Origin of the sequence: Bacteroides sp. MSB163 (genome assembly GCF_036416795.1) — a bacterium.
In the GTDB taxonomy this organism is placed as follows: Bacteria; Bacteroidota; Bacteroidia; order Bacteroidales; family Bacteroidaceae; genus Bacteroides; species Bacteroides maternus.
This window is the reverse complement of sequence record NZ_CP143867.1, coordinates 2,467,672-2,525,342: the sequence shown is the minus strand read 5'-3', so window position 1 is coordinate 2,525,342 and position 57,671 is coordinate 2,467,672. Positions and strand designations below refer to the sequence as shown.

General features: G+C 42.7%; 45 protein-coding genes, 1 pseudogene and 1 riboswitch (2 of these 47 only partly in view). Of the genes and pseudogenes, 29 read left to right on the top strand and 17 right to left on the bottom strand.

The window, feature by feature from the left end; genetic code table 11:
- Positions 1-187, bottom strand: partial view of a glycoside hydrolase family 2 protein gene (locus tag VYM24_RS09045; RefSeq protein ID WP_330941984.1) — the start only. 3,041 nt of this gene lie to the left of the window's left edge; 187 of the gene's 3,228 nt are visible here — the first part of the coding sequence; its start codon is at positions 185-187; the stop codon falls past the left edge of the window.
- A gap of 201 nt (positions 188-388) precedes the next feature.
- Between VYM24_RS09045 and VYM24_RS09040 the strand changes: the two genes are divergently transcribed.
- Both VYM24_RS09040 and VYM24_RS09035 read left to right on the top strand, forming a co-directional pair.
- Positions 389-958, top strand: a complete 570-nt coding sequence (locus tag VYM24_RS09040; protein WP_299092469.1) for a Crp/Fnr family transcriptional regulator — start codon at positions 389-391, stop codon at positions 956-958.
- Positions 959-1,033: 75 nt separating this feature from the next.
- Entirely contained in the window at positions 1,034-1,882 is an 849-nt protein-coding gene (locus VYM24_RS09035; RefSeq protein WP_299092467.1) for a 23S rRNA (adenine(2030)-N(6))-methyltransferase RlmJ, read from the top strand.
- Positions 1,883-2,144: 262 nt separating this feature from the next.
- On the opposite strand, the gene VYM24_RS09030 is transcribed toward VYM24_RS09035, so the two are convergent.
- Positions 2,145-2,495 carry a DUF1622 domain-containing protein gene (locus VYM24_RS09030; RefSeq protein WP_291551354.1) on the bottom strand — a complete coding sequence of 117 codons (351 nt, stop codon included), beginning with the start codon at positions 2,493-2,495 and terminating at the stop codon, positions 2,145-2,147.
- Positions 2,496-2,662: 167 nt separating this feature from the next.
- On the opposite strand from VYM24_RS09030, the pseudogene VYM24_RS09025 reads away from it, so the two are divergent.
- Positions 2,663-3,715, top strand: a pseudogene (locus VYM24_RS09025) (rhamnogalacturonan acetylesterase); the annotation flags it as partial.
- Between the two features lie 278 nt (positions 3,716-3,993).
- Positions 3,994-4,242 (top strand): hypothetical protein, encoded by a 249-nt coding sequence (locus VYM24_RS09020; RefSeq protein ID WP_330941983.1) that lies wholly within the window; start codon positions 3,994-3,996, stop codon positions 4,240-4,242.
- Positions 4,243-4,347: 105 nt separating this feature from the next.
- Here VYM24_RS09020 and VYM24_RS09015 read toward each other — a convergent pair whose 3' ends face one another.
- Positions 4,348-5,220: a mechanosensitive ion channel family protein gene (locus tag VYM24_RS09015; RefSeq protein WP_291551352.1), complete on the bottom strand. Its 873-nt coding sequence runs from the start codon at positions 5,218-5,220 to the stop codon at positions 4,348-4,350.
- A gap of 142 nt (positions 5,221-5,362) precedes the next feature.
- A riboswitch (TPP riboswitch) is annotated at positions 5,363-5,459 on the top strand.
- A gap of 34 nt (positions 5,460-5,493) precedes the next feature.
- On the opposite strand from VYM24_RS09015, the gene VYM24_RS09010 reads away from it, so the two are divergent.
- Genes VYM24_RS09010 through VYM24_RS09000 form a run of 3 tightly spaced genes read left to right on the top strand, consistent with a single transcriptional unit; the run spans position 5,494 to position 9,078 of the window.
- Positions 5,494-7,788: a TonB-dependent receptor gene (locus VYM24_RS09010; RefSeq protein WP_330941982.1), complete on the top strand. Its 2,295-nt coding sequence runs from the start codon at positions 5,494-5,496 to the stop codon at positions 7,786-7,788.
- A gap of 3 nt (positions 7,789-7,791) precedes the next feature.
- Positions 7,792-8,394 carry a nicotinamide riboside transporter PnuC gene (pnuC, locus tag VYM24_RS09005; protein WP_299092459.1) on the top strand — a complete coding sequence of 201 codons (603 nt, stop codon included), beginning with the start codon at positions 7,792-7,794 and terminating at the stop codon, positions 8,392-8,394.
- A 30-nt stretch (positions 8,395-8,424) separates the two neighbouring features.
- Positions 8,425-9,078 carry a thiamine diphosphokinase gene (locus tag VYM24_RS09000; RefSeq protein WP_291551412.1) on the top strand — a complete coding sequence of 218 codons (654 nt, stop codon included), beginning with the start codon at positions 8,425-8,427 and terminating at the stop codon, positions 9,076-9,078.
- A gap of 1 nt (position 9,079) precedes the next feature.
- Here the strand turns inward: VYM24_RS09000 and VYM24_RS08995 are convergent, their stop codons facing one another.
- Positions 9,080-9,988 carry a DMT family transporter gene (locus VYM24_RS08995; protein WP_299092457.1) on the bottom strand — a complete coding sequence of 303 codons (909 nt, stop codon included), beginning with the start codon at positions 9,986-9,988 and terminating at the stop codon, positions 9,080-9,082.
- A gap of 127 nt (positions 9,989-10,115) precedes the next feature.
- On the opposite strand from VYM24_RS08995, the gene VYM24_RS08990 reads away from it, so the two are divergent.
- The 3 genes from VYM24_RS08990 (at position 10,116) to VYM24_RS08980 (ending at position 12,340) form a co-directional block, all read left to right on the top strand.
- Positions 10,116-10,304, top strand: coding sequence for a hypothetical protein (locus VYM24_RS08990; protein ID WP_291551344.1), 189 nt, complete (start codon positions 10,116-10,118; stop codon positions 10,302-10,304).
- On the top strand, positions 10,289-10,600 hold the full coding sequence (locus tag VYM24_RS08985; protein WP_291551342.1) for a type II toxin-antitoxin system RelE/ParE family toxin: 312 nt from the start codon (positions 10,289-10,291) through the stop codon (positions 10,598-10,600). Before VYM24_RS08990 ends, VYM24_RS08985 begins: the two co-directional genes overlap by 16 nt.
- Before the next feature lie 381 nt (positions 10,601-10,981).
- Positions 10,982-12,340 carry a transposase gene (locus VYM24_RS08980; RefSeq protein WP_330941191.1) on the top strand — a complete coding sequence of 453 codons (1,359 nt, stop codon included), beginning with the start codon at positions 10,982-10,984 and terminating at the stop codon, positions 12,338-12,340.
- Between the two features lie 431 nt (positions 12,341-12,771).
- On the opposite strand, the gene thrC is transcribed toward VYM24_RS08980, so the two are convergent.
- The 3 genes from thrC to thrA all read right to left on the bottom strand — a co-directional run bounded on the left by thrC (position 12,772) and on the right by thrA (position 17,971).
- Positions 12,772-14,139, bottom strand: a complete 1,368-nt coding sequence (gene thrC / locus VYM24_RS08975; RefSeq protein ID WP_299092453.1) for a threonine synthase — start codon at positions 14,137-14,139, stop codon at positions 12,772-12,774.
- A 2-nt stretch (positions 14,140-14,141) separates the two neighbouring features.
- Positions 14,142-15,452, bottom strand: a complete 1,311-nt coding sequence (locus VYM24_RS08970) for a cofactor-independent phosphoglycerate mutase (RefSeq protein ID WP_299092450.1) — start codon at positions 15,450-15,452, stop codon at positions 14,142-14,144.
- 86 nt (positions 15,453-15,538) lie between these two features.
- Positions 15,539-17,971 carry a bifunctional aspartate kinase/homoserine dehydrogenase I gene (gene thrA, locus VYM24_RS08965; RefSeq protein ID WP_299092449.1) on the bottom strand — a complete coding sequence of 811 codons (2,433 nt, stop codon included), beginning with the start codon at positions 17,969-17,971 and terminating at the stop codon, positions 15,539-15,541.
- A 450-nt stretch (positions 17,972-18,421) separates the two neighbouring features.
- Here thrA and VYM24_RS08960 point away from each other — a divergent pair, with 450 nt between their 5' ends.
- From VYM24_RS08960 to VYM24_RS08910, 11 genes are all read left to right on the top strand, one after another.
- Complete coding sequence (locus tag VYM24_RS08960; protein ID WP_044155428.1) at positions 18,422-19,462, top strand: asparaginase; 1,041 nt, start codon at positions 18,422-18,424, stop codon at positions 19,460-19,462.
- Between the two features lie 164 nt (positions 19,463-19,626).
- Positions 19,627-20,994 (top strand): DNA repair protein RadA, encoded by a 1,368-nt coding sequence (radA, locus tag VYM24_RS08955; RefSeq protein ID WP_291553640.1) that lies wholly within the window; start codon positions 19,627-19,629, stop codon positions 20,992-20,994.
- Positions 20,995-21,041: 47 nt separating this feature from the next.
- Positions 21,042-21,419: a GxxExxY protein gene (locus tag VYM24_RS08950; RefSeq protein ID WP_330941981.1), complete on the top strand. Its 378-nt coding sequence runs from the start codon at positions 21,042-21,044 to the stop codon at positions 21,417-21,419.
- Between the two features lie 48 nt (positions 21,420-21,467).
- On the top strand, positions 21,468-23,078 hold the full coding sequence (locus tag VYM24_RS08945; RefSeq protein ID WP_291553634.1) for an NAD(P)/FAD-dependent oxidoreductase: 1,611 nt from the start codon (positions 21,468-21,470) through the stop codon (positions 23,076-23,078).
- 289 nt (positions 23,079-23,367) lie between these two features.
- On the top strand, positions 23,368-23,949 hold the full coding sequence (locus VYM24_RS08940; RefSeq protein WP_044265775.1) for an RNA polymerase sigma-70 factor: 582 nt from the start codon (positions 23,368-23,370) through the stop codon (positions 23,947-23,949).
- Between the two features lie 116 nt (positions 23,950-24,065).
- Positions 24,066-25,010 carry a FecR family protein gene (locus VYM24_RS08935; protein WP_044265772.1) on the top strand — a complete coding sequence of 315 codons (945 nt, stop codon included), beginning with the start codon at positions 24,066-24,068 and terminating at the stop codon, positions 25,008-25,010.
- 150 nt (positions 25,011-25,160) lie between these two features.
- Positions 25,161-28,703: a SusC/RagA family TonB-linked outer membrane protein gene (locus VYM24_RS08930; protein ID WP_044265770.1), complete on the top strand. Its 3,543-nt coding sequence runs from the start codon at positions 25,161-25,163 to the stop codon at positions 28,701-28,703.
- Positions 28,704-28,717: 14 nt separating this feature from the next.
- A complete protein-coding gene (locus VYM24_RS08925; protein ID WP_330941980.1) occupies positions 28,718-30,658 on the top strand; it encodes a RagB/SusD family nutrient uptake outer membrane protein in 1,941 nt (646 codons plus the stop codon).
- A gap of 137 nt (positions 30,659-30,795) precedes the next feature.
- A complete protein-coding gene (locus VYM24_RS08920) occupies positions 30,796-31,920 on the top strand; it encodes a glycoside hydrolase family 88/105 protein (RefSeq protein ID WP_330941979.1) in 1,125 nt (374 codons plus the stop codon).
- Positions 31,921-31,932: 12 nt separating this feature from the next.
- Complete coding sequence (locus VYM24_RS08915; RefSeq protein ID WP_044265761.1) at positions 31,933-33,201, top strand: DUF2264 domain-containing protein; 1,269 nt, start codon at positions 31,933-31,935, stop codon at positions 33,199-33,201.
- Between the two features lie 56 nt (positions 33,202-33,257).
- Positions 33,258-35,828 (top strand): glycoside hydrolase family 2 TIM barrel-domain containing protein, encoded by a 2,571-nt coding sequence (locus VYM24_RS08910; protein WP_330941978.1) that lies wholly within the window; start codon positions 33,258-33,260, stop codon positions 35,826-35,828.
- Between the two features lie 267 nt (positions 35,829-36,095).
- Here VYM24_RS08910 and VYM24_RS08905 read toward each other — a convergent pair whose 3' ends face one another.
- Positions 36,096-36,398 carry a hypothetical protein gene (locus tag VYM24_RS08905; RefSeq protein WP_330941977.1) on the bottom strand — a complete coding sequence of 101 codons (303 nt, stop codon included), beginning with the start codon at positions 36,396-36,398 and terminating at the stop codon, positions 36,096-36,098.
- A 27-nt stretch (positions 36,399-36,425) separates the two neighbouring features.
- On the opposite strand from VYM24_RS08905, the gene VYM24_RS08900 reads away from it, so the two are divergent.
- Positions 36,426-36,602, top strand: a complete 177-nt coding sequence (locus tag VYM24_RS08900) for a hypothetical protein (RefSeq protein ID WP_330941976.1) — start codon at positions 36,426-36,428, stop codon at positions 36,600-36,602.
- A gap of 55 nt (positions 36,603-36,657) precedes the next feature.
- On the opposite strand, the gene VYM24_RS08895 is transcribed toward VYM24_RS08900, so the two are convergent.
- From VYM24_RS08895 to lpdA, 5 genes are all read right to left on the bottom strand, one after another.
- Complete coding sequence (locus VYM24_RS08895; RefSeq protein ID WP_330941975.1) at positions 36,658-37,161, bottom strand: flavodoxin; 504 nt, start codon at positions 37,159-37,161, stop codon at positions 36,658-36,660.
- A gap of 17 nt (positions 37,162-37,178) precedes the next feature.
- Complete coding sequence (locus tag VYM24_RS08890; RefSeq protein ID WP_330941974.1) at positions 37,179-39,215, bottom strand: alpha-ketoacid dehydrogenase subunit alpha/beta; 2,037 nt, start codon at positions 39,213-39,215, stop codon at positions 37,179-37,181.
- 18 nt (positions 39,216-39,233) lie between these two features.
- A complete protein-coding gene (locus VYM24_RS08885; RefSeq protein WP_330941973.1) occupies positions 39,234-40,607 on the bottom strand; it encodes a dihydrolipoamide acetyltransferase family protein in 1,374 nt (457 codons plus the stop codon).
- A gap of 65 nt (positions 40,608-40,672) precedes the next feature.
- Positions 40,673-41,422, bottom strand: coding sequence for a lipoate--protein ligase family protein (locus tag VYM24_RS08880; RefSeq protein ID WP_291553121.1), 750 nt, complete (start codon positions 41,420-41,422; stop codon positions 40,673-40,675).
- Positions 41,422-42,771 (bottom strand): dihydrolipoyl dehydrogenase, encoded by a 1,350-nt coding sequence (gene lpdA / locus VYM24_RS08875; RefSeq protein WP_291553123.1) that lies wholly within the window; start codon positions 42,769-42,771, stop codon positions 41,422-41,424. The genes VYM24_RS08880 and lpdA overlap by 1 nt, the downstream gene beginning before the upstream one ends.
- A gap of 153 nt (positions 42,772-42,924) precedes the next feature.
- Between lpdA and VYM24_RS08870 the strand changes: the two genes are divergently transcribed.
- Positions 42,925-43,554, top strand: a complete 630-nt coding sequence (locus VYM24_RS08870; protein ID WP_291553125.1) for a helix-turn-helix transcriptional regulator — start codon at positions 42,925-42,927, stop codon at positions 43,552-43,554.
- 71 nt (positions 43,555-43,625) lie between these two features.
- Entirely contained in the window at positions 43,626-46,052 is a 2,427-nt protein-coding gene (locus tag VYM24_RS08865; RefSeq protein WP_291553127.1) for a TonB-dependent receptor, read from the top strand.
- A gap of 208 nt (positions 46,053-46,260) precedes the next feature.
- On the opposite strand, the gene VYM24_RS08860 is transcribed toward VYM24_RS08865, so the two are convergent.
- The 3 genes from VYM24_RS08860 to metA all read right to left on the bottom strand — a co-directional run bounded on the left by VYM24_RS08860 (position 46,261) and on the right by metA (position 50,191).
- Positions 46,261-47,310, bottom strand: a complete 1,050-nt coding sequence (locus tag VYM24_RS08860; protein WP_291553131.1) for an FmdB family zinc ribbon protein — start codon at positions 47,308-47,310, stop codon at positions 46,261-46,263.
- Entirely contained in the window at positions 47,300-49,198 is a 1,899-nt protein-coding gene (locus VYM24_RS08855) for a peptidase U32 family protein (RefSeq protein WP_299092427.1), read from the bottom strand. Before VYM24_RS08855 ends, VYM24_RS08860 begins: the two co-directional genes overlap by 11 nt.
- Before the next feature lie 75 nt (positions 49,199-49,273).
- Entirely contained in the window at positions 49,274-50,191 is a 918-nt protein-coding gene (gene metA / locus VYM24_RS08850) for a homoserine O-acetyltransferase MetA (RefSeq protein ID WP_007209648.1), read from the bottom strand.
- 388 nt (positions 50,192-50,579) lie between these two features.
- Here metA and VYM24_RS08845 point away from each other — a divergent pair, with 388 nt between their 5' ends.
- From VYM24_RS08845 to VYM24_RS08825, 5 genes are all read left to right on the top strand, one after another.
- Positions 50,580-52,475 (top strand): fimbrillin family protein, encoded by a 1,896-nt coding sequence (locus VYM24_RS08845; protein ID WP_330941972.1) that lies wholly within the window; start codon positions 50,580-50,582, stop codon positions 52,473-52,475.
- Positions 52,476-52,570: 95 nt separating this feature from the next.
- A complete protein-coding gene (metF, locus tag VYM24_RS08840; protein WP_278706288.1) occupies positions 52,571-53,524 on the top strand; it encodes a methylenetetrahydrofolate reductase [NAD(P)H] in 954 nt (317 codons plus the stop codon).
- Positions 53,525-53,575: 51 nt separating this feature from the next.
- The gene (locus VYM24_RS08835; protein WP_007219713.1) at positions 53,576-54,694 is read left to right on the top strand and encodes a DNA polymerase III subunit; all 1,119 of its coding nucleotides are present in this window, start codon (positions 53,576-53,578) and stop codon (positions 54,692-54,694) included.
- 41 nt (positions 54,695-54,735) lie between these two features.
- Positions 54,736-56,139, top strand: coding sequence for a PSP1 domain-containing protein (locus tag VYM24_RS08830; protein ID WP_195652421.1), 1,404 nt, complete (start codon positions 54,736-54,738; stop codon positions 56,137-56,139).
- On the top strand, positions 56,117-56,602 hold the full coding sequence (locus VYM24_RS08825) for a gliding motility lipoprotein GldH (RefSeq protein ID WP_278706289.1): 486 nt from the start codon (positions 56,117-56,119) through the stop codon (positions 56,600-56,602). Before VYM24_RS08830 ends, VYM24_RS08825 begins: the two co-directional genes overlap by 23 nt.
- On the opposite strand, the gene rodA is transcribed toward VYM24_RS08825, so the two are convergent.
- A protein-coding gene (rodA, locus tag VYM24_RS08820) for a rod shape-determining protein RodA (protein WP_330941971.1) crosses the window boundary here: on the bottom strand, positions 56,591-57,671 show its 3' portion. It continues 386 nt past the right edge of the window; 1,081 of the gene's 1,467 nt are visible here — the last part of the coding sequence; the start codon falls outside the window, past its right edge; its stop codon occupies positions 56,591-56,593. The two genes, VYM24_RS08825 and rodA, sit on opposite strands and share 12 nt — an antisense overlap.

Sequence of the window (57,671 nt, the reverse complement as noted above, 5' to 3'; positions counted from 1 at the left end):
CCCAGTAACCATTCAGGCAAACTTCTTTCCTATACTCCTTTTCTGTCTTATTTACAAGACCCTCACTTGGTGCAAACGGGAAATTATACACCAATTTACCATCGCTTGATGTAGTTTGCCCCCCTACCTTTCCCGGTAGTAAGAACAAAGCTGTCAGCAAGCTTAATAAAATTGCATTTCGTTTCATTTAAGCATACTATTAATTAGGTATTAGAAATATTTATTTTTTTATTTGCAAAGTAAACAGGACAGCATTAAAAAGTTAGCCGAAACAATATTAATATTGAATTAAAAATACATTAATTTTCCATATTTCAGCACTTTTCGATTAATAGATGATTATTTCTGTAATCTTTGTACCTTTGCCATATGTACTAATACAATAGCTATGGACAAATTTAACATAAAAGACAGTCACCCTAATATTTCCAGACTCGAAAAATTATTTCTGGAAGAAGGGGTACTTACTAAATTCAAGAAGAATGAATATCTGGTACGGCAAAATGAAAAAACAAATCAGATAGGTTTTATCAAGTCCGGGATGTTCCGCTTATCACATATAGATGCAGACGCCAATGAATGGATTGTCGGTTATAGCTTCGTAAACGATTTCGTCTGTGACTATCCTTCTTTTATAAAACAGACAACTTCTACGGCCAATATACAGGCTACTACCGAATGTGAAGTTTATCTTCTTAGCTTAAACCGACTTAATCAATTCTGGGAAACAGACATGGATACCCAACGATTAGGCAGGCAGATAGCCGAAACCATGTTTGCCGAGATATACCAACGCTTATTAGGCTTCTATTGCAATAGTCCCGAACAACGTTACCAGTCATTAATGAAACGATGTCCTGATTTACAAGAAAAACTTTCTTTAAAAGAAATAGCCCAGTTTCTCGGTATTACCCCCGAAACCCTCAGCAGAATACGAAAAAAACAACTGTATACTTAAAAGTCTTGACTTTGGTCAAGGCTTTTATCTTTTATATAGCCTAATATTGCTGCCATAAACATTAATCATAAAAATATGGCCACTTATACTCATTTCGGGAAACAAGCTGATGTATTTAAGCATCTGGTACTCTGTGAAATTCTTCAAATAGAAAAGCCACTAATGTACGTAGAAACAAATTCGGCATCTGCCATTTATCAAATGTCACATACTGTGGAACAGCAATATGGTATTTATCATTTTCTGGAAAAAGCCAATAAGGAAAAGTTTCTTAGAAATTCTATTTATTATAGGCTGGAAAGTATAGAAACGGGAAAAGGAAATTATTTAGGATCTCCGGCTTTAGCTATGAATATATTAGAAAAACAAGCGTCCCAATATATCTTCTTTGATATTGAAAAGGATGCTTTAGAAAACATAGAACTTTACGCCAGGCAAATAGAGTTAGAAACACACATTCAAACATATCATACAGATTCTCTCGAAGGAGTTATAAAACTGCTACCCACGCTTCCCAAATCTTCTTTTCTTCATATTGATCCTTATGAAATCGACAAAAAAGGAATATCTGGAATAAGTTATTTAGATATATTAATAAAAGCCACTCAGGCAGGCATAAAGTGCTTGTTATGGTATGGTTTTATGACTGAAGATGACAAAATGTACATCAACCAATATATCATAAACAGACTCAAAGAAGAAGATATTAAAGAATATACTTGCGTTGAGCTAATAATGAATTCAATAAGGAAAGATACGATTATCTGTAATCCGGGAATACTAGGTAGTGGCATCTTAACTACAAATTTATCTCAAGAATCCAATGCCACGATTTTGGAATATAGCAATATGTTAGTCTGCACCTACAGCAACATTAAATATAAGAATTACGATGGAGAATTGTATAGAGACAGGATAAAGTAAACATATCAACATAAAAAAAGGCTATCTATCCCAAACAGCCAATCTTTTGTTAACCTTAAATCTAATACTATGAAAAACACATTGCAAAGATACGGACTTTGAGGATATCTCCAAATTTTCAGGTCCATACAGGGGCATTTATAACATGGTTTAATAGAATAAAGGAAGTTGTTAACTATTTAGATTCGTTATGTTAACAATTAACACAATTCAGATAATATGTTAAAGAAGGGATCTAATAATGCTTTTTACTTCCCAAGAATCATTGCTCTTTTTCACCTTCAGCCTCCAAATCTTTGATTTCTCTATTTAGAAAGACGGATAAGATAGTTCTCAGAACTACTATACCACCCAAAATTGCCAGTTCATTCAAAGTTGGTTCCAGTACGGTTTTTAAGATATCTGATGCGATAAGAAATTCAAGTCCAAGTAGCAAATAAGTTCCGAAAGTAGCCCGTAACTTCCGGATATTGGTAGTTGAGTACTTGCCCGTGAATCTTTTGAATTCATTGACCAGAAAAGAAATTATCCCAATTAATGCCCCATAAGTGACGATGAGAAGACTTGTCACACTGATTATAGTGGCTAATGCATTTAAGAAAGCAGTAAGCATGTCGATTGAAGTTTATTAATATAACATCGTAAAAAGCTTTAATGTTTGAATTTTAAGGAAATCCCACTCAATTGCACAAAAAGACAGCAATTCTGAATGATATTCCATTCGCAGAGACTCAGATTTCACCTATTTTTGCACAAACAAAGAATTAAGGTTATAGAAAGATGAATAAACACACATTTTACAGCTATCTGATTTTAGGAATGGCATTCGCTTTTGTTTTCTCGGCACAGGCTCAGAATAAGGTATCTGCACCGATGAAGGATGCCAACCACGTGATTGACAATACACTGGACAGTTTGAATAAGGCCCGTACAGCAAGACCTGTGGCCGGTTCAAGCCGAAAAGGAAATAATCCCGTTTTGTTTTTGGTGGGTAATTCTACCATGCGTACCGGAACCTTGGGAAATGGGAATAACGGTCAATGGGGCTGGGGATATTATGCCGGTGATTATTTCGAATCAGACCGGATTACCGTAGAAAACCATGCATTGGGAGGAACAAGTAGCCGTACGTTCTACAACCGCTTCTGGCCGGATGTGATAAAAGGGGTCCAAGCAGGCGATTGGGTGATCATCGAGCTGGGACATAATGACAACGGCCCTTATGACAGCGGACGCGCACGCGCTTCCATACCGGGAATCGGTAAAGATAGCCTGAATGTAACCATTCAGGAAACCGGAGTGAAGGAAACTGTATATTCCTATGGAGAATATATGCGTCGCTTCGTGCAGGATGTAAAGGCGAAAGGCGCCCACCCTATCCTGTTCTCACTGACTCCCCGCAATGCTTGGGAAGATAAAGACAGTACAATTATCACACGCGTCAACCAAACTTTCGGCCTGTGGGCCAAACAAATAGCCGAAGAACAAGAAGTACCTTTTATAGACCTGAATGATATCACCGCCTCCAAATTTGAGAAATTCGGCAAGGAAAAAGTGAAATATATGTTCTACTTAGACCGTATCCACACCAGTGCCTTCGGGGCAAAAGTGAATGCAGAATCTGCAGCTGAAGGTATCCGGAACTATAAAGGATTAGAGCTGGCCAACTATTTGAAACCGGTTGAGCAGGATACAATTACCGGTTCCAGCCGGATAGAAGGATGCCCGGTGGTATTCACTATCGGTGACAGTACGGTAAAGAATAAAGATGATGATAAAGACGGTATGTGGGGATGGGGAAGTGTAATAACTGAGATATTTAATTCAAAGAAGGAATGCCCTGTTTTTGTCTATATACTATGGGAATTCATTGCTCTGGGATGAATATGCTGCTGCCGGTTCTACAGAGATGAAGTTTGTCCCTATGGTGGTACGTCAGTTTCCCCTTGATGGGAACGAGCGTTTCCCTTAATGGGAACGACAGTTGATTGACTTTTAGTATATTAAAGCTATTAATTCCTCTCTGAGTTAAAAAAGGAATTAATAGCTTTTGTATGAACTAACCGTTCACAGCAGACGTTATATCAATAGAACTTTAAATACCAATGATCATGGAAAAGTATCTGATTCATAGTAATGAGTTGCATTTCATCAACAAGGAACGCATTCATAAGGAAGTAGAGAAAATGGTAGAGTCATTAGACATGGCAGCAGGTTCCACCAAAGGATTCGACCTGTATACCGTAGTAGAAAGTTATTTCACTGATCTAGAAAAGCGAAAGGAAATCAATCGCTTACTGCATATAGAGAAAGATGAATGTGAAGCCATAGAAGAAGAACTCGGAGTATATGAAATGTGATTTACAATAAAAACTATCACGAGTATTAACCGTAAATGAATAAAGGGCATAACAACAATTTGTCATGCCCTTTATTCATTTACGGTTATCAATTCCAGACTACTATCAATCCTTTGCCTGATGTACCGTCAGTTGTGGGAAAGGGAAACCGATACCCTCCTTATTGAATACAGAGTAGACGGTCTTGTTCATATCGAAATAAACTCCCCAATAATCCTCACTCTTCACCCAGGCACGGATAATCACATTCACGCTACTGGCATCCAGTGCATGAAGGGCGACAAAAGGAGCCGGATCACTAAGAATCCGCTTGTCTTCGGCAATGATACGACGGGTCGTTTCTTCCACCTTATCAAAATTTTCGCCATACTCCACACCGATTATCCATTCTACACGACGGGTAGCTTCACGACTGTAGTTAGTCACAGTACCACTACTCAACGCACCATTCGGGATATAAATAATCTTATTATCACCGGTAGTCAGAATCGTATGGAAAATCTGAATCTCACGAACCGTACCCGTGATGCCTTGGCTTTCAATCAAGTCACCTACTTTATAAGGACGGAGCAGCAATACAATCAAACCACCTGCAAAGTTCTGCAAGTTACCGGATAATGCCATACCGATAGCCACACCGGCGGATGCCAGCAAGGCAGCAAATGAAGTCGTTTCTACTCCTAATTTACCGATAACGGCAACAATCAATAAGATAGTCAGCAAAATGTTCACCAGACTCTTTACGAAACTTTGGATACTAGCATCCACATGCCGTTTAGACAACAATCGGGCCACCATTTTATTAAGGAAAGATATCAGGAAACGTCCTACAATGAAAATCAGCACAGCGCCAATGATATGACCACCCGCATTTACTCCCCAGTCTATCAGTTGTTGGAGAAAGACTTGCAATTTACTAAAACTATCTTCTACAACAGTTTCGGCAGCAGGAGCCGCCGCTTGTAATAATAATAACATAATATTTGTTCGTTTGAAGTTAATAATTATACTTTCCCGGCAGGACTAAGAAATACCCACCGGCCCACAAAATTAACAAATATTTCCGGTTATCGTTCACTCAATTTGCGTGTTTCACCGAAAACACTTAATTTTGCCCCCGATTTCAACTAAGGGGTGCCCTAATATGACGGGCTGAGATCATACCCATTGACCTGATCCGGGTAGTGCCGGCGGAGGGAAAAGAAGAAAAGCTCCCTTTTTCTGTATTCATCTTTAATAGTTAAAATTGTAATGAGAAAACATGCAATGGCGGCCTGCCTGTTGATGGCAACGCTGAGTGTCTGTGCGCAGACGCATGAGAAAGACAGCTTGCGGGTGATAAGCCTGCAGGAAGTAGAAATTATCTCTACCCGTGCCACGGGAACCACACCTGTGGCGTTTACCAATGTTAGTAAAGAACAACTTAAGAAGCAGAATTTCGGGCAAGATATTCCCTATCTGTTGTCATTTACTCCGTCAGTACTGACAACGAGCGATGCAGGTGCAGGTATCGGTTACACGAGCATCCGGGTACGCGGAACAGATGCTACACGCATCAACGTAACCACTAATGGCATACCCATGAACGATGCGGAAAGTCATTCTATCTTTTGGGTTAATACTCCCGATCTTGCCTCTTCGCTCCAGGACTTGCAGATTCAACGGGGAGCGGGAACTTCCACTAATGGCGCCGGAGCGTTCGGTGCCAGTATCAATATGAAAACACAAGGTATTCTGCCCACACCGTATGCGGAGTTTTCCGGCTCTTACGGCTCATTCAATACACATAAAGAAACCGTAAAAGTAGGTACGGGGCTCATTAATGGACGCTGGGGATTCGATGCACGTTTATCTAATATCCACAGTGACGGCTACCGTGACCGCGCCAGTGCTGACTTGAAGTCTTACTTTGTACAAGGCGGATACTATGGAGACAAGACCACTATTAAATTCATCACCTTCGGAGGAAAAGAAGAGACCTATCATGCTTGGGATGGTCTGGATAAAGAAACACTGGAAAACGACCGCAAATATAATCCCAATGGCGCCATAGAAGATGATAATGGAAATGTAATCGGATTTTATGATAACCAGATAGATTATTATCGCCAGACGCATTATCAATTATTATTAAATCAGATATTGTCTCCTTCGTGGAAATTGAACATAGCGCTACACTATACAGACGGCTACGGTTATTATGAGGAATATAAGAATAAGCGTACGCTGGTAGAATATGGCTTGGTACCCTTTGAAACAAACGGTACTACGATAGAGAAATCAGACCTTGTACGCCGTAAACTGGTAGACAGCCGTTTCGGTGGTGGAGTATTCTCTTTCGATTATAAAGGGGACAAATTGGATGCATCCATCGGCGGTGGTCTGAATTATTACAAAAACACCCATAACGGTAAGGTGGTATGGGTAAAGAATTATCTGGGTGAACTGAATCCTGACCATGAATATTATCGTAACATCGGACGGAAAACGGATGGCAACATCTACGCTAAGATAAATTATGAAATACTGGATGGAGTTAACTTCTATGCCGATATGCAATATCGTTATCTGCGCTATAAGATAAACGGCAATAATGACAAATGGGACTGGACAGCTGATCCGGCACATCTGCAACCACTGAAGATTGACGAAGATTTCAGCTTCTTCAATCCTAAAGCCGGCATATTCTGGAAGATAAACAATAATAATAATCTTTATGCCTCTTTCAGTGTGGCAAATAAGGAACCGACACGCAATAACTATACTGATAACTTATTTGCCGCACAGCCCAAATCAGAGCGGATGTTCGATTACGAAGTGGGATACACTTTCCGTAAAGGTTGGTTCAATGCAGGCGTCAACCTGTACTACATGGATTATAAAAATCAATTGGTACTGAACGGGCAATTGAATGAAATTGGCGAAGCCGTAGCAGAGAACGTGAAGGACAGTTATCGTATGGGTATTGAGCTGATGGCAGGTGCACGCATCACAAACTGGCTGCGCTGGGATGTAAACGCAACATGGAGCCGTAACCGCATCAAGAATTACACGGAATATCTAAGTGATGTGAATGAGGACCGGAAAGATATGTATAGTGAAAGCTGGGGTATCTCTCAGACAACCCGATATATTGGCACTACTCCCATCTCATTTTCACCGGACTTTATGGCAAATAATCTCATTTCTTTGGATTATAAAGGTTTTAATGCATCTTTGCAAACGCAATATGTCAGCAAGCAATATTTAAACAATGCTCATCAAGAGGACTGTACGCTGGATGCTTATTGTGTGAGCAACCTGAATCTCGGATATACTTTCAAACTGAAAGGATTGAAATCTGTTAATGTAGGCGTGACGATTTATAACCTGTTTGACGAAACATACGAAAGTAATGGTTATGCATCGGGAAGTGCTGTATACGAAGGTCATGGAAAGAATCAGATAAAGGACAAAGACAGTAAACTGCTCTATACTTCCAATTACGCAGCCTACTATCCTAATGCAGGTATCAATGCGCTGGCACATATCACATTGAGTTTTTAAAGCATGGAACAAATTCTCGAAATTATCGGAACCATCGTCGGGCTTGTCTACCTCTGGTTAGAATACCGGGCAAGTATCTATCTTTGGATAGCGGGCATCATCATGCCTGCTATCTACATTTTCGTCTATTACGATGCCGGACTGTATGCTGACTTCGGAATAAATATCTATTATCTGGGGGCAGCCGTCTACGGTTGGATGATGTGGAAATACGGCAGTTTTGTAAGACGGAAACTGCATCTGCATATCAAAGAAGGGCAGCAGGAACTTCCCATTACCCGTATACCGATGAAATATTACCTGCCCCTCGGCATTGCATTTTCCGTTACATTTGTCTGTATTGCCTGGATACTCATTCGTTTCACCAACAGTAATGTACCCTGGCTTGATTCTTTCACCACTGCTCTCAGTATCGTAGGTATGTGGATGCTGGCACGTAAATATGTAGAGCAATGGTGGGCATGGATTGTGGTAGACATTGTCAGTGCAGGACTCTATGTTTACAAAGACCTCGATTTCACGGCAGGACTGTATGCTCTTTATACAATAATCGCTATCTTTGGCTACTTCAAATGGAAGAGGATGATGGAAAGAGCGGTAGAGTGATAAGGTGGTAAGGTGATAAAAGAAATAATGATGAAAGAAAATAATAATAATTCAGTGGAACTCTGTGTTCTCTGTGGTGAACCCGAAGCAGTAATTTTAGCCAATGGTGATTATCCAACCCATCCCAGACCTTTGCAGATACTGGCAAACGCTCCTTATATTGTTTGTTGTGATGGCGGTGCAGATGCTTATATAGATCGCGGCAACGTACCTGATGTTATTATCGGTGACGGAGATTCCCTGAGTGAAGAAAACCACCGGAAATATAGCCATATTCTTCATTGCGTCTCCGACCAGGAAACCAACGACCAGACCAAAGCCGTAAACTTCCTTTTATCACAAGGCAAAAAGAACATCGCTATCGTAGGAGCCACAGGCAAACGGGAAGACCATACTTTAGGAAATATCAGCCTGCTCATTGATTATATGCGTACCGGAGCTCATGTCCGTATGCTGACCGATTATGGTATTTTCATTCCTTGCCATGATACCTGTTCTTTCCCCAGCCAACCGGGCCAACAGATTTCGATCATAAACTTCGGTGCCCACAACCTGCGAGGCGAAGGTTTGGTATACCCTCTCAGCGACTTCACTAACTGGTGGCAAGGTACACTGAACGAAAGCACGGAAACAGAATTCACCATTCACGCAGAAGGGGAATACTTGGTAGTGATAAACTATTAGTTCATTTTTTCCTCTCAGCTACCTCCACAAAATACACACTCAGACATATCATCCCGATAGCCACCCCCTGTTCCCAGGTAAAGCGGTCTTGTCCCACGATATAAGAAACGACAGTCGTCACAATCAATATCAGATAGCCATACATGGCCACTACGGTTGTCTTCAGATATTTCAATCCGATGGGCATCAACCAATAACTAAGGTAAGTAGGGAAAATAAGAATGAATGCCAGAATCACCCACGGCATCCAGTGCCAGGTTCCATGTGCTGCGTCGGTGAACAACGGCGCGTCCCAGCCCAGGATAGTAGATATCACCAGACCGGACAGCGCCGCGCCCCCAAACACATATTTCATTACGGTCACCAAGCCGATCTCTTCCAGTAATTTCTTACTCAGAATCAGATAAATGGCAAAGAACACCGAACTGAGCAGACACAACATATTACCTGTAAAGGCATCATGTGCCAAGTCATCGCTGCCTTGAGTCAATATACACAGCAATGCACCACCGAAACCGAGAGAGATACCGATGATTTTCATCAGTGTAGCCCGCTCGTGCAGAAAGAGAACGGAGATAAGAAATACCCAGATAGGTTGCAGGGAATTGAATATGGCACTACTGACAGGCGTCGTCTTACTGATACCTAACAGATAGCAAAACATAAAACCATACATGCCGAATGCCCCCAGGCAAAGTAACCCGATACGCTGCCGCCGTGTGATAGGCGCTTCTTTCACAAAACAGCCTGTGACCCAGAACGCCACAGCAGCAAAAGTACAACGCACCGTGACACCCGTCAATGCACCCATCCACACAGGCAGCAGGTATTTCAGGGCATTCATATTCAATCCCGCAAATATTCGCGAGACTACCAAACTTAAATTGGCCTCCAGCTTCTTATCTTTCATTCGGATATCGCAATTTTGGTTTCAAGGCAGAGAACGCAGGGAGAAGAAAATTGTTCAACGTGCATGGATATTCCAAAACTATTCGTATCTTTAGGATGTTCTATGAAAAACAAAAAAGGATAGCCCTATGAAAAGTAAAAAAAAAGACACACTGCGTACCGAAACCCAAGATGAACCTAAGAGCAAAGAACAAGTGCTCACATTCTCTCATCAACTGCGCCGGGAGATTGAAACTGCCTGTTGCCAATTGGATAATCGCGAAGGACAAAATAACTTAACAATAAACAAGGAGGTAGCAGAATGGCTAAGCAAGTAATATGGTCGCTCGTCGCCAAGAAACAGTTGAAGGAGGCATTCCAGATACTAAAACTAAAGAATGGGAATAATGAGGTCGGTGAAGTGCTCTATGTACAATTGCAGAACATGCTGCACCGTATCAGCATGAATCCATTCATCGGACAAACAACGGAAATAGAGAACATACGCTACATCATTCCTCACCCGGGATATACACTATTCTATCGACATAGTCTTAAGAAGATAGAAGTTGTTGTACTATGGGACAACCGACTAAAGATGGGAGAGCTGAAGGTGGTTCCCAAAAAGGAATAAGTTACTGTTTTTTTGTCAAGAGCAGATTTATATATTCTTAACTCCGGCAAGTGGTTTATCACTGTTGTCCTTAGTAGCATATCTCTGAAACAGATGGTCTGAATCTCCCAAAGGCATCATGTGTTTCATGCAAACAGATGATGCTTTTGCCACAAGTAGATGGTGTGTTTCCCACAGTTGAATAAGGCAAATACCACACTATAACCGGGTAAATGCCACACTAATTGCCCGTTAGAGTGTGGAATTTCGGGATATTCCCAAAATAATAAAATTTAAGGCAACTAATTCATTGCGAGTTAGTTGCCTTTTTTGTATCTTTAAGCATTCCCCCCAAAAAAACGGTTTGACGGCCAAAACGGGGGTAATCTAAACTAAAAACACATGGTAAAGATACAAAAAATCTCCGAAATCGAACCTTGTTTAGGTTTTACCGAGTTCGATATGCTAAAAAAATATCGTCAAAGTTTTGCAACGAGCGAATTAGGTCGCCTCCATGCTCTGTTTCCTTTCTCGGAACTGGCCCGACAAATGCATTTGAAGTCCTCTGCTTTGGGTCGTAAAAGTTATTTTTCTCCCGAAGGTAAAATAGCCTTGATGGTCCTGAAGTCCTATACCAACTTTTCCGATGCACAACTGATTGAGCATTTAAACGGTAATATTCATTACCAGTTATTTTGTGGTGTTCAGATTGATCCTCTTCATCCACTGACCAATCCTAAAATCGTCAGTGCGATTCGCCAGGAACTAGCGGACCGCCTTGTTATTGAGTCCCTCCAGCTTATTCTGGCTGAGCATTGGAAACCTTATCTTGAGAACCTTCATGTCTGTATGACCGATGCCACCTGTTATGAAAGTCATTTGCGCTTTCCTACTGATGTCAAACTCTTATGGGAAGGTATTGTATGGCTTCATCGCCATCTGTGCAAACATTGCCGTACATTGCACATACAACGTCCCCGTAACAAGTATCTTGATGTAAGCCGTGCCTACCTTGCTTACAGTAAACTGCGTAAACGCAGGAAATCACAGACCCGTATGATTAAACGCAGGCTACTTCAGTTATTGGAAAAGTTACTGGACCAGCTGGAGCATCTTCATTCATCCTACAGGCACAGGCTTACACTATCCTCTGATTACCAAAGACGTTTCTCGGTCATACAGACAGTCCTTGAGCAAGGGAAGAATTTATTTGCAGGCAAAAAAGTGTCCAACCGTATCGCGAGTATCGACCGGCATTACCTTCGCCCCATTATCAGAGGCAAGGAAACCAAATCCGTTGAGTTCGGAGCCAAGGTCAACAATATACAAATAGATGGAATCTCCTTCATAGAACATATCTCCTTTAAGGCTTTTAACAAAGGAGTACGTTTGAAAGACTGTATTCATTTGCAACGACAACTGACCAAGGTCAGGGTTAAGGCGCTTGCAGCGGATTCAATCTATGCTAATAATGCCAACCGGAAATTTTGTACTAAATATCATATAAGTACTTCCTTTAAGCGTAAGGGAAGAGCTGCCAAAGATGAGCCACTGCGGAAAATCTTACGGTCGGAACTCAGCCGTGAAAGGGCTACCCGCCTGGAAGGAAGTTTTGGAACGCAGAAACAACATTACTCACTGGCCAGAATAAAAGCCAGAAACAGGAAAACGGAAATACTTTGGATTTTCTTTGGAATACATACGGCCAATGCGGTATCTATGATAGAAAAGGTCGAAAAGAAAAAAAGAACGGCTGCATAATCAAACTAAAAGAAGAAGAAGAAAAGAGGAGAGGGTTTTAACTTCCCCTAAAAAGACATATACATAATGTACCGTTGGGAAGAAAAAATAAGAATATGTAAATAATATTCTATTAAAAAGATAGAAGACTTGAGACTTTACACAAAAAAATTAAGAGAAAAGCTCACGTAAAGTAAAACTGTTCTCTTAATTTATAAGAAAGAGGGACATTTACTGAATATCCCGAATTTCAGTCATTAAGATGTGGCATTCGGGAAGATCAAATGTGGCATTTCAGATGGGATAAAAAAGAGAGGAGAAGCAATGCCCCTCCTCTTACACTAATTTAAACTTGAATCTGAGTTAAATTACGGTTACAAATATACTATATTGAAACACCAAAGTCAAGCTTTCGGATCTTTATTTCTTCCTGCTTAAAGAAATTCTGCTTCTTATAGCGACAATAGATAGCTTTTGAAATCAGCAAATTCCTTTGTCATCGACAGACTTTGCTTTTCACCTTGCATAAAAGCTTTCAGTTTCGCAGGAATCTCTACGGTTTCGCCGATTATACCTTCTACGGTTTCGAGGAATTTTGCCGGATGTGCCGTCTCTAAGAAGATACCTGTTTCACCTGGTTTCAATCCTTCTTTCAGAGCACGGCAACCACAGGCACCATGCGGATCAAGCAGGTAATGACATTCTTTCCACGTCTCACGCATCGTTTCGGCAATCTGTTCATTGGTATAAGTGGTACCACTAATTTCGGCAGAAATGGCTGCATGACTACCTCCATAAAGATCGAGCACACGGGCAAAGTTACTCGGATCGCCCACATCCATAGCATTGGCAATGGTGGCGATAGAAGGACGTGGAGTATAAACTCCAGTTTGCAAATATTGATAGAAGATATCGTTACGGTTATTGGCAGCAATGAAACGCTTCACAGGCAATCCCATACGTTTACCAAACAATCCGGCAGTGATATTTCCAAAGTTACCGCTCGGAACACAGATAACCGGTGACAAGCTACCAGCTACCAGTGACGAGTGAGCTGCGCTGTCATTCTGCACAGCACTTGTAGCCCGTAGCTTGTCACTCGTAGCTTTCTTCAGTTGAGCATAAGCATAGAAGTAATAGAAAGCCTGCGGTAAGAATCGTGCTACATTAATGGAATTGGCACTGGTCAGTTGCAAATGCTCATTCAGTTCCTTATCCATAAAGGCAGATTTCACCAACGCCTGGCAATCATCGAATGTACCGTCTATTTCAAGGGCCGTGATATTCTGTCCGAGAGTCGTAAATTGTTTCTCCTGTATTTCACTGACTTTCCCTTTAGGATAAAGCACATATACATGAATACCCTCCACACCGAGGAAACCATTAGCTACCGCACTTCCCGTATCACCGGAAGTAGCAACCAAGACATTGACTTGTTTCTTACCTTCTTTTCTGATGAAGTATCCTAAAAGACGGGCCATGAAACGTCCGCCCACATCTTTGAAAGCAAGCGTCGGGCCATGGAAAAGTTCGAGTGAATAAATATTTTCCGTCACCTTCACCAAAGGAACATCAAAACTCAGCGTATCATATACGATTTGCTTCAACGTATCGGCTGGAATATCTTCTCCGAAGAAAGCGTCGGCTACACGATAGGCAATCTCCTGAAAAGAAAAAGTATCGATACTATCATAAAAATCTTGTGGCAAAGGTTTAATGCTATATGGCATGAAAAGTCCTTTGTCGGCAGCAAGTCCCTTCACTACGGCTTCTTCCAGGCTGGCGTCGGGAGCTTGTTTATTGGTACTGTAATATTTCATAATCAGCTTTTCATAAATTCATTAATAAACTCATCTTCCTTCAATAATCCGTAACTTCCTTCGCAAACAGACGCTTCATCAAAGGTCTGTACACTATCCGGTTCGATACCCGGATACCAGATGAAGAAAGGGATCGGTTCATTGGTATGTGTGCGAAGCTCACATGGAGTAGGATGATCGGGCAATACGGCAATAGCTACCGGTTCCTCCCAATCTTTCACGGCTTCATATATAGGACCTACAGCACGGCTATCCAGATTCTCGATCGTCAGAAGTTTTAAATCCACATTCCCTTCATGTCCGGCCTCATCGCTGGCTTCGATATGCAGATAGACGAAATCATCCGTCTTCAGGGCTTCCAGTGCGGCAGCCACTTTATTTTCATAATTGGTATCATACAAGCCCGTTGCACCTTCCACTGTCAGGCGGCGCAAATCCGCATAATATCCGATACCATTGATCAAATCTACAGCAGAAATCACTGCCCCCCGTCTCACTTGTGGGAACTTATCAGACAAACGTTCCATTTTAGGACGATAGCCGGGACTCCAGGGCCAAATACTGTTAGCCGGGTCTTTCCCTTCCGCCATTCGCTTCTGATTCAACGGATGATTTTTCAAAAGCTCCTGTGAACGCAGGATAAGGTCATTAATCAAATCAGCGGTTTGTTGCGGAGTCAGGGGAGCAAGCGACGAGCTACCAGCTACAAGTGACGAGTGAGCTGCGCTATCATCCTGCATAGCACTTGTAGCTTGTAGCTCGTCACTTGTAGCTGACTCACTTGTAGCTTTCACCAGTAACGGGCGGAAAGGCTTCAACGGTACATCGTGCGGTGGCGTACAATCGATACGCTTATCTCCACCTTTGATCACCAATAAATGACGGTACTGAACACCTGTATGTAAACGCACCCGTTCATTACCCAGATGCTCCTGCAAGTATTTCACCAGTACATCGGCTTCTTCCGTTGTGATGTGTCCGGCAGAATGGTTTTTAATATGATCACCTTCAATGCAAATGATGTTACAACGCATTGCCATCTCACCCGGTTTCAAATCTACACCGATGCTGGCAGCTTCCAGAGGTCCTCGTCCTTCATAAACTTTCAGCAGGTCATAACCCAGAACGGACATATTCGCTACCTCACTACCGGGATGGAAACCGTCGGCAACAGTCTTCAACCGTCCCGTACGTCCCATGCTTGCCAGTTTATCCATATAAGGCGTCTTGGCATATTGCATCAGCGTCTTACCGCCCAATGACTCCACAGGCCAATCCGCCATTCCATCGCCTAATATGATTATATGTTTCATAATTAATTGAATTAAGAATGAAGAATTTCCATGCGGTGTGATAGCGCAGCCTAATTCTTCATTCTTCATTAATCATTCTTCATTAATTAAACATTTGCAATACTCATGATATCCGCAAATACACCCGCCGCCGTCACTCCGGCACCGGCACCGTATCCTTGTATCATCATCGGATATTCTTTATAACGTTCCGTAGTCAGCAGAATGATATTGTTACTACCTTCCAAACCATAGAACGGATGGTTTACACCCACTTCCTGCAGTCCGACTGATGCTTTGCCATTCTCCAGTTTAGCAACAAAACGCCAATGCTTGTTCTCAGCTTCCAATACCTTGCGACGGGCTTCGAAGTCCGCATCCAGACCCGGCACTTTCTTCCAGAAATCATCCAGTGAACCTTCAAAGAAATCATCGGGTACGAACAGGTTCTTTTCTACATCCGACTGTTCCAGTCTGTAACCGGCTTCACGTGCCAGGATCACCAGTTTACGGATAACGTCCTTGCCACTCAGGTCGATACGCGGATCCGGTTCGGAGTAACGCTCTTCCTGCGCCATCTTGATGGTCTTGCTGAAAGGAATATCCGCACTGATCTTATTAAAGATATAGTTCAGCGTGCCACTCAGTACAGCTTCAATCTTCAATATCTTGTCACCACTATGGATAAGGTCATTGATCGTATTGATAATCGGAAGTCCCGCACCCACATTCGTTTCAAAAAGGTACTTCACACCACGCTGACGGGCGATCTGTTTCAATTCACGGTAGTTCTCATATTCCGAAGAAGCAGCAATTTTATTGGCAGCCACTACAGAAACGTTGTGTAACAACAAGTCTTTATACAAGGAAGCAACTGCCGCACTTGCCGTACAGTCTACAAATACCGAGTTGAAGATATTCATACCGATAATCTCATCACGCAAAGTTTCCAGCGTACTCGGTTTACCCTTCTCTGCCAGTTCTGCACGGAAATCCGTCAGATCGAAGCCTTCACGGCTAAACATAGCCCGGTCAGCGTCAGCGATACCCACAATATGTAGCTTCAATCCATTCTCCATCATCAACTTCTGCTGTTGACAACGGATTTGTTCCACCAGGCTGCCACCCACCGTACCGATACCACAAATAAAGAGGTTCAGTACCTGGTATTCCGACAGGAAGAATGAGTCATGGATAACGTTCAATGATTTACGCAATGATTTGAAATCCACTACAAATGAGATATTCGTTTCCGAAGCACCTTGGGCACAAGCTATTACATTGATACCGTTACGTCCCAACGTACCGAACAGCTTTCCGGCAATACCCGGGGTATGCTTCATATTTTCACCTACAATAGCTACCGTAGCCAGGTTCTTCTCTGCCTGTATCGGTGAGATCTCTCCCATTTCAATCTCTTTGGCAAATTCCTCGTTCAGCACTTCACAAGCCAGGTCGGCATCCGCATTACGCACACCGATAGACGTTGAGTTCTCCGAAGAAGCCTGAGATACAAGGAACACACTGATGCCATTCTTCGCCAACGCCTTGAAGATGCGGTAGTTCACACCAATCACACCTACCATACCTAGACCCTGCACAGTAATCAGACTGGTATCATTGATAGAAGAAATACCTTTAATCGCTTTCGTGCGCGGATCAGATACTTCCTGCTTGATAATCGTTCCCGTTCCTTCGGGATTGAATGTATTCTTTATTAAAATAGGAATATTCTTGTGGCAAACCGGATAAATAGTCGGCGGATATACTACCTTGGCACCGAAATTACAAAGCTCCGTTGCCTCTACATAACTCAATTCGTTAATGGTATAAGCGGTAGAAATCACACGCGGATCGGCAGTCATGAAACCATCCACATCCGTCCAGATTTCCAATTGGTCAGCATCCAATGCCGCCGCAATAACCGAAGCTGTATAATCGGAACCACCACGCCCTAGGTTCGTAACATCTCCCGTCACCTTATCAGTAGAGATGAACCCCGGCACCAGTGCACGCTTCGGCAAAATGCTGAATGTTTCACGAATCAGCTCATTCGTCAACTCAGTATCCAATACATACTTGGAGTGCTTCTTTTCAGTTTTGATAAACTTGCGTGAATCAAACCATTTGGCTCCCGTCAACTCTGCAACGATAATGGATGATAAACGCTCGCCATAGCTGACAATCGTATCGGAAGTCTTTTGCGAAAGGTCCTTTATCAGATAAATACCCTGGAAAATATCTTTCAGTTCATTGAGCAATTCACCAATCTGGCGTTGCAGTTCCACTTGCCCCTCACCTGCGGGAATCACTTCTTTAATCATTTCCACATGGCGGTAAACAATTTCGCGGAACTCATTTTCGTAAGCAGCATCACCGGCAGCCGCCATTTTCGACGTGTTTATCAGCTTGTCTGTGATGCCCCCCAGTGCGGAAACCACCACAATTACCGGTTCTTCTACTGCTTCTACAATTCTCTTTACGCTCAAAATACTGTTCGCGGAACCTACGGACGTTCCGCCGAATTTTATTACTTTCATATCCTTTATTACTATTGATAAGGTTGATACAATGTGTCGGGAACAGGACGTATATGCCTGTATTGACTTGAATTAAATAAGAAAAACTGCTGAAAAATAGTGTAACACGTAGAAACACAAATACTATCCATTAACCCCTAAGGGTCATGGTCATGCACATGGATGTGACTGTATGTTGATAGTACTTGTTCATACTCTCTGTTTCTTTCATTATTGATAAGTGTCGCAAAAGTAATAATAAAAACATTCAATCTATCACATTTTGCGGTTTTTTTGTAATAAAAATATAGAAAGGCCTCAAAAGAGGCAGAAATATGCAAAAGGGCGAAGTGTCATTGTCACACATAACCACACAATATTCCACTATCAGCGGCACAGTTTTATAACATTTTGATATTAAATCCAAGATATATCATTATATTTGCACTGAATTATCATAAGAGAATGCATATGAGTCCAAATATAACTTCCATTTTGCTAATCTATACCGGTGGAACCATCGGAATGATAGAAAACCCCGAAACGGGTGCTTTAGAGAATTTCAATCTCGAGCAGCTGAAAAAGCATGTACCGGAGCTGCAAAATTTCACATTCCATATCGATACTTACCAATTCGATCCTCCGATGGACTCTTCGGATATGGATCCGGAAGCCTGGCGTAAACTGGTGCATATCATTAGTGACCATTACGATAGATACACAGGTTTCGTAATCCTGCATGGCACGGATACGATGGCATATACCGCATCCGCCCTCAGCTTTATGTTGGAAGGATTGAGCAAGCCTGTCATCCTCACCGGATCGCAACTCCCTATCGGAGTACTCCGCACAGACGGAAAAGAAAACCTTCTTACCAGTCTTGAAATAGCCAGTGCACGCGATGCAAAAGGCAATCCGCTTGTACCCGAAGTCTGCATCTTTTTTGAGAACCACCTGATGCGCGGCAATCGTACCATCAAGATGAATGCAGAGAACTTCAATGCATTCCGTTCATTCAATTATCCTGTATTGGCAGAAGCAGGTATCCATATTAAATACAACAATGTGCAAATCCGCTTTAAGGAAGTCGAACGAGAACTGAAGCCACATTATCTATTAGATACCAATGTTGCTGTCCTAAAACTCTTTCCGGGTATTCAGGAGAATGTAGTATCGAGTATATTGGGCATTGAGGGATTGAAAGCTGTCGTGCTCGAAACTTACGGGTCGGGAAATGCTCCCCGCAAAGAGTGGTTCATACGCCGCTTGCGGAATGCTTGCGAACAAGGGATAGTGATTGTCAACGTCACCCAGTGCAGTGCCGGGACCGTAGAGATGGAACGTTATGAAACGGGCTATCAGTTAATGCAGGCAGGAGTAGTTTGCGGATATGACAGTACGACAGAGTCTGCGGTTACTAAACTGATGTTTCTGTTGGGCCACGGTTATACGCCTGAGGAGGTACGAAAGAGAATGCGTACTCCAATGGCGGGAGAAATTACTACCATTTAAAAAAGCAACCCGTTAGTGGCAAACAAGACTTTATCCTTGTGCCCGAAAGGGGACAAGAACTCTTACCAATCCATATACACTACCAGAATAAATCCCTTCTTAATCGGACAAGCGAACGGCTAAATTCGTATCTTTGACCATTCATTCAACAACAAGAGTCTCTTATGGCAAAAGATAAAACGGTTTATGTGTGCAGCAACTGCGGGCAAGATTCTCCAAAATGGGTAGGCAAATGTCCATCGTGCGGAGAATGGAACACATATGTGGAAGAAGTGATACGAAAGGAAGTCGTCAACAAACGTCCGGTCTCCGGGATAGAGACAGAAAAGCAAAAACCTATTGTTCTTAGTGAAATAGAGGCGGATGATGAGCCGCGTATCGACCTGCACGATGAGGAACTGAACCGGGTATTGGGAGGCGGATTGGTTCCGGGATCTCTGGTACTGATTGGCGGTGAACCGGGAATTGGTAAATCGACTTTGGTACTACAAACTGTACTTCATATCCCTGAAAAGCGCGTTCTCTATGTATCGGGTGAAGAAAGTGCCCGCCAATTAAAATTGCGTGCCGACCGGTTATCGCACAATTCCAGTGATTGCCTTATTGTTTGCGAAACATCATTAGAGCAGATATTCGTACATATCAAGAACACCCGTCCGGAACTAGTAATCATTGATTCTATACAGACCATCTCTACAGAAAGCATAGAATCTTCCCCGGGAAGCATAGCACAAGTACGCGAATGCTCGGCAAGCATCCTGCGCTTTGCCAAAGAAACACATACACCGGTATTGCTTATCGGGCATATCAATAAGGAAGGCAGTATTGCCGGACCAAAAGTTCTGGAACATATCGTAGACACGGTGTTGCAGTTTGAGGGTGACCAGCATTATATGTATCGTATTCTGCGTAGTATCAAGAATCGTTTCGGCAGTACAGCGGAATTGGGTATTTATGAAATGCGTCAGGATGGATTACGGCAAGTCAGTAATCCGTCGGAGTTATTGTTGAGCCAGGATCATGAAGGGATGAGTGGTATAGCGATAGCTTCGGCTATAGAAGGGATACGTCCGTTCCTGATTGAGACACAGGCATTAGTGAGCAGTGCGGTATATGGTAATCCGCAACGTTCGGCCACCGGATTCGACCTTCGAAGGATGAATATGCTGCTGGCGGTACTGGAAAAACGGGTAGGCTTCAAGTTAGCGCAAAAGGATGTATTCCTAAATATTGCAGGAGGATTGAAGGTGAATGATCCGGCAATAGACCTGGCGGTTATCAGTGCCATACTTTCCAGCAATATGGATGCAGCCATCGAACCGGAAGTCTGCATGGCAGGAGAAATCGGATTGTCGGGAGAGATAAGACCTGTGAATCGCATAGAACAACGTATCGGTGAAGCGGAGAAACTGGGATTTAAACGAATTCTGCTTCCGAAATATAATCTGCAAGGAATTGATACGAATAAAATAAAGATAGAACTGATACCAGTGCGGAAGGTAGAGGAGGCGTTCAGGGTACTCTTCGGATGATTCACCACAGAGGACACAGAGGGCACAGAGGATTTAAAATATTATATATGGAAAAAGATATTAATATATTGACGGGGACAACATTAAAATATGCATTTGAAGTACATACTCAATTAGGCCCCGGATTATTGGAGAACACATACGAAGCTTGCCTATTTTATGAGTTAAGTAAAGCTGATATAAAAGTAGAAAGGCAAAAGAAGTTGCCAATCATTTATAAAGGAATTACATTGGATACTGATTATAGAATTGATTTATTAATTGAAAAGAAATTAATATTAGAACTAAAAAGCGTTGAAAGCTTGCTGCCAGTTCACTCCGCTCAGCTTCTTACTTACATGAAGCTAAGCGGTCTGCAATATGGATTATTACTAAACTTCAATGTTCCAAGTCTAAAATACGGTATTAAACGTTTTATTTTATAACCCTAACCCTCTGTGACCTCTGTGTCCTCTGTGGTGAAAAAATAAATTATGATACAAGAATACCAACTGCGCGTGCTGCCCGAAGTAGCCGCCAATGAGCAACGATTGAAAGAGTACCTCGTACAGGAAAAAGGACTGAATATGCGGGATATCACTGCTACACGAATACTGAAGCGGAGCATTGATGCCCGTCAACGAACTATATTCGTAAACCTGGGCATACGGGTCTACCAGAACGAAATGCCAAAGGATGAGGAATTCCAGCATACTATATATAATAATGTGGAAGAAAAACCACAAGTCATCGTAGTAGGTGCCGGACCCGGTGGATTGTTTGCCGCACTAAAGCTCATTGAACTTGGACTACGTCCCATCATCGTGGAACGTGGAAAGGATGTGCGCGAACGTAAGAAAGACTTGGCACTCATCAGCCGGGAACACACAGTCAACCCGGAATCCAATTACAGCTTTGGTGAAGGTGGAGCCGGTGCTTATTCGGACGGGAAACTCTATACCCGCAGCAAAAAACGTGGAAATGTGGATAAGATATTGAATGTATTTTGTCAACATGGTGCTTCTACAGCCATACTGATAGATGCACATCCTCATATCGGTACGGATAAATTGCCACGTGTGATAGAGAATATGCGAAATACTATCCTCGAATGTGGCGGAGAAGTACACTTTGAAACACGCATGGATGCCTTGATTATAGAAGGCGATGAGATAAAAGGTATCGAAACCAATACAGGACAGACTATCCTCGGTCCTGTGATTTTGGCAACAGGACATTCCGCACGGGATGTGTATCGCTGGTTAGCGGACAATAATGTAGAAATTGAGGCAAAAGGTATTGCGGTAGGCGTACGTCTAGAACACCCTTCAGAACTAATTGATCAGATACAATATCACAATAAGAACGGACGGGGTAAATATCTGCCTGCCGCCGAATACAGTTTTGTGACACAGGTAGACGGACGAGGGGTATATAGTTTCTGTATGTGCCCGGGTGGTTTCGTGGTACCAGCTGCCAGCGGTCCGCAACAGATTGTGGTAAATGGAATGAGTCCTAGTAACCGCGGGTCGCGTTGGAGCAACTCGGGAATGGTAGTAGAGTTGAGGCCGGAAGACTTGGAGCAATTGACAATTGACAATGCACAATTGACAACTCCAAACCAGCAACAGCGCAATAGCGCAGCCAATTGTCAATTGAACATGATGTATTTTCAGGAGGCCTTAGAGGCCGCCTGCTGGCAGCAAGGCAATATGCGGCAAACAGCTCCTGCACAACGTATGTTGGACTTTACACGCAAAAAGCTGAGTTACGACCTTCCCGAAAGTTCATACGCTCCGGGATTAATATCTTCTCCGCTTCACTTCTGGATACCTTCGTTTCTGACAGAAAGACTAAGTAAAGGTTTTCAGCAATTCGGACGATACAGCCATGGATTCCTCACAAACGAGGCCGTCATGATTGGTATAGAAACACGTACATCAGCTCCCGTACGAATCATAAGAGACAAGGATACATTACAGCACATCCGAATAAAAGGACTGTTCCCTTGCGGGGAAGGAGCCGGATATGCAGGCGGAATCGTATCGGCAGGCATCGACGGAGAACGATGTGCAGAAGCGGTAGCCAACTATTTCAAGCCATAACAATTGTTTCCTTTCACGGTAACACTGTTTACCCCAAATGGTAACTTCATTTACACGCCGAGGTAAAAGCCGTTACATGTCGAGATAAAGAGCGTTACAATAAGGGGTAAAGGTCGTTACATCCTGCGGTAAACACTTTTACATAAAGGGGGGGGGTGTCGGTAAATGCAGTTCACTGATAGCTAACGCATTAACAAAATATCATTATAAAAGCAAATGATTTTCCAACAGTGCATAAAGTTATATGGATGTTTATTGCTAACTTTGCTATACCTTTTTAAGGTACATAATGAAAAGCACAACTGACATACCAATGAGCAATGTTATCGTAAATTCTTTTAATGAGATATACACTTCTTATTACAAGAAGTCATTCTTCTTTGCCAAATCATATGTTCATGATAATTTGGCAGCAGAAGATATTGCTTCCGAATCGTTGATTAAATTATGGGAAAAATTAAAAACAGAGAAAATAGATTATATAGAACCGCTCCTACTTACCATATTAAAGAATAAAGCTTTGGACTATCTGAAACACGAAGAAGTCAAACGTACGGCTTTTGAATCTATGGCCGATTGGCAGCAACAGGAACTTTCTATTCGTATTTCTACTTTAGAGTCATGCGATCCCAATGAAATATTCTCGGATGAAGTAGAAAGTATCATCCGGGAAACATTGAAATCACTATCCGACCAAACCCGGCAGGCATTTCTACTAAGTCGGTTCGAAAACAAGTCCAATAAAGAAATTGCCGAACAGATGGGAATTTCCGTAAAAGGAGTGGAATATCATATATCAAAAGCATTAAAGGCATTACGGATAACCTTAAAAGATTATCTTCCTCTATTTTATTTCTTCTTCTATTATTAACTTCAGCCATGTATCTCTGCCTTTTTGAGAGCAAAAATGAAATAAATTCCATTTTTCCCAATTTTCTTTTAGGGTTGTTTCCACTTTAGTCGTTACTATATAAAATAACATAAAGTATGAATTCCGAATTACTCCAAAAATATATATCCGGCAATGCCACCGAAACCGAAAAGCAGCACGTCACCGAGTGGATGCAAGAAAGCTCGGAGAATATGCGTGAATATATGGCACAGCGCAAGCTACATGATATTGCCCTGTGGCGCACAGAACCTACAAAAGCAGAAAATAAGCAATTAAAAAAGAACTTTACATTGCGTACACTTTGGATAGAGACTGCAAAAATAGCAGCAATATTCGCAGTTATTCTATTAGGTACACACTATTGGTCCGAAAAGCAACAAGCAGAACAAAGTGAGTCACTACAATCCATACATGTACCCGCCGGACAACGAGCCGAACTAATATTGGCAGACGGTACTAAAGTATGGCTGAATTCGCTTAGTACGTTAACCTTTCCGGGACATTTCAATGGTGATATCCGGAATGTAAAGCTAAATGGTGAAGGTTACTTTGCTGTCACTAAAAATGAAAAACAACCTTTTATTGTAGAAACAAACAAATGTAATGTCAAGGTATTGGGTACAGAATTCAATGTCATGGCCTACGCAACGGATAGTATCTGGGAAACGGCCTTATTGGAAGGAGCTGTAGAAATCTTAATCCCAGGTACTACAATAAACGGAATGAAGTTGGAACCCAATACAATGGCAAGTCTGAAAGGAAACAAGCTAACAAAAGGACAAATTAAAGAACCTGACCACTTTTTGTGGCGTGAAGGTTTGATTTGTTTCAATAATGTCTCCGTCAAAGACATGCTGGAAAAGCTAAAGCTATATTATGGAGTTAGCATCATTGTCAACAATACCAAAATACTAAACAATCGTTATACAGGTAAATTCAGAACGGGAGATGGAGTAGAACATGTTTTGAGAGTCCTCAGACTGAATAATAAATTTACCTACAAAAAAGATGACGAGAAGAATGTAATCACTATTAATTAATCCTTTAAAATCATTTTGCCTATGAAGTAACACACTCGAATAACAAGAAATGGGACAGTGCTGCAACACCATCCCATGGGTAGTCAATTACGCATTGACAGTTTTCTTTAATAATCTTAAGTAAAAACCTAAAATTAGTAATGCAAATATATGAAAAATATTTTGTATCAGGAATCTATTGTAGAAATTAAACATTTATTCCATATTATGAAAATCACAGCCTTAGCCCTGTTTATATTTGCCGGGACGGCTTTTGCCACGGAATCTTATTCACAGGTAATGAAAGTGACTGTTGTGGCAGATAAAATATCAACAGGTAAAATAATTAATGAGATAGAAAAACAAACTGATTATTTGTTTGTATACAATGTGAACGAAGTTAACCTCAAACGTACTGTTCAAGTAAATGCAGAGAACAAATCGGTAGCTGAAGTTTTGAATACAGTGTTCGCAGGTACTGATATTTATTATGCCATGGAAGGTAAGAATATCATGCTGATGAGCAAAGCGAAGGATATAGCCCAACAGAGCAATAAAATAACAGGTATAATAAAGGACCAAGAGGGTGAGCCGATTATCGGTGCCAATATAACAGTGAAAGGTCAGTCAATAGGTACAATTACAGATATAGATGGACGATTCGTGCTAGAAGCTTCAGCTAATGCGATAATACAAATTTCTTATATCGGATATGTCTCACAAGAAGTAAACATAGAAAACAAAAAAAATCTCAATATCATTCTGAAAGAAGACACTGAGATGCTGGATGAAGTGGTGGTAATAGGATATGGCACCATGAAGAAAAAAGATCTGACCGGTGCTGTGTCTCAGGTCCGCCCCGCAGAACTTTCAAACGAGGCTCCCAAAACGGTACAAGATGTGCTGCGTGGAACAGCCGGACTACGTATAGGCTTCGATGGTTCGGCTAAAGGAGGCGGTTCCATGCAGGTACGTGGACAGCGTTCTGTCTATTCAGATGGAGGACACAACGACCCACTGATTATACTGGACGGCATGATCTTTTATGGTGAACTGTCTGAAATCAACCCTAACGACATCAGCCAGATTGATGTTTTGAAAGACGCTTCTTCAGCCGCTGTATATGGTGCCAAGGCTGCAAATGGCGTAGTTATCGTAACGACAAAAAAGGGTCGTTCTGAGAAGCCTGTTATCAACTTCAGCGCAAATGTAGGTTTCGTCACAATTGGCGATAACCGAAAAGTGTATGATGCAGACGGATACTTGAAATATCGCGAAGATTTTTACATAACAGACACTTATGGTGTAAATCCCCAAACAGGAAAATACGAAGCATATCAGACGGGCAATACGCCGTCAGGATATTACAATCGCCCCACTGAGGCTAATTTGAATAAGCATGGCATCACATTAGATGCCTGGAAAGCTCAAACCAAACAGGACGAATCTATGAGCATAGAGGAAATCTGGGGAAGACGTTTGGGACTGCAAGCCAGTGACATAACACTGAATAATTTTCTATTGGGACGAACCTTCGATTGGTATGACCACTCTTTCCACACGGGCTTGAACCAAGATTATAATGTCAGCGTTTCCGGGAACTCTAAAAAAGTAAATTATTACATCTCATTGGGCTATCTTTCAAACGAAGGTGTAGCAAGAGGTAATGAATATAGTGCAGTACGTTCAAATATCAAACTTGATACCCAAATAACCCCTTGGCTCAGTGTGGGTGCCAACATCAATTTTCAGAATCGTACGGATGGGGATATTGCAACCAACTGGGAAAGCCAAATATTGGATAACAGTCCATTTACTACACCATATGGCGACAACGGAGAGTTAGTACCCCACCCTATGGGAGAAAATGCTTATTGGAAAGGATATAATTTTGACTATGACCGCCAATATATGGATCTTGACCGTGGATACATGGTGCTTAACAGCATACTTAATTCAAAAGTGACATTACCTTTTGGCATTACATACCAATTCAATGTCGCACCCCGATACCAATACTATCACAACCGTTATTATCAATCGTCTCAGCATCCTGACTGGCAAGCCGAAACTCATAATCGCGTTACTCGCAATCAGGGCAAGCGGTTTGACTGGTCGCTTAACAACACCATTACCTGGGATTATACGTGGGCTAAAAAACATCACACGATCCTGACCTTAGTACAAGAAGCGGAAGAGCGGCAATCATGGGCAGACGAAATTATCGCCCGCAACATCTTGCCGTCAGAAGCTTTGGGATTGCACGGCACAGCCAATGGCGACAAGAATCTGAGTTCATTTAGCTCTACAGACACACGTGAAACAGCTTGTGGCTATTTAGCCCGCTTGTTTTATTCATACAATGATACTTATATGGCTACATTCTCCTTCAGGCGCGATGGCTATTCGGCATTCGGAACAACCAATCCTTACGCCAACTTCTTTTCCGGAGCATTAGCATGGACTTTCACTAATGAGAAATTCTGGGCCTGGAAACCATTAAGTTCAGGTAAGTTGCGCCTGTCATTTGGCCAGAATGGTAATCGCAGTTTAGCTGATTCGTATTTGGCATTAGCCAACCTATCTTTGGGCAAATATACACAGGGATACATAAATGCAGCCTCTGGCGCTTTGATGGACTTAAAATATCTTTTCGTGAGCCGACTGGCTAATCCTAATTTACAATGGGAAAAAACCACCTCTTGGAACATCGGTCTCGATTTGGGATTTTTGAATAATCGCATCAATGCAAGTTTGGAATACTACGTGATGCCTACTACCGATATGATTATGAACCAGTCTTTGCCCAGCTTCACAGGATTCAATTCTATTACCACCAATCTAGGTAGAATTGAGAACCGTGGCTTTGAATTATCAATCAATTCGCGTAACATTGAAAAAGAGAACTTTAAATGGGAAACAGGGTTTACCCTGTCTGTCAATAAAAACACTATCAAGAAACTTTATGGGGAGTCTGAAACAATTATAGATGCGGCAGGAAACACAACGACCAAAGAGCGCGACGATGTAACCAACGGTTGGTTCATCGGACATCCTGTCAGTGCTATTTGGGATTATAAGGTTACTGGCATTTGGCAAAAGGACGAAGTAGAAGAGGCAGCCAAATATGGTCAGCGCCCAGGTGACCCGAAAGTGCAAAATATCTATACAGCCGATGACAAAGTAAATGCTGATGGAAGTGTGACTCCGGTTTACAACAATAAAGACAAGCAATTTATGGGTGAAACCACGCCTCCTGTACATTGGTCACTGAGAAATAACTTCACTATTTATAAGAATTGGAGTTTTTCATTCAATATGTATTCATATATGGGGCACAAAAGCCTTGATACCAACTATCTCAACAATGATAACAGCTATTCACAGATAACAAATTGCCGAAATGTATACACCAAGAAATACTGGACTGTGGACAATCCGACTAATACCTATGCACGGCTAAGCGCACAGGGCCCTACCGGCATATCTGCTCCTGCACGCGTTATCGACCGTTCATTTATTCGTTTGGAAAATATCTCAGTAGCTTATAACATACCCCAGGAATTTCTTGAGAAATATAAGATTCTGAATGCCAAAGTATTTGCTACTGTCCGCAACGTAGCAACTTGGAGCAAAGAATGGGAATATGGTGATCCTGAAACCGGCGGTTTAGCCCCACGCACTTATTCACTCGGAATTAACTTAACATTTTAAAAGTATAACGAATTATGAAAAACTATATAAACATATTTAGGATATTAATTGGAATTGTTTGTATTCAATTATCCTCTGTGAGTTGCTCTGACGACTTCCTGAAACCTGATCCGCTTTCACTTTATGAACCTTCGGTAACATTCAGCACAGTAGAAGGGCTCAATTCAGCTTTGGCTTCGGCAGATAAAGCATTACGTGCCTATTGGACTAACACGGAAGCTTGCGACCTGATGCTTCCCTTAATGAGCGAATATTTATTTTCAGACCTAGCTGTAGCATCCAAAACAGATGATGCTCTTATATTCAGTGATATTAACGAACGCTTCACTCCCAATAATGGTTGGTATAACTTCGACCAGAATCGCCTTGTCATCTTTTGGGGAGAGACCTACAATGGCATTAAATACGCCAACACAATCATCAGTTACATTGACAAGGTTGAAGGACTGGATGAAACAACCAAAAGCGAATATTTAGGCCGAGCTTATTTTCACCGTGCATACCGATACTTGAATCTTTGTTTCCAGTTTGGCGATATACCTTTTGTTTCTAAAATCATTGACAAGCCTAAACAAAACTATAAAAGCACAAAGCGTGAGGCCATCATCAAGAAACTGGTACAGGATATGGAATTTGCAGTGCAGCATGTGCCCGAACAGAAGGATATGACTTATATTGGCATGATTAATAAGGGGGCATGCCGACAGTTGCTGATTAAGTGCTATTTGGCTATGGGGGAGTTTCAGAAAGCCAAAGAACAAGCTGATATACTGATAGACAAGTCAGGTTATGCATTAATGACAGAAACTTTCGGTACCTTCTCAAACCCCAATCCAGCTACTTGGAACATTACAAACAATGTGATCTGGAACTTACACCAAGGCAACAACAAGACCATTGCCGCCAATACGGAAGCTATATTGGTAATGCCCAATCGCTACGGGTCCGACTCCGGTATTCGTACACGTACAATGCGTAACATGGTGCCTTGGTGGAATTCGAACTCCATTTCTACTCCTGATAATAAGCTGGCAGTAGATCGTTTTGCCTTGACAAATGCTTCTTATGACGCCACATTAGACTATAACAGGGCTCTCGGACGCGGTGTGGGGGTTGTGCGCCCCACCTATTTTGCCGAGAATTCATTGTGGTATCTGAATAATACACATGATGACGGTGATCTGAGGCATAACTCTCAAGTGGGCAACTGGGTACATATGGAAGATATCAAATACAACAATCCGAACTCAGCATACTATGGCCAGAACCTAAGCTATATCCACATCAATGAAAAAGGAGAAAAACAGATTCTTTGTAGTGACACCATACGTACTTGGTTTGACTGGCCACACTACAAAACATGGTCAGAATCTCCCGAAGATGAAGCTGCTAACCTTAATAATTATCAGGGTAGCGGATACGCTGATTTTTATTTGTACCGATTGGCCGAAACTTATCTGCTACGTGCAGAAGCTAATTACTACTTGGGCAATATTGAAGAAGCTACGGCAGACGTCAATGCCATCCGCAAACGTGCAAAATGCAAAATCCTCTATTCCAAAGTTGATATAGATAACATTGTGGATGAACGTGCTCGCGAACTTTATATGGAAGAATGGAGATTTACTGAACTAAGCCGCATTTCGTATTCCTTGGCCTTGAGTGGGAAACCTGACAACGAAGGAAAGACTTATGATATAAATAAACTTCATGAAGACAGTTTTTGGTGGCATCGCATCTGCAAGTACAACAATTATTATAATAAGCCCGATGCTCCAATAGTAAAAGGGCGTAAATACACTATGGGACGCCACAATATCAACTGGCCCATACCACAAAGCGCCATTGATGCAAATTTATTAGGTGAACTGAGTCAGAATCCTGGTTATGATGGCTATAACCCATCAGTTGAGAAATGGAAAACTTGGGAAGAAGCTGTTGCCGATGAGCAATAATCTGCATAGAAAAATGAATTGGTGCAAGCTCTATTAATAAAGATATAATCGTCAATAGAATTGCATCAATTCATTTTTTAAGTGTAGCTTTTTATGAGATAAGTCTACTATACTATTAATCAACCATTAACCGAAATATGCATTACATAAAATATATATTAGGAATTCTTATATTATTAGTTGCTTCATGCAACAATAAGAAAGAAAGTACTGAAACCGCAGAAGAAGTGTTGGAGATTATCCATCGAGTAAATCAGCAATATCAATCTACCCACAAAGCACAAGTCCGCTCATTTTGGGATGACGCCGTTTATCATACCGGAAATATGGAAGTTTATGCGCTGACCGGAAATAAAAGCTATATGCAATATTCCATTGATTGGGCTGAATACAATCAATGGAAAGGTGCTACTGGCAACAATAAGTCAGAATGGCTAAGCACTTATGGTGAAACACCGGAATATGTGCTTTTTGGAGATTGGCAAATCTGCTTTCAGACCTACGCGGATCTATATAAACTTAATGCAGACACAATGAAAATAGCCCGTGCCCGAGAAGTGATGGAATATCAAATGTCTACACTTAAACTTGATTACTGGCATTGGGTAGATGCCCTTTACATGGTAATGCCAGTCATGGTGAAGATGTATGACATAACACAGAATCCATTGTATCTGGAAAAGTTGTATCAATATTTAGCAACTACAGATAGTATAATGTATGACACCGAAGCCGGACTTTACTATCGGGATGCCAAATATTTATATCCAGTTCATCAGACAATTAATGGTAAAAAGGATTTTTGGGCACGTGGAAATGGATGGGCATTCGCTGCATTAGCTAAAGTATTGAAACAATTGCCGACTAACGACAAATACCGCCCAGAATATATTGCTCGATACCAAGCCATGGCTAAAGCTTTGGCTACCTGCCAGCAACCCGAAGGATATTGGACACGCAGCCTTATTGATCCTAACCAAGCGCCGGGAGCTGAGACAAGCGGAACAGCCCTTTTTACCTACAGTTATCTGTGGGGAATTAATAATGGACTACTTGATGCGAACACCTATTTACCAATAGCAGAAAAATCATGGAAATACCTAAAAACTGTGGCATTACAAGCTGATGGAAAGATAGGATATATTCAACCTATCGGCGAAAAGGCCATCCCTGGACAAATAGTTGATGCAGATTCATATTACAATTTTGGAGTGGGAGTGTTTTTGCTCGCCGCTTGCGAACGGGTACGCTTTTTAAAATAAAAAAATAATTAGATGAATAAGATTACTTTATATTTGTTTACAATATTATTTTTATTTTCTTCTGCCGACTTATGTGCTAAACAGAAGAAAAAAGGGAAAGAAATATCAGACCGTGAGATGTGGTATAAAATCATGTATCGAATGGCAGCGCCAGTATTAAGCAATATGAGTGAAGGAAAGTTGCAGGAGAATATGCAGCTTGAACTTAGCCCTACTTGGGACGGACGCGATAAACGTGTCTCTTATATGGAATGTTTTGGCCGCCTGATGGCCGGAGTTGCACCCTGGCTTTCGTTGCCCGATGATGATTCAGCAGAAAGCAGGCAAAGAAAGCAATTAAGGATTTGGGCTTTAAAGAGTTATAAAAATGCTGTTGATCCGTCATCTCCAGACTATTTACTATGGAGTGAAAATTTTCAGACCTTAGTTGATGCTGCTTATATTGCAGAAAGCTTTATCCGTGGTTATGATTCGCTTTGGATGCCACTTGACAATATCACTAAAGAACGCTATATAACCCAATTTATTTCCTTGCGGCGTATCAATCCACTGTACACCAATTGGTTACTCTTCACTTCAACCATAGAAGCTTTTCTTCACAAAGTGGAAGGAAAAGCCGACTACTACCGTATTGACTCTGCTTTGCGCAAAGTTTCAGAATGGTACATTGGCGATGGATGGTATTCGGATGGGCCTTCGTTTGCATTCGACTATTATAATAGTTTTGTCATTCACCCTATGCTATTCGAATGCATGGAAGTACTTACCAATGGCGGAAAAATTAAACGGGAATGGGCAGGGACCACATTTTTGCATGCCACCAAGCGTATGCAGCGTTACAGTGTAATTTTGGAACATCTTATATCTCCTGAAGGTACATTTCCTGTATTTGGGCGCTCCATCACTTATCGAACCGGCGTACTCCAACCTTTAGCCTTGGTAGCTTGGAAAGAGCTATTGCCTAAAGAGCTCAGTAATGGTCAAGTAAGAGCGGCAATGACTGCTGTTATCCAACGAATGTTTGCCGATGAACGAAATTTCAATGAAAATGGATTTCTGACGCTTGGCTTCAACGGCAAACAACCCGATACTGCCAATGTATATACTAATAATGGAAGCCTTTATTTAGCGTCATTGGCATTCTTGCCATTAGGGCTACCGGCTGATCATTCATTCTGGACAGCACCAGCTGAATCATGGACATCAAAGAAGGCTTGGGAAGGTGAGGATTTCCCTAAAGATCATACATATTATGAGAAGTTCCACATGAACTATCAATAAAAAAAATTATGAAATTGACCAAAAGCCAAAATTCAAATAATAATAATGAAAAGATTATGATAAATAGAATTCTGCTCAAAATAGGAGTGCTTGCCGCAATAACAATGCTTGCCACTGCCACTTTGCAAGCGCAAAGGGAAATGAAAACCATCAATGACAATTGGGAATTTCGTAAACCTATGGACGAGAAATGGGAGTCAGTCAATCTTCCCCATACCTTTAACCAAGATGCCTACAAACAACGGAATTACTACCAGGGAGAAGGACTTTACAGGCGTACACTTGTTTTACCTGACATAGTGAAAGGACGTCGTTATTATCTGAAGGTAGATGCGGCCAGCAAAGCAGCTACGGTTAGTGTGAACGGTAATAAAGCAGGCTGTCATGCAGGTGGATATACCGCCTTCACGATGGATATCACCAATTACATTCAAAAAGAGAATACGATTGAAATCACAGTGGACAATTCAAGGAAAGACATTACGCCGATATCAGCCGATTTTACATTCTGGGGAGGTATCTATAGAGACGTGTGGCTCATCTCGACTCCAGAACAACACTTCAATATGACCAATATGGGCTCTGATGGTATCTTCATCAATGCTTCAATTACTAACAAGCAAAGCGGTGTACTGAAAGTGCGTAGCGAAGTGAGTAATGACGCTCTGAAAACCACAACTCTGGAAGTTAAAAATGCAATCTACAGTCCGGAGGGAGAACTGCTACAAACCATCAATCGAAAGTTAAAATTAAAGGCCGGTGAAACGCGCACTGTCGAATGTATATCGGATGATATTCAAAATCCAAGCCTGTGGACTCCTGAGACACCGTCACTTTATCTGATAAAGACAATATTGACAGACTTAAAAACGGGCAAACTGCTGGACGAGAAAATACATAAAACAGGCTTTCGATGGTTTGCCTTTGATGGCAATAAAGGCTTTAGCCTCAACGGAAAGCCATACAAATTGCGAGGATTCAATCGACATCAGGATCAAGCCCCAGTGGGCGTAGCATTAGATGACGAAGCACATCGTCGAGACATCGCCTTAATGAAAGAGTTAGGATGCAATTTTATTCGAATTTCACACTATCCGCAAGACGATACTGTTTTAGAGATGTGCGATGAATTAGGATTATTGGCATGGGAAGAAATTCCTATTATAAATATAGTGCCCGACACACCGGGATATGATGATAATTGCGAACAAAATCTGCGCGAAATGATACGTCAACACTACAACCATCCGTCTGTTATCGCTTGGGGATATATGAATGAAATACTCTTGACAACACCTGCGGTTGACAAACCCGAATGGCCGGCTTGCAAAAAACGCACCGTTGCGTTGGCCCAACGTTTGGAAATAGTTCTCAAAGAAGAAGACCCCAGCAGAGTAAGTGTGATGGCTTTCAATATGACAAACCTCTACAACGAAATAGGTCTAAACTTAGAAGATGTTGTTGGGTGGAATCTTTATCACGGTTGGTATGTGGGTGAACTAAAAGACTTCAATGCTTGGTGTGAGGACCAACATCGTCGTTATCCAAACCAACCGATAATAATCAGCGAGTGGGGTGCAGGAAGTGACAAACGATTGCATACCACCAATGGACGTGCATTTGATTTCAGCATTGAATATCAACAAACTTACATTGAGCATTATCTTCCATTCATTGAAGAAACGGAATGGATAAGCGGATGCGCATATTGGAACTTTATTGATTTCAACGTGGCAGCGCGTCAGGAATCCATGCCAAGAGTAAACAATAAAGGAGTGGCCTACAACAATCGTACCTTGAAGGATGTGGCTTATTATTTTAAAGCTTTATGGCGCAAAGATGTTCCGATATTAAGAATAGCCAGTCAAGACTGGGACACTCGTGTGGGAGAAACAAACAAGTCACAGGCCATCAAAATTTATTCAAATATGCCGGAAGTAGAGTTGTTTGTTAACGGGCAGTCCGTAGGAAGCCAAAAGATATTCAATTGCCATACCATTTTCAATGTGCTACTGCCCAAAGGCGAATCAACTATTTTAGTGCAAGGTGTGAATGACGGAAAGACAGTTCAGGATGCTATGAAAATATGTTTTCAACCATTCCCTAATATTGCTGCTGGAGATGAATTGGCTATCAATGTAGGAAGTAACTGTTTTTATACTTCAGATATAAGTAGTCTTACCTGGCTTCCCGACCAGCCCTATACTTCTGGTAATTGGGGATATATAGATGGAGAAGAACACAGTACTACCTCAGAGATACACAATACTGTGGACGGACCATTGTATCAGACATGGCGTGAGGGCAACTTTGCGTACAAGATTGATGCGCCTCAGGGAGATTATGAAATAGAATTGCTCATGGCTGATGTCACTAAGCCTGCAACTCAGTTAGCTAATCTTTTGGGTAAGAGCAGTGGAGAAAAACATTCTGGAGAAACGTACTTCAATATTTCTATTTGCGGGAAACAAGTCGAAACAAATTTCTCACCAGTCGACTATGGACACTATCGCACAGCTTTTAAACGTCGTTATATAGTACAAAACAATGATAATTGTATAACAATTAACTTGAATACCATAAAAGGAAAAGCCTTTTTATCAGGTATTAAGGTGAGACGACTTTGACTATAGGAGATTCCAATCAACGAAAGCCTCAAAACCGATAAACCTGAAACAAATAGTTTTCATCTAAATTGATTATTCAACCTGACAACCGTCAATAATGTGATCTGCATGGGAACACAGCTTCGGTTGATACCGGATATCGATTGCTCAAGTTAACTAAACGACATTAATTAAGAATTGTTTGATAAGGATGAGGCTGTCTCAAAATAGTTTTTGAGCTCAGCCTCTTTTGGTTTAAGGGGTACACATCACTATTATGAGCTAAAATTATGGTCGGGAACTGCACGGAGATTTAAAACTCGTATTGGATTCGGTCAAACCTTGGAAGCCCCCTCCATACGCATCCGTTTCGAAGAATCCGTAAGTGGCACCTGTAGCTAGAATGATGGCGGCAAACGGAGAAAGAGATATCCCACAAACAACCATGCCATGCGTGATATGAAAGATTTCAATCTGAACTGAACACATAATGCCGCAAGACTGGATGATTTTGTTCCCAAAGGTAAAGATGATATCCACAAAGACTTCGGTGATTACTGTTATCCCAGTTTCCGGCACAGCTTTTGTCATGGATGAGCCTCCGGACCTACCCCCAGGATGACACAGTACATTTTAGATGTCAAGATAGTGAATGCAGGCTGTAAGACTCTTCGCATTACTCCCCATCTTGGCGATTTGGAATGGGCGGAAAGGACCTTCCCTATTCCATTCGGTGTAGTCTATATCAAGCATGTTAAAGGAACTAATGGAAAAATCTACAATCAAAGTTCCTGATGGAATCAAAGTAATATAAAATAAGGGGGCCCTCTAACGAGCCCCTCATGTTATTTCAGAATTCTTTCTTCAACTGTTCACACCAGTCCGCTATCCGTTTATCCGTCAACTTCGACTGGTTCTCTATATCAATCACCAGTCCACACCATTTACCATCCCTCAAAGCTCTTGACCGGTTAAATGAATAACCTTCGGCAGACGTAAATCCGACAAGGACAGCCCCTGCCTTTTCAAAGGCATCAGCCAGTATTCCCAGGCCGTCAACAAAATTATCGGGATAACCGATTTGGTCACCAAGTCCGAAGAGAGCAACTTTCTTACCTTTCAGATCGAGGCTTTCTATCTCCGGTATCATTTCGTCCCAATAGGTAGGCAATTCACCATCGAACCAGGTGGAGGCACCTACTATCAGTTTATCATAAGCCTGAAAATCATTCTGCCAGGCTTTTTCTATCATAATCATTTCCACTTCTTTGTGTCCGAGCTTCTCACGTATCTTCTCTGCGATATGAGAAGTCTTGGCAGCATTCATTGCATAAAATAATCCTATCTCTTTCATAATAACTTATTATTAAATTAATATTCCAACAGCTTCTTGGCTGCTTCATAAATTCTATCTGCACCCGGCAGAATGGCACGTTCCAGTATTGGATTAAAACCTACAGGAGTAAAGGTAGAGCCTACACGCTGTACCGGTGCATCCAGGTAACGGAACAAGTCTGTACCAATACTGGCTGCTATCTCGCCACCGAAGCCACCAAAGACTTTATCTTCATGAACAATCAGGGCTTTACTGGTCTTCTTCACAGACTCATAAATGGTTTCTTTATCCAACGGTATCAAAGAACGGATATCGATCACTTCCACACTCCAGCCACCTTCTTTTTCCAAACGTTCGGCAACATTCAGGCAGAAATGCGTTGTGTTACCATAGGTGATAATACTCAGGTCACTGCCCTCACGGCGAATACGCGCTTTCCCAAAAGGAACTTCAAAATCATCAGGAACAATGGTGGCTGCTTCTACGGAATTATACAATGCTTTCGGTTCAATAAACAACGTAAACCCACGGGAACGTATACTTGTACGAAGCAGTCCGGCAGCATCATCGGCAAAGGACGGGCAAACAATCCGTGCTCCGGGCAGAGTAGCCAAAGCGCCCTCCAGATTTTGCGAGTGATAGAGTCCGCCACCGATATAACCACCGGAAGCCAAACGCAAAGTTACATTAGGAACAAACTGTCCGTTGCTACGCCAATACTCATGGGTACATTCCACATATTGTTCTACGGCAGGCCAGAAATAGTCGGCAAACTCCGCACCTTCTATCACTACCCGGATTTTAGGATCAAAACGGCTCATACCATTTGCTGTGCCGACAATATAATCTTCGGCAATAGGCGCACTAAACACACGAGCTTCACCGAATTCCTGTTGCATGCCTTTGGTTACATTGAACACGCCCCCTTTATCCCGATTGGCAACATCCTGTCCCCAGATGAAGGTATCAGGATTATGGCGGAACTCTGCTTTCAGCGTTTCATTGATGGCAGTTACAAAGAATTTCTTCTCTCCTTCTGTCTCACGATGTGTTCCATCTTTATATTTTTCCGGTTCATAAGGTTCCGGCAATACATAGTCGAAAATGGTTTTAGGATCAGGATCGGGAGCTGTCAGCGCCTTACGATTGGCAGCAGCCAGGTCTTTCTTTGCTTTCTCCTCTATTTCTTTCAGCTCTTCTTCGGTGAGACGCTTGTAACGCAACAGCATCCGGCGGAACTTCAGCAGCGGATCAGCTTCTTTCACATAAGCCAGTTCATTTTCATCCCTGTACAAAGTATCTTTGTCAGAGTTGGAATGGGAACCGATACGGACACAATTGGCATGTACGATTACCGGATTCCGGTTCAGCAATGCATACTCACGGGCCTCAGTCATGGCATTCATGGAGTCGAACACATCTTTTCCATTACAATGGATAATCTTCAGATTCTTGAATCCGGAGAAGTTATCCGCCACTTTACGAGCTGCCGTCTGGTCTTTCTTCGGAACAGATATACCATATCCATTATCCTGCCATACAAAAATAACGGGCAGGCGTTCAAGACTGGCACCATTGACAGCTTCGTAGACAAAGCCCTCGGATGAGGCAGATTCACCGTGTGAAGTAATAACGACTCCTTTATGGTCATAATATACCATTGCACGTGCCACACCGGCTGCATGAAGATCATGCGTACCTGTAGCCGAGGATATATTCTCGATATGCCATTCGGGTTTGGCAAAGTGATTGGACATGTGGCGTCCACCACTTCCCGGATCAGTAGCTTTGGAGATACCGTTCAGTATAAGCTCTTCTGCCGTCATTCCGGCGGAAAGGGCAGTCAGCATATCACGGTAATAAGGGAAAAGGAAATCTTCTCCTTTGGTAAATACCTGTCCGATGGCCAACTGTATTCCGTCATGTCCGGCATACGGAGCGTGAAAGGACCAGCCAAGGGACTGCAACAGGTAAGCGGGCGCTTTTTCATCGAGCGCACGCCCCAGCGTCATCAGGTAATACCATTTCTTCAGCAGTTCCACATCTGTGGTTTTTATATTGTACTTTTTCATACTCATCAAGGTATTAAGTTATTCTTTCCAGTTTTCCAGATACTCTTTAATAAAATAGAGGAAGTTGCCACCTAATGAACCATCCACGACTCTATGATCATAAGAGAGAGACAGATACATCTTATGACGGATGGCAATCACATCCCCTTCCGGGGTCTCTATTACAGCAGGCTTCTTCTCAATGTATCCTACTCCCAGGATAGCCACCTGAGGCTGATTGATGATAGGTGTACCGAACAAAGACTTGAATGTACCGAAGTTCGTAATCGTAAAAGTGCCACCGGAAATATCATCGGGCATCAGCTTATTATCACGAGCCTTGAGTGCCAGTGAATCAATGGCTACGGCAAGTCCGTTCAGGTTCAGACGATCGGCATCACGAACCACCGGAACAATCAGATTGCCATCATTCAGAGAAACGGCAATACCGACATTGATATGTTTCTTGAACAAGATATTATATCCCTCTACCGATACATTCACTTGCGGGTAAGCAGCCAGCGCCTTCGCCACAGCTTCTGTGATGGCAGGCATATACGTAAGTTTCACTCCCTCACGACGTAAGAAAGCGTCTTTATTCTTATCACGCCACTTCACAAGTTTCGTTGCATCTACTTCCACAATATTGGTTACGTGCGGGGAAGTATGTTTAGACATTACCATGTGGTCGGCTATCACCTTACGTACACGATCCATCTCTTTTACTTCAACACCTTCTGCTGAGAATGTGCCGGAAGCAGGTGTAGTACGTTGTACTTCAGGAGTTGCAGCTGGTTTAGCAGACGACTGGGCAGGTGCTGTAGCTACCGGTTGCGGTGCAACGCTTGCAACAGGTTGCGTACTTGGCTTAGCAGCAGGCTGCGCCATAGCGGTACCACCACTTTGTTTCCGGACAATGTAACTCTTGATATCCTTCTTGCTCACCCGTCCCTGATATCCGGTACCCGGAATAGTATCCAGTTCTTTAGGCTGAATGCCGGCCTCACGAGCCAACTGAAGAACTACAGGCGAATACCAACGTTCTTCTTCCGATTTTACAGCCTTGACTTGAGGAGTTTCCTCAGAGGCAGCCTTAGAAACAACCGCAACACTCTCATCAGTAGCGGAACTTTGGAGAGCCTCTACGCTATCCTCATCCCCGGAGTTCTCACCTCCGATATCGACAATAGCCACCACCGTACCCACAGCTACGGTATCTCCTTCCTTAAATAAAATTTCCACGACTTTACCTTCTACCGGAGATGGTATTTCGGCACTAACCTTAGCGGTATTTACTTCAAACAACACATCATCTTCTTTAATGATGTCTCCTACTTGTACCGACCATGAGATGATGGTACCTTCGGTTATACTTTCACCCAATTTGGGCATCTTTATTTCAAATCTTGACATATAGTTAAGTTTTAGGTTCTCGGTTTATTATTATACAACAAACAACTGAGTAGTAAGTTTTTAACTTAAGTAAAAGTTAATGCGGATTTATGATATATCCACTCTTTGCAGGCATACTTTTCCGTTTTCAACCGTTCGATGGCTTCCATATCTCCGGCAGAAAAACGGTAAATCCGGTTATCGTCATCATCTACAAAGGAGTGAAAGAGCAAGTGTATGAAACGCTTGATGGCCATGGGTTCGGACAAAAACTCTTTTATATTAGCAACTTCACTCCGTACGGAAGGTACCGCACGCACAGTACGAGAGCCCGGTATACGGCTTTCCGCATCCGGATCGCCATTCAATGCCGCATTCAACGTATCCAGATCAGTAGAAAACAACAAAGTACAATGATACATCACACGATCTTTGTGTATGCACTGCGCACTACCTGATATTTTCCGTTCATCCACATAAATGCCCAGACGCTGGTCAGCATAAGCTGAGATGCCTACCTTTTCAAGGAAATCAACGACCTGTTGCAGGTAATATACAAAGTCCGGCTGCTTTACGGTTTCAATAAAACTCAGATTAATGTTTCCCCGGTCATGATATACAGCCCCTCCACCGGAGAAACGGCGTGCCAGGACTATTCCCTTTTCATCCAGAAACCTCTCGTCCGCTTCCACCGCCACACTCTGATGTTTCCCAATCACTACGGATGGTTCCGACTGCCAAAGCATAAAGAAGTTACCTCGCTTCTGCTTCAACAAATACTCTTCTGCTGCCAGATTAAAATAGATATCCGTACAGCGATTATCAATACAGAACATTACGCAAACAAAGTTTCATGGAAGATTTCACCGACCGTCGGATGCGGAAAAACAGTCTTTTGAAACTCTTCTACCGTATATCCGTGCTGCACGGCAAGTCCGGCAAGAACAATCAATTCGGAAACTGGATTTCCCAGCATATGGCAACCTATCACCCGATCATCATCGTCCAATATCAACTTACAAAGCCCATTCACCAATTCATTCTCGGCTACAAAACGACCGGAATAGGCCATCGGTAGCTTCTGTACATGATAACTGATACCGGATGTTTTCAGTTCTTCCTCAGTCTTACCGACTCCCGCTACTTCGGGATTGGTATACACCACACCGGGTACACAATCGTAATTCATACGGTCTTCCACTCTCAGGATATGATTGACAGCAACTTCACTTTCACGAATGGCAGTATGTGCCAGCATAGAGTGTCCGGTAATATCACCACAGGCATAAACACGAGGATGGGAAGTCTGCATATGCTCATCCACCTTCACACCGTTACGCAGCAATTCAATGTTCAGTTTATCCAAACCGACCTGGGACAAATTAGCTTTCCTACCCACACTGACGAGTACCTTTTCGGCTTCGATAAGTGCAGTCTTACCTTCTTTTTCAATAGTGACACCCTCTTTACCAACTTCAATTACTTTGGCATTCAAATGGAAATTAACCCCACGCTTCTGATATTCCGAACGCAGCATGCCGCTGGTTTCCTTATCCATGGCGCCTAATACTTCAGGCATCATTTCAACAACATACACCTGCACACCCATGCTATTGAAAAAAGAGGCGAATTCCATCCCGATAACACCACCACCGATAATGACAAGTGAACGGGGCAAAGTTGTGATCTCCAACGCTTCCTTTGATGTCCAATAATCAATTTCAGATAATCCTTTAATGGGAGGGATCAATGTATCGGAACCTGTACATACCAACAGATAGGTTACTTCATACGCTTCGCCGGCAGCCGAAAGTTGGAAACGTCCGTCCGCCTCACCCATAATAACGGCTTCCTGCGGCACAATAACAGCACCGTACGAACTGACCGTCATCTTCACACCACCGGTCAGCTTTTTCACAATCTTATCTTTACGGTCGATAATCTTTTTCATATCGAATGACGAGCCGTCGGGCACAGAGATGCCATACTTGGACGCTCCTTTCATATTGTCCCACAACTTGGCGGAATAGAGCAAAGTTTTGGTAGGGATACACCCCTCATTGAGACAAACACCGCCAATAGCTTTCTTTTCAAACAAAACAGTTTGCAGCCCGTTTGCAGCCGCTCTTTCGGCTGCCGTATATCCGGCAGGGCCACCGCCGATGATAGCTATATCATATTTCATAAATCAGTAGTATTAAGTAAATTATATACTTAACAACAAAAGAGAAGAGCGCAAAGTTCTATAGCAACTTATTAAGGAAAGTTACTGTTTTTCAATCACAATAGCCTACATCCTAAAATTTATCTGTACTTTTGCAGAAATTAAAGAAATACTATGGTAGCTCCCGAAATAGCAATTGCTGACTCCAATACCTTATCATGTATGGGATTGCAAAGCCTTCTGGAAGAAATTATCCCGATGGCCGTCATACGTGTATTCAGTTCGTTCGAGGAACTGATGGACGATACCCCCGATATGTACGCACATTATTTTGTTTCAGCACAGATATATTTTGAGCATACCGCTTTTTTCCTACCGCGCAAGCCCAAGACCATTGTATTGGCAAACGGTGACAATCAGCCTCAACTGGCAGGAATACCGACTTTGAATATTTATCAGGACGAGAAAACACTGATAAGGAATATCCTGCAACTGCATCAGTTCGGACACAAAGGCGGACATCCTTATAGCCACCCCCACGGACATCCCCATGATGCAGCGGCGCATCCGTGCGGTAATCCTCATGCCGACAGCGGACATGATCTTTCTCCCCGCGAAATAGAAGTACTGGTACTGATAACCAAAGGACTTATCAATAAAGAAATAGCCGATAAACTGAATATCAGCCAGACTACGGTCATCTCCCACCGAAAGAATATCACGGAGAAACTGGGTATTAAATCAGTGGCCGGACTGACGATTTATGCTGTAATGCACGGATACGTTGAAGCAGACCGTATCTAAATCCTAATAAATGAGGATTGCGGAAACAGGGAAAATGCTCTTACTTTGCAACCGAAATAAAACGAGTTGATATGAATAAGAGTAAATTATTGATTTTTGCCCTGGCACTCCTACCCATAGGAAACATTGCGGCAGAAAAAGTGGATACCCTGAAAATAGTGGACGTTGAAGAGGTTCTCATCATTGCAGCACCTAAAGAAAACCGTAAGTTGCGCGAGCTGCCCAATGCCGTCACCTTACTTTCGCAACAAGACATGCAAGCTGCACAAGTGAACTCCATAAAAAAACTGACAGCACTGGTCCCGAATATATTTATTCCTGATTATGGTTCGCGACTGACATCTGCCGTCTACATTCGTGGTATCGGTTCCCGCATCAATACTCCCTCCGTAGGGCTCTATGTTGACAATATACCTTATATAGATAAATCCGCATTCGATTTCAATTATTCCGACATCGAACGTATTGATGTGCTGCGCGGTCCGCAGGGTACACTGTACGGACGAAATGCGATGGGTGGACTTATTAAAGTACATACCAAATCTCCTTTCTCTTATCAAGGTACTGACTTCCGGATAGGGGCAGGTACACACAATCAATACAATACTTCCGTCACTCACTATCACCGGATGAATGAGCGCTTTGCATTCTCGGCTGGAGGATTTTATGAATACGAAGGCGGTTTCTTCCGCAATGCAGCGCTCAACAATAAAAAGGTAGATAAAGGGCAGTCTGCCGGTGGACGTATCCGCGCCATCTACTTGCCCAGCGATAATTGGAAGCTCGACTTTAATGTAAGTTATGAATATGGTGACCAGGGCGGTTACCCGTATGGACTCTACAATAAAGAAACCGGAGATGTAGCCAAAACGGCTTACAATGATGAAAGTAGCTATTACCGCAACCTGCTGAATGCCGGACTTAATGTAGAGTACCAGGCACAGAATTTCACACTCAGTGCCGTAACCGGATATCAGCATCTAAAGGATCGTATGTTTCTGGATCAGGATTTCACAGCCTCAGATACGTATACACTGGAACAGAAACAACGCATCAATACCATCAGTGAAGAGATTGTGATGAAAAGCAAGAGCAACCGGCGTTGGCAATGGGCAACAGGTGTCTTCGGATTCTATCAATGGCTGAATACTACTGCCCCCGTCACATTCAAGGAAGACGGCATGACAATGATGAACCAGATGCTGGGTAGTGTAATTCCTCCACTAATAGAAGTACCGATGAGCCCGGTGATGAATATGAATATCATGCCATCATTAAAAGTAACCAGCACACGTTTACCTATCAACGGAGATTTCAAAACACCGCTTCTGAATGGAGCTCTGTTTCACCAATCCACATTCAGAGATTTATTTAGTATCGACGGATTATCATTCACTGCCGGACTTCGCCTGGATTATGAGAAGATGAAGATGGATTACAACTCCGGCACAGCAATGGATTACACCGTAGGCATTACAGGTCAGATGATGCAGAACGGACAGCCTGTTCGTGATCCTATAATAATGATGCCGGAAACAGCCCTGACTGTAGAATCCTGCTACGAAGGTTCCATCAGCAAAGATTATCTGCAACTACTTCCGAAGTTCGCCTTGCAATATGACTTCCGGGATAATGCCGGAAATGTATATGCTACCGTCAGCAAAGGTTATCGCTCGGGAGGATATAACATTCAGATGTTCTCCGACCTTCTACAATCCAGTTTGCGCAACGATATGATGAAGCAATCTAAAGAAGCAATCATGCCCAATGTTCCAGACAACTTCAAAGATTTGGTAGATGGTTTTCTACCTGATGGCGGTAAGAATCCGGATGCCCGGGCTGCCACCGTATATAAACCGGAACAAACCTGGAACTATGAAATAGGTACTCACCTAAACCTTTTCCAAAACCGTCTGCGTGCCGATGCCGCCCTGTTCTGGCTTGAAACGCGCGACCAGCAGATTTCCCGCTTCGCCCAGAGCGGACTTGGACGCGAGACGGTAAATGCAGGAAAGAGCCGCAGCTTGGGAGCAGAAATATCTCTGATGGGTGCAGTTACCACTAACTTTACCCTGACTGCAAGCTATGGTTATACTTATGCCACATTCAAAGATTACATAACAACCAACAGTAAATTAGAAGAAATAAGTTACAACGGCAACTATGTTCCTTTCGTTCCGAAGCACACTCTGAGCCTGGGCGGACAATACATTTTCCGCATCAACCCGGGACATTGGTTGGACCGTATTCAACTTAATGCCAACTACACCGGTGCAGGACGCATCTATTGGACCGAGCAGAATGATGTCAGCCAAGCCTTCTACGGCACATTGAACGGACGCCTCAGCCTGCAAAAAGGCAACGGACAGATTGACTTCTGGGTTCGCAATGCGCTGGATAAAGACTACGCTGCTTTCTACTTTGAAAGCATGGGCAACGGATTCATGCAGAAAGGCCGCCCCATACAGGCGGGAGTCGAACTACGTTGCAGGTTCTGATAGAGATCATTACTTCCGTCCCCATACATCTCCCTGACCCGTTATGCAAAAGATGGCATCTTTTGTCGCAAAAGGTGGCATCTCTAACATCAAAAGATGGCATCTTTCGCAGCAAAAGATGCCATCTTTTACATTACATCTAAGCTGGAAAGAGGGGAAAAGTAAGTATCATAAGCATGAAAAGGTTAAGAGAACTTGCTACCCCCTATTATTCATTGATAGCACCACAGCTTGGGCAAGGCCCCTTTTCTTTTAATTTCTGTCCGCAGCGCCCGCAACGATAGCGGTAAATGACAAGTGTAGCACACATTCGCTTTAGGAAAAGCCCAAAGAAAACAACAAGGAAAATATAGCCGATATAGATTTGTGTAGTCAGTATAAAGAAGAAATAACAGAAGATACAACAAGATGCCAATCCCAACAGATAGAATACGGCAGCAGGAGGAGTCAACTGACGGAACAAGTCATCGAGTACTGCCAGCAGTACAATGATAAACAACCAGATGCTCAGCAAAAAGACTGAGAGAATAAACGGCACCTTGAAAGGTGAAAGCGTAGGATTAAAATAGAAATGTTCCCACGTTTCGGGCACAAAGACTTGCATCGTCTCATACACCGTAGCACTGAATGCCATCAACAGGCAGAGCAAAAGTGGATATACGCTATCAATATCATTGAAATAAACAATCTTCAACTGCTTCTGACGGAACAGACGGAACACCCAGGCACCGACAAATAAGGCGAAAATAATCACGAAGTAAGAAGCATGTGTATCACTGAACAAGTAAATGAATTGTGAGATACTGTCCGTAGGTACAAAAGCTTGCATCATTTCCCGCTCCCTGATCCAGCCTTGTATCTCCTGGGAATGAGCAAGTTTTACCCAAACACTGTCCACACTATCAGCAGAATGAATGGCAAATTCGGCCACTACTACACGGTCTCCTCTATACAAAGTATTGTAGCAATCCTTCACCGGCAGACAGGCAAGCACCACGGAATCCTGCACTACTTCCAGATTTGTATTCAACGTATAATGCCGGTCGTAAAGGTAAGTCAGAGAGTCGCGGGTTTTATCACTGATACCTTCATCATCCAGATTGGGACGGGAGTAACGGCAGGAAACCAGACTGATAATAATCGCTATCACCACAGAGTAACACAGAGTTGCACGGAGTCTTTTCTGATATTTAAGAAACTCTGTGTTACTCTGTATCGCTCTGTGGTGATAACGAATATGTTCTCTCTTATTCCGCATATACTTTCATCTGACAATTCTTACAATCAAATTCCAAGCGGAAGCGCTTACCATCAGTTCCTTGCAAACAATAAGGTTCCCGATAAGGTGAACGTCCCTTCTGATAAGTAGGGCACCAACCCATACTATAACGCAAACAATGCTTGCAGAACATTAAAACAGCACCCGGTACAGATTGTTTCTCATAAGCCGGAGCTACAGCAGCGATACCGTGATCGGTATAGAAAGAGGCGGCACGGGTATTCATTACATTACCGAGGTACGTTAATGAAGTAGCAGAAGCTGTTGTCTTAGAAGAAGTTCCCGGCAAAGGGAAAGCATGAGTTGTAGGTTTCCAGACTGCCACTTCCTGCCGATAATTAATACGGCGAACGGTAACCAGCTTGTCTACGGCTTGACGACGCCAATCGGCTACTATGGAAGCGGGAAGAAACCAGTTATCTGAAAAACGGATTTCTATGGCGGAATTTGTTTCAGACGAACGATTATCCGCTAATATTCCGGCTTCAAAAGGAGTATTTCCCAATTTGCTGAGTTGAGTACGCAGATTATCTGCCTGCGGGGTACGGGCAGGTTCTTTCTGATAAGGGAAAGAAAGTGTAACGCTATTATCATCCTCATCCGTGACAGTCAGAGCAAAGCCGAAGGCAGTATCTGCCAAAAGCAAGGAAACGGAAATCTTTCGTTCGGAAGACTTACGTGCCAGCAACTTCTCAAACTCCTGGTCATAGTTACGGTAAAGCACAGTACGCGGACGAATACGAGGCATCTCACCTGCCGGATAGAGTTTATTTCCATCTACACGGTTGATACGGAAGCCTTGCAGGCGTCCTTGCTCATCGATATAACAAACACCGTCACCGTTGTTGAATGATTTCAATCCAGCTACTGTGAGGTAGTTTCCACGTTGTTCCTTCATGGTTCCCATCTCTTCACCGAGGGATTTCGGAGTATCAAAAGAGAAGATTTCCTCACTGCGTCCGTGCAGGAAGTAATGTGTAAATCCACGACTAAAACTTTTATCTAACTGGGGACGGAATGTATAATTGCAAGTACCGGAAGAGGCCCGGGCATATTCTTTACGGCGTGTAAAGATAGCATCCAGCTTTTGGCGGTAAGCAGCCGTAACATTCTTTACGTAAGAAACGTCTTTCAGACGGCCTTCTATCTTGAGCGAAGTAGCACCCGCATCAAGTAACTCTTCCAGAATATCACTCTGATTCAAATCTTTGAGAGATAGCAAATGCTTATCACGTACAATTACTTTTCCATCGGCATCCACCAGACTGAAAGGCAAACGACAGAATTGCGCACATTCTCCCCGATTGGCACTACGTCCGAAACAAGCCTGGCTGACATAACATTGCCCGCTATAACTAACGCAAAGTGCCCCATGTACAAATACTTCCAACGACACTTCCGGACAAGCTTTATGAATATGGCTGATTTCCTGAAGGGAAAGCTCACGTGCCAATACTACTTGCCGGAAACCGGCTTCTGCAAGGAAACGTACTTTCTCCGGTGTGCGGTTATCCATTTGGGTACTGGCATGCAAGGGAATAGGTGGCAGGTTTAAGCGAGTGATTCCCATGTCTTGCACAATGAGGGCATCTACTCCCGCACGATACAAGTCCCAAATCATTTTCTCCGTCTCGGCCAGTTCTTCTTCTTTTAAGATGGTATTGACAGTCACATAAATCCGGGCATTATATAAATGGGCATGAGCCACCAAAGCAGCTATATCTTCCAACGAATTGCCGGCTGCTGCACGTGCGCCAAACTTAGGCGCACCGATATACACTGCATCCGCACCGTGGTTAATAGCTTCAATGCCACATTCCATGTTTTTGGCAGGGGCCAGTAACTCTATCTTCCGTTGCTTTATCATATCGTTTTAGTTACATGCTACAAGCTACGAGTGCTACACTATATACCGCAAGGTCTTGTCACTCGCAGCTTGCAGCTACTTTATATCATTAATATTGTACGGAGTTTCCTGATAAACGAAATAGTTCAACCAATTAGAGAACAGCAGATTGGCATGGGCACGCCAACGTACCATCACACCTTTGTCCGGATCATTATCCACATAATAATTACGAGGTATTTCGATGGGTAGACCTTTATCCACATCCCTGCGATATTCCGTATCCAGCGTCAGTGGAGAGTATTCCGAATGTCCGGTAACAAAGAACTCACGTCCACCACGTGCTACTACCAGGTGTACGCCTGCATCTTCCGATTCCGAAAGTAAAGTAAGTTCCGGTACTTTCAAGATATCTTCTTTCCTTACTTCCGTATGACGACTATGGGGCACATAGAACATATCATCGAAACCACGGAAAATAGCGTGTAACGGATCTAAAGGACGATGCTCGAATATGCCGAACATTTTCTTATCCAACGCATACTTGGGTACTCCATAATGATGATAAAGTCCGGCCTGTGCAGCCCAGCATATATAAAGTGTGGAAGTGACGTGCGTACGTGCCCAATCGAATATTTCCATTATTTCATCCCAGTAAGTCACCTCTTCGAAATCCAGTTGTTCTACAGGGGCACCGGTGATAATCATACCGTCGTACTTCTCGCCACGCATCTTTTCAAAGTCAGTATAGAACGTCTGCATATGCTCTACAGGTGTATTCTTTGATGTATGACTCTTGATTTTCATGAACGAGATTTCCACTTGAAGCGGTGTATTGGAGAGTAAACGCACAAGATCTGTTTCCGTGGTAATCTTCAAAGGCATCAAGTTCAGGATAACGATGCGCAACGGACGGATGTCCTGTTGCGTGGCGCGGGAGTTGTCAATAACAAATATGTTCTCTTCTTTCAGCAACTCTATCGCCGGCAGCTTATCAGGTAAATTTAATGGCATAAGTTATCAGATTATCTTTAATTTGACTACAAAGGTACGTGATAATTTTGAAATCTCCCGCGAAAGAATGAAAATGTAGGGGAATTTCAAGTTATTTATCCCCTTCATACAAAGCATTATAAATAAATAATTGATATAAAGTTATTCTTTTCTTTCTGTTTTTTAAAAGTTTATTTTACCTTTGACGTTCATTGAGTTAATAAACGTTGAAAAACATAAAGATGGAACAGAACCAGAATTCAAGCGCGAATTCAACTAATTAGCATTCCAAAGCAACAGTCTTTTCTATACCAATTATGGTCCCGACCACCCCAGATACTCCAATGTTTTGATTAACAACTATTAATTGGGAATTCGATTATCGTATTCCACAAAACAACAACATTATATGAACAAAACAACTATCAAGAAAAACAGACTGATCCTATTATCACTCTGCCTCATCCACTTATTTGCCGCTTGCGTCAATAAAATTGACTCAGAAACACCTTCTGGAACAGTACCAATCACATTTACCACAAAAGTCAGTAAAACCAATACGCGAGTAACCAATACGGCCTTTGAAAAAGGAGATAAAGTGGGATTGTACGCAATGCTGTCTTCTACTTCCATTGCAAAAGAACGATACATTAACAATTTGCTGTTAGAATGCGGAGAAGACGCTAAACTTATCCCCGAAAAAACTGTTTTCTACCCAGTGGGAGATGCAATGCTAGACTTCATCAGCTATTCTCCATATCAGTCGGCAGAGATAGCGGCCAACTCTTCCATCATCCCAGTTTCCGTACAGTCCGATCAAAGCAATGCCAAAAAGCGATCTCTATCTGACTTTCTAATTGCCACACAAGTAAAGATAGCAAGCAGCGAAAAGGCCGTTGAACTGAAGTTCCATCATAAATTGGTGAAATTCAACATCACACTCACACCGAAAGGAGATGAAAACGTTGAAGCTTTATTAAAAGCCAATCCACGCATCATTGCCACAGGATTCTACAATAAAGCCGACTACGATCTAAGCACAGAAGAATTTACAATTCATAAAGAAGAAGACGCGGATATCATTCCTTACGGAACATGGAGTATAAAAGAGGGGAAATTAATAGGAAAAGAGATTATTATTATCCCGCAAGAAATTAATCCCGATACGCAATCATTCGTTATGGATTGGAATGGACAACTATACACATGCCCAATGCCGGAATTAACAATGACCGGAAGCACACAATGCAACCTGGACATCGCTGCCATGCAGACCACCAGTCATGTGCTGACAGGGATAGCCAGCAGTATAGAAGACTGGACAATCGTAGAAGGTAAGGAAACAGACAATAGCGGCAAGACGACAGCCATACACATTGCCGCCCTGTCTTTCACCCAATCAAATGTTTATAGAGTATACAACAGCGGAAAACCTATCGTGGAAATCTGCAAAGAGTATCTTAAATCAGATGATATCGATTCACAAGCAATCACGATTTATCCTATCGGCGTAGATGAACAAAGTGATTTGAACAACGGGACAGTACTCCAACTGTTGGATGATGACAGAGATATCAATGGAGGACAAATAAGTTGGAACACAGAGAATAATTCTTTCACGTACACTCAGGGAACCTCAGGAACAATCGATAAATTCTATTTGGATGAAACAGGAAAAGTAACACTGGCAAAGCCCGACAAATCATCGGATGTTAATGTAATCCGGTACACGATTCGAGATATCAGAAACGGAGCACTGAAAGAACACCCAATAATAAAGATAGGGACACAATATTGGATGCGGAAAGATCTGTGCGAAACTACATATAGAACTGGGACTCCCCTTACAAAACGAGTTGAATTGGGCACCGGGGCAGGCTACTTCAAACCAGACAAATTTGAAATATACTTCTACAACGGAGAAGCTATACTGGCCGGTGACTTAGCACCGGAAGGATGGAAAATACCCAACAGCAAAGACTGGGAAGGCTTGAAGAATTATACAAGTAATGAAGCGTCACTGATTAAGGCAGGAGAATGGCAAGGATTAAAAGAAGATGACCATGTATATCCTGCTTCCAACCTGACCGATTTCGGTGCATATCCGATAGGCATGTGGTACGAACAAGCACATGCACAAGTCTATAAAATGACCGGATATTGGACTCTTGAAGATAACGGCAAGACCATACCCGAGCAAACCATATTCCTTACTGGAAGTGATGAACATTTTATTTCAAATGGAACTTTAGTAACCAATAAAACATTCTATAAAGCCCTTTCCATTCGTTGTATAAAAGAATAGCCGGATAAATAAAAGCATATCTCATTTCTTTTTCGTATTTTTGTTCCCAATGTACAAATAAGTTTTGTTCACCGAACAAAGACAACGAAAAAGAAATGAGAATTATCGACCTGATACATAGCAACGAGAAGACAGCTTTCTCTTTTGAAATACTGCCACCGCTGAAAGGCACAGGCATCGAAAAGCTGTACGAAACCATAGATACTTTGCGGGAATTTGACCCGAAATACATCAATATCACTACACATCGCAGCGAATATGTGTACAAAGATCTGGGAAACGGTTTGTTTCAGCGCAATCGCTTGCGCCGCCGCCCAGGGACTGTTGCCGTAGCTGCCGCTATCCAAAACAGATATAATATTACTGTAGTTCCGCATCTTCTTTGCAGTGGTTTCACCCGCGAAGAGACGGAATATGTACTGCTCGATCTGCAATTCCTGGGTATTACCGACTTACTGGTGTTACGTGGGGATAAAGCAAAACATGAGTCCGTCTTCACTCCCGAAGGCGATGGCTACCACCATGCTACTGAATTGCAAGAACAAATCAATAACTTCAATAAAGGTATCTTCGTAGATGGCTCGGAAATGAAAGTGACCAATACACCATTTTCCTATGGTGTGGCGTGTTATCCCGAAAAACACGAAGAAGCTCCCAATATTGACACTGATATCTACTGGCTGAAAAAGAAAATGGAAGCCGGTGCAGAATATGCCGTTACACAACTTTTCTATGATAACCAGAAATACTTCGACTTCGTAGAACGTGCCCGGAAAGCCGGAGTCACCATTCCCATCATTCCAGGTATCAAACCGTTCAAGAAGATATCTCAAATCAGTATGATACCCAAGACATTCAAAGTGGACTTGCCCGAAGAACTGACATGCGAAGCAATGAAATGCAAAACGGATGAAGAAGCCAAACAAGTAGGCATCGAATGGTGTGTTAAGCAATGTAAGGAATTAGTGGAACATGGAGTACCCAGTATTCACTTCTACTCCATCGGTGCAGTGGACAGTATAAAAGAAGTTGCAAAGCTGGTATACTAAGGCCGAAATCAAGTAACATTAGTTGTTAATTATAAAACCATATATAATATCGTGTTTTTCAAAGAGGTAATAGGACAAGAAGCAGCCAAACAGCGACTCCGGCAGGAAGTGCAAGAGGGGCGTATTCCTCATGCTCAGCTCTTCTGCGGTCCATCGGGAGTGGGAAAACTTCCGTTGGCAATGGCTTATGCCCGTTACATCTGTTGCCCGAACCGTACAGATACAGACGCCTGTGGCACTTGTCCCTCCTGCATAAAGTGGAATAAGCTGGTACATCCGGATGTACATTTCGTCTTTCCCATCGTAAAAAAAGGAAAGAAAGAAGTGTGCGACGATTACATAGCTGACTGGCGCCACCTGGTGCTGAACAGCCCTTATTTCAGTCTCAACCACTGGCTAAACGAGATGGATGCTGAAAACGGGCAAGCCATCATCTATGCAAAGGAGAGTGACGAGATAGTACGTAAACTCAGTCTGAAATCGAGCGAAGGTGGCTACAAGGTTACTATCGTCTGGCTACCGGAGAAAATGCACGTAGTTTGTGCCAACAAGTTATTGAAGCTTCTGGAAGAGCCTCCCGAAAAGACAGTATTCTTATTGATATCCGAAACTCCGGACATGATACTGCCGACAATCCTAAGCCGTACGCAACGTTTCAACATCCGTAAAATAAAAGAAGCGGATATTGCCAATGCCTTGCAACAGAAATACGGCGTACGCCCTAATGATAGTTTCACCTTGGCGCATCTTGCCAACGGTGACTTTATCAAAGCATTGGAAACCATCCACCTGAACGAAGAAAACGAACTGTTCTTTGAACTCTTTGTCAGTCTCATGCGTCTTTCCTATCAACGGAAGATACGTGAAATGAAGCAATGGAGTGAGCAACTGGCAGGCATGGGGCGCGAACGACAGAAGAACTTCCTGACATACGCCCAGCGTATGATACGTGAGAATTTCATCTATAACCTGCATTGCAAAGAAATGAATTACATGACTTTGCCCGAACAAAATTTTGCCACCCGTTTTTCCCCTTTTATCAACGAACGGAATGTAATGGGAATGATGGATGAATTGAGCGAAGCGCAAATACATATTGAGCAAAATGTAAATGCAAGGATGGTCTTTTTTGATTTTTCATTGAAAATGATAGTTCTACTGAAACAGTAGAAATCAGATATATAGTAGTAATCTCAATCATAAATAAAAAAATGGATTTTAAACTACATAACGGAAGCGGAGGTCTCTGCTGCAAAAGTTGCGGCAAGCAAGACAAGCAACTGAATACCTACGACTGGCTGGCCGACATTCCCGGAAACGGGGAAGAAAGCGACCTGGTAGAAGTTCAGTTCAAGAATACCCGCAAAGGATATTTCCGCAATAGTAACCATATACCTCTTGAAAAGGGCGACATCGTGGCCGTAGAAGCAACACCGGGACATGACATCGGTGTAGTGACCCTAACCGGACGCCTTGTTCCGCTACAAATGCGAAAAGCTAACATCAAGTCTGAGGCTGATATCAAGCGCATCTATCGCAAAGCCAAGCAGGTAGATATGGACAAATATAATGAAGCCAAAGGACGCGAGCATGACACCATGATACGTGCCCGGCAGATTGCCCTCAACCTGAATCTCAACATGAAAATCGGTGATGTGGAATATCAGGGAGACGGCAACAAAGCTATTTTCTATTATATTGCCGATGAGCGTGTGGACTTCCGCCAGCTGATCAAAGTATTGGCAGATGCTTTCCATGTCCGCATTGAAATGAAGCAAATTGGCGCACGTCAGGAAGCCGGACGAATCGGCGGTATCGGCCCTTGCGGACGCGAGCTCTGCTGTGCCACCTGGATGACTTCCTTCGTGTCAGTATCCACAAGTGCCGCTCGTTATCAGGATATTTCTCTCAATCCGCAAAAACTGGCAGGACAATGTGCCAAACTGAAATGCTGTCTCAACTATGAAGTGGACTGCTATGTGGAAGCTCAGAAACGTCTTCCTTCCAGAGAGATCGAGTTGGAAACCAAAGACGGTACTTTCTATTTCTTTAAGGCAGATATTCTAAGCAATCAGATAACCTACTCTACCGACAAGAACATTCCTGCCAATCTGGTAACAATCAGTGGTAAGCGTGCATTTGAAATCATCGGTATGAACAAACGGGGCACTAAGCCAGAAAGTCTTGTAGAAGAAGCACGCCAGGTGGAACCCAAGAAGCCGATAGATTTGTTGGAACAGGAAAGCTTAACCCGCTTCGACCGTAGTCGTAAAGGTAAAAATGGCGGAGAAAATAACGGTGGCGGAAATGGAAACGGCGGTAATAACAACCGCAAGAAAAAGAAAAAAGGAAATCCGAATCAACCTGGAGATCAACAATCCAGACCACGCCCACAAAGTGAACCACGCTCACAAGGTGCCCCCAGACCACAAGGCGAGCAACCGAGGCAACAAGGGAGCCAACCCAGACAACAAGACGATCAGGTCAGACGCTACAAGCAAAAAAATCGAGAACGAGGAGATGGACAACGTGTTGATAGAGGTCCCAGACCCAACAATCCACCCAGACCAAAAGGAGAGAAACCAGCCGGAAATGAAAAACCTGCTCAAGAATAAAACATCTCTCCTGAAGAGTTTAATACTGCTGTTCATCGCAAGCTTCTACACAGCCTGCGATGAACAGACTGTATATCATTCTTTTCAATCCCTGCCAACGGAAGGCTGGCAGCGGAATGACACATTATTCTTCAATGTTTCGGTTGCAGACTCCGCTACACTCTACAATGTATCCGTAGAAGTGAGAAACCGGAACAATTATCCGTATCAGAATCTGCCCTTGCTCATCTACTACGACAGTCCGGAAGTCCCAAATATCAAGCGGGATACATTGGAACTGCAACTTGCTGACAATGCAGGTATTTGGTTAGGAGATGGCTGGGGTGGGTTATATCAATCAACTCTTCCAGCAGGTTTCATCCGTATTGGAAAAGCCGGGGAATACCGCTTCAAAATTATACACCTTCTACCGGATGAAGTTCTTCCCGGTATCAATGATGTAGGAATCAAATTAAAACGCTGACAGTCTCTTCTTGCGTCCTGCATCAATCCTCAGGAAGATGAACAACAAAATGGTGAATCCCCAAAGCGAAGAACCGCCATAACTAAAGAATGGCAGAGGAATACCAATCACAGGTGTCAATCCCAGCACCATACCTACATTAATAAATAGGTGGAACAGGAATATACTAACAACCGAGTACCCATAGACCCGACCAAAAGTAGATGGTTGCCGCTCCGCCACAGCAATCAGACGGAGTATTAATATAAGGAATAAGAGTAGCACGGCAGTAGAACCTATAAACCCTTCTTCTTCACCTACCGTACAGAAAATAAAGTCCGTATCTTGTTCGGGCACATATTTCAGTTTAGTCTGAGTACCGTTTAGGAATCCCTTTCCTGTCAGACCACCGGAACCGATAGCTATCTTCGACTGGTTGACATTGTATCCGGCACCAGCCAAATCTTCTTCCATACCCAATACCACCTTGATACGTATCTGCTGGTGAGGCTCCAATACTTTATTAAAGAAGTAATCACTGGAATATAAGAAACCGATAGAACCGATAGCAAACATACCTATCAGGAAATAACTAAGATGGCGTTCACTTAACGAAAGGAAAATAAGGTACCCAACTACCAGCACACACAGTCCCCATTGCACCCAAACCAAATTAAACGGAATCACATATTCCGATATAAAATAAGCGATTAACAACACTCCAATGGTAACTAACAATATATTGTGTACCGGTTCCCATTTCTTCTTATAAACCCACACCATTCCTGCCGCAGACAGCAAGACCATCGAAAGTACAGCAAACTCCCCTATCGGCGTCGGCGTATCGGCAATAAACACCTGATCAAAACGAATACCTACCACAAAATAAACGACCGCGCACACTCCGGAAAACAGTACCACACCCGGCATCCCCTCCCGATACAGAACCAAAAAGAAAGCAATATATACCAACGCTGAGCCAGTCTCCCGCTGCAAGATAATAAGTATCATCGGAAACAGAATAAGGAAAACCATCATCAGGATATTCTTCCAGTTCTTCATGGTGAACGAATAGGAATTCATATACTTG

Coding starts and splice junctions, on each gene's coding strand:
- VYM24_RS09040 (WP_299092469.1), top strand. CDS start 389: ATGGACAAATTTAACATAAAAGACAGTCACCCTAATATTTCCAGACTC.
- VYM24_RS09035 (WP_299092467.1), top strand. CDS start 1,034: ATGGCCACTTATACTCATTTCGGGAAACAAGCTGATGTATTTAAGCAT.
- VYM24_RS09030 (WP_291551354.1), bottom strand. CDS start 2,495: ATGCTTACTGCTTTCTTAAATGCATTAGCCACTATAATCAGTGTGACA.
- VYM24_RS09020 (WP_330941983.1), top strand. CDS start 3,994: ATGGAAAAGTATCTGATTCATAGTAATGAGTTGCATTTCATCAACAAG.
- VYM24_RS09015 (WP_291551352.1), bottom strand. CDS start 5,220: ATGTTATTATTATTACAAGCGGCGGCTCCTGCTGCCGAAACTGTTGTA.
- VYM24_RS09010 (WP_330941982.1), top strand. CDS start 5,494: ATGAGAAAACATGCAATGGCGGCCTGCCTGTTGATGGCAACGCTGAGT.
- pnuC (WP_299092459.1), top strand. CDS start 7,792: ATGGAACAAATTCTCGAAATTATCGGAACCATCGTCGGGCTTGTCTAC.
- VYM24_RS09000 (WP_291551412.1), top strand. CDS start 8,425: ATGAAAGAAAATAATAATAATTCAGTGGAACTCTGTGTTCTCTGTGGT.
- VYM24_RS08995 (WP_299092457.1), bottom strand. CDS start 9,988: ATGAAAGATAAGAAGCTGGAGGCCAATTTAAGTTTGGTAGTCTCGCGA.
- VYM24_RS08990 (WP_291551344.1), top strand. CDS start 10,116: ATGAAAAGTAAAAAAAAAGACACACTGCGTACCGAAACCCAAGATGAA.
- VYM24_RS08985 (WP_291551342.1), top strand. CDS start 10,289: ATGGCTAAGCAAGTAATATGGTCGCTCGTCGCCAAGAAACAGTTGAAG.
- VYM24_RS08980 (WP_330941191.1), top strand. CDS start 10,982: ATGGTAAAGATACAAAAAATCTCCGAAATCGAACCTTGTTTAGGTTTT.
- thrC (WP_299092453.1), bottom strand. CDS start 14,139: ATGAAATATTACAGTACCAATAAACAAGCTCCCGACGCCAGCCTGGAA.
- VYM24_RS08970 (WP_299092450.1), bottom strand. CDS start 15,452: ATGAAACATATAATCATATTAGGCGATGGAATGGCGGATTGGCCTGTG.
- thrA (WP_299092449.1), bottom strand. CDS start 17,971: ATGAAAGTAATAAAATTCGGCGGAACGTCCGTAGGTTCCGCGAACAGT.
- VYM24_RS08960 (WP_044155428.1), top strand. CDS start 18,422: ATGAGTCCAAATATAACTTCCATTTTGCTAATCTATACCGGTGGAACC.
- radA (WP_291553640.1), top strand. CDS start 19,627: ATGGCAAAAGATAAAACGGTTTATGTGTGCAGCAACTGCGGGCAAGAT.
- VYM24_RS08950 (WP_330941981.1), top strand. CDS start 21,042: ATGGAAAAAGATATTAATATATTGACGGGGACAACATTAAAATATGCA.
- VYM24_RS08945 (WP_291553634.1), top strand. CDS start 21,468: ATGATACAAGAATACCAACTGCGCGTGCTGCCCGAAGTAGCCGCCAAT.
- VYM24_RS08940 (WP_044265775.1), top strand. CDS start 23,368: ATGAAAAGCACAACTGACATACCAATGAGCAATGTTATCGTAAATTCT.
- VYM24_RS08935 (WP_044265772.1), top strand. CDS start 24,066: ATGAATTCCGAATTACTCCAAAAATATATATCCGGCAATGCCACCGAA.
- VYM24_RS08930 (WP_044265770.1), top strand. CDS start 25,161: ATGAAAAATATTTTGTATCAGGAATCTATTGTAGAAATTAAACATTTA.
- VYM24_RS08925 (WP_330941980.1), top strand. CDS start 28,718: ATGAAAAACTATATAAACATATTTAGGATATTAATTGGAATTGTTTGT.
- VYM24_RS08920 (WP_330941979.1), top strand. CDS start 30,796: ATGCATTACATAAAATATATATTAGGAATTCTTATATTATTAGTTGCT.
- VYM24_RS08915 (WP_044265761.1), top strand. CDS start 31,933: ATGAATAAGATTACTTTATATTTGTTTACAATATTATTTTTATTTTCT.
- VYM24_RS08910 (WP_330941978.1), top strand. CDS start 33,258: ATGATAAATAGAATTCTGCTCAAAATAGGAGTGCTTGCCGCAATAACA.
- VYM24_RS08905 (WP_330941977.1), bottom strand. CDS start 36,398: ATGACAAAAGCTGTGCCGGAAACTGGGATAACAGTAATCACCGAAGTC.
- VYM24_RS08900 (WP_330941976.1), top strand. CDS start 36,426: ATGACACAGTACATTTTAGATGTCAAGATAGTGAATGCAGGCTGTAAG.
- VYM24_RS08895 (WP_330941975.1), bottom strand. CDS start 37,161: ATGAAAGAGATAGGATTATTTTATGCAATGAATGCTGCCAAGACTTCT.
- VYM24_RS08890 (WP_330941974.1), bottom strand. CDS start 39,215: ATGAAAAAGTACAATATAAAAACCACAGATGTGGAACTGCTGAAGAAA.
- VYM24_RS08885 (WP_330941973.1), bottom strand. CDS start 40,607: ATGTCAAGATTTGAAATAAAGATGCCCAAATTGGGTGAAAGTATAACC.
- VYM24_RS08880 (WP_291553121.1), bottom strand. CDS start 41,422: ATGTTCTGTATTGATAATCGCTGTACGGATATCTATTTTAATCTGGCA.
- lpdA (WP_291553123.1), bottom strand. CDS start 42,771: ATGAAATATGATATAGCTATCATCGGCGGTGGCCCTGCCGGATATACG.
- VYM24_RS08870 (WP_291553125.1), top strand. CDS start 42,925: ATGGTAGCTCCCGAAATAGCAATTGCTGACTCCAATACCTTATCATGT.
- VYM24_RS08865 (WP_291553127.1), top strand. CDS start 43,626: ATGAATAAGAGTAAATTATTGATTTTTGCCCTGGCACTCCTACCCATA.
- VYM24_RS08860 (WP_291553131.1), bottom strand. CDS start 47,310: ATGCGGAATAAGAGAGAACATATTCGTTATCACCACAGAGCGATACAG.
- VYM24_RS08855 (WP_299092427.1), bottom strand. CDS start 49,198: ATGATAAAGCAACGGAAGATAGAGTTACTGGCCCCTGCCAAAAACATG.
- metA (WP_007209648.1), bottom strand. CDS start 50,191: ATGCCATTAAATTTACCTGATAAGCTGCCGGCGATAGAGTTGCTGAAA.
- VYM24_RS08845 (WP_330941972.1), top strand. CDS start 50,580: ATGAACAAAACAACTATCAAGAAAAACAGACTGATCCTATTATCACTC.
- metF (WP_278706288.1), top strand. CDS start 52,571: ATGAGAATTATCGACCTGATACATAGCAACGAGAAGACAGCTTTCTCT.
- VYM24_RS08830 (WP_195652421.1), top strand. CDS start 54,736: ATGGATTTTAAACTACATAACGGAAGCGGAGGTCTCTGCTGCAAAAGT.
- VYM24_RS08825 (WP_278706289.1), top strand. CDS start 56,117: ATGAAAAACCTGCTCAAGAATAAAACATCTCTCCTGAAGAGTTTAATA.